Source organism: Streptomyces sp. NPDC016469, assembly GCF_040632905.1.
In the GTDB taxonomy this organism is placed as follows: domain Bacteria; phylum Actinomycetota; class Actinomycetes; order Streptomycetales; family Streptomycetaceae; genus Streptomyces.
Genome location: NZ_JBEYCQ010000027.1, coordinates 1 through 54,088, shown reverse-complemented (window position 1 = coordinate 54,088; position 54,088 = coordinate 1). Strand labels below are relative to the sequence as shown.

At 72.5% G+C, this 54,088-nt stretch carries 58 protein-coding genes and 2 pseudogenes (1 of these 60 cut by a window edge); 28 read left to right on the top strand and 32 right to left on the bottom strand.

Annotation, left to right across the window (positions count from 1 at the left end; genetic code table 11):
• Both ABZ565_RS26960 and ABZ565_RS26955 read right to left on the bottom strand, forming a co-directional pair.
• Positions 1-1,345 carry the 5' portion of a GMC family oxidoreductase gene (locus ABZ565_RS26960; RefSeq protein WP_361032018.1) on the bottom strand. 308 nt of this gene lie to the left of the window's left edge, so only the first 1,345 of its 1,653 coding nucleotides appear in the window; it begins with the start codon at positions 1,343-1,345; the stop codon falls past the left edge of the window.
• A complete protein-coding gene (locus ABZ565_RS26955; RefSeq protein ID WP_361032015.1) occupies positions 1,342-1,899 on the bottom strand; it encodes a DUF5987 family protein in 558 nt (185 codons plus the stop codon). The genes ABZ565_RS26960 and ABZ565_RS26955 overlap by 4 nt, the downstream gene beginning before the upstream one ends.
• 255 nt (positions 1,900-2,154) lie before the next feature.
• Between ABZ565_RS26955 and ABZ565_RS26950 the strand changes: the two genes are divergently transcribed.
• A complete protein-coding gene (locus ABZ565_RS26950) occupies positions 2,155-2,952 on the top strand; it encodes a TIGR03084 family metal-binding protein (RefSeq protein WP_026171893.1) in 798 nt (265 codons plus the stop codon).
• A 163-nt stretch (positions 2,953-3,115) separates the two neighbouring features.
• Here ABZ565_RS26950 and ABZ565_RS26945 read toward each other — a convergent pair.
• Both ABZ565_RS26945 and ABZ565_RS26940 read right to left on the bottom strand, forming a co-directional pair.
• A pseudogene (locus ABZ565_RS26945) lies at positions 3,116-3,403 on the bottom strand (maleylpyruvate isomerase N-terminal domain-containing protein); the annotation flags it as partial.
• Positions 3,404-3,424: 21 nt separating this feature from the next.
• Positions 3,425-4,261 (bottom strand): AraC family transcriptional regulator, encoded by an 837-nt coding sequence (locus tag ABZ565_RS26940; RefSeq protein ID WP_361032012.1) that lies wholly within the window; start codon positions 4,259-4,261, stop codon positions 3,425-3,427.
• Between the two features lie 78 nt (positions 4,262-4,339).
• Here ABZ565_RS26940 and ABZ565_RS26935 point away from each other — a divergent pair, with 78 nt between their 5' ends.
• On the top strand, positions 4,340-5,164 hold the full coding sequence (locus tag ABZ565_RS26935) for an alpha/beta hydrolase (protein WP_361032009.1): 825 nt from the start codon (positions 4,340-4,342) through the stop codon (positions 5,162-5,164).
• 12 nt (positions 5,165-5,176) lie between these two features.
• Complete coding sequence (locus ABZ565_RS26930) at positions 5,177-6,388, top strand: FAD-dependent monooxygenase (protein WP_361032006.1); 1,212 nt, start codon at positions 5,177-5,179, stop codon at positions 6,386-6,388.
• A 24-nt stretch (positions 6,389-6,412) separates the two neighbouring features.
• Here the strand turns inward: ABZ565_RS26930 and ABZ565_RS26925 are convergent, their stop codons facing one another.
• The gene (locus ABZ565_RS26925) at positions 6,413-6,808 is read right to left on the bottom strand and encodes an SRPBCC domain-containing protein (RefSeq protein ID WP_361032003.1); all 396 of its coding nucleotides are present in this window, start codon (positions 6,806-6,808) and stop codon (positions 6,413-6,415) included.
• Positions 6,809-6,811: 3 nt separating this feature from the next.
• Positions 6,812-7,411: a CGNR zinc finger domain-containing protein gene (locus ABZ565_RS26920; protein ID WP_361032000.1), complete on the bottom strand. Its 600-nt coding sequence runs from the start codon at positions 7,409-7,411 to the stop codon at positions 6,812-6,814.
• Between the two features lie 112 nt (positions 7,412-7,523).
• Between ABZ565_RS26920 and ABZ565_RS26915 the strand changes: the two genes are divergently transcribed.
• From ABZ565_RS26915 to ABZ565_RS26905, 3 genes are all read left to right on the top strand, one after another.
• Positions 7,524-8,732: an FAD-dependent oxidoreductase gene (locus ABZ565_RS26915; RefSeq protein ID WP_361031997.1), complete on the top strand. Its 1,209-nt coding sequence runs from the start codon at positions 7,524-7,526 to the stop codon at positions 8,730-8,732.
• Positions 8,729-9,679, top strand: coding sequence for an RNA polymerase sigma-70 factor (locus tag ABZ565_RS26910; protein ID WP_361031994.1), 951 nt, complete (start codon positions 8,729-8,731; stop codon positions 9,677-9,679). Before ABZ565_RS26915 ends, ABZ565_RS26910 begins: the two co-directional genes overlap by 4 nt.
• Positions 9,680-9,898: 219 nt before the next feature.
• Entirely contained in the window at positions 9,899-10,252 is a 354-nt protein-coding gene (locus ABZ565_RS26905; protein WP_161211803.1) for a beta/gamma crystallin domain-containing protein, read from the top strand.
• Positions 10,253-10,309: 57 nt separating this feature from the next.
• Here the strand turns inward: ABZ565_RS26905 and ABZ565_RS26900 are convergent, their stop codons facing one another.
• Positions 10,310-10,789 carry a VOC family protein gene (locus ABZ565_RS26900; RefSeq protein ID WP_361031991.1) on the bottom strand — a complete coding sequence of 160 codons (480 nt, stop codon included), beginning with the start codon at positions 10,787-10,789 and terminating at the stop codon, positions 10,310-10,312.
• Positions 10,790-11,007: 218 nt separating this feature from the next.
• On the opposite strand from ABZ565_RS26900, the gene ABZ565_RS26895 reads away from it, so the two are divergent.
• Positions 11,008-11,658 carry a peptide deformylase gene (locus ABZ565_RS26895; RefSeq protein ID WP_361032136.1) on the top strand — a complete coding sequence of 217 codons (651 nt, stop codon included), beginning with the start codon at positions 11,008-11,010 and terminating at the stop codon, positions 11,656-11,658.
• Between the two features lie 79 nt (positions 11,659-11,737).
• Here ABZ565_RS26895 and ABZ565_RS26890 read toward each other — a convergent pair whose 3' ends face one another.
• Positions 11,738-12,034 carry a hypothetical protein gene (locus ABZ565_RS26890; protein ID WP_361031988.1) on the bottom strand — a complete coding sequence of 99 codons (297 nt, stop codon included), beginning with the start codon at positions 12,032-12,034 and terminating at the stop codon, positions 11,738-11,740.
• Positions 12,035-12,284: 250 nt separating this feature from the next.
• Here ABZ565_RS26890 and ABZ565_RS26885 point away from each other — a divergent pair, with 250 nt between their 5' ends.
• The 5 genes from ABZ565_RS26885 (at position 12,285) to ABZ565_RS26865 (ending at position 15,921) form a co-directional block, all read left to right on the top strand.
• Entirely contained in the window at positions 12,285-12,923 is a 639-nt protein-coding gene (locus tag ABZ565_RS26885; RefSeq protein WP_161211807.1) for an RNA polymerase sigma factor, read from the top strand.
• Positions 12,920-13,993 carry a CU044_5270 family protein gene (locus tag ABZ565_RS26880; RefSeq protein ID WP_361031984.1) on the top strand — a complete coding sequence of 358 codons (1,074 nt, stop codon included), beginning with the start codon at positions 12,920-12,922 and terminating at the stop codon, positions 13,991-13,993. Before ABZ565_RS26885 ends, ABZ565_RS26880 begins: the two co-directional genes overlap by 4 nt.
• Before the next feature lie 28 nt (positions 13,994-14,021).
• A complete protein-coding gene (locus tag ABZ565_RS26875; protein WP_361031981.1) occupies positions 14,022-14,789 on the top strand; it encodes a histidine phosphatase family protein in 768 nt (255 codons plus the stop codon).
• A complete protein-coding gene (locus ABZ565_RS26870; protein WP_361031978.1) occupies positions 14,786-15,277 on the top strand; it encodes an amino acid transporter in 492 nt (163 codons plus the stop codon). Before ABZ565_RS26875 ends, ABZ565_RS26870 begins: the two co-directional genes overlap by 4 nt.
• Positions 15,278-15,405: 128 nt before the next feature.
• The gene (locus ABZ565_RS26865) at positions 15,406-15,921 is read left to right on the top strand and encodes a DUF2871 domain-containing protein (protein ID WP_361031975.1); all 516 of its coding nucleotides are present in this window, start codon (positions 15,406-15,408) and stop codon (positions 15,919-15,921) included.
• A 63-nt stretch (positions 15,922-15,984) separates the two neighbouring features.
• On the opposite strand, the gene ABZ565_RS26860 is transcribed toward ABZ565_RS26865, so the two are convergent.
• Positions 15,985-17,181 (bottom strand): alpha/beta hydrolase, encoded by a 1,197-nt coding sequence (locus ABZ565_RS26860; protein WP_361031972.1) that lies wholly within the window; start codon positions 17,179-17,181, stop codon positions 15,985-15,987.
• Positions 17,182-17,485: 304 nt separating this feature from the next.
• Between ABZ565_RS26860 and ABZ565_RS26855 the strand changes: the two are divergent.
• Positions 17,486-17,872, top strand: a pseudogene (locus tag ABZ565_RS26855) (acyl-CoA dehydrogenase); the annotation flags it as partial.
• A 323-nt stretch (positions 17,873-18,195) separates the two neighbouring features.
• The gene (locus tag ABZ565_RS26850; protein ID WP_361031969.1) at positions 18,196-18,513 is read left to right on the top strand and encodes a hypothetical protein; all 318 of its coding nucleotides are present in this window, start codon (positions 18,196-18,198) and stop codon (positions 18,511-18,513) included.
• A gap of 53 nt (positions 18,514-18,566) precedes the next feature.
• Here ABZ565_RS26850 and ABZ565_RS26845 read toward each other — a convergent pair whose 3' ends face one another.
• Positions 18,567-19,469, bottom strand: a complete 903-nt coding sequence (locus ABZ565_RS26845; RefSeq protein WP_361031965.1) for an FAD-dependent oxidoreductase — start codon at positions 19,467-19,469, stop codon at positions 18,567-18,569.
• A 151-nt stretch (positions 19,470-19,620) separates the two neighbouring features.
• On the opposite strand from ABZ565_RS26845, the gene ABZ565_RS26840 reads away from it, so the two are divergent.
• Both ABZ565_RS26840 and ABZ565_RS26835 read left to right on the top strand, forming a co-directional pair.
• The gene (locus ABZ565_RS26840) at positions 19,621-20,769 is read left to right on the top strand and encodes a serine hydrolase domain-containing protein (RefSeq protein WP_361031962.1); all 1,149 of its coding nucleotides are present in this window, start codon (positions 19,621-19,623) and stop codon (positions 20,767-20,769) included.
• 33 nt (positions 20,770-20,802) lie between these two features.
• Positions 20,803-21,642 (top strand): methyltransferase domain-containing protein, encoded by an 840-nt coding sequence (locus tag ABZ565_RS26835; protein WP_361031959.1) that lies wholly within the window; start codon positions 20,803-20,805, stop codon positions 21,640-21,642.
• Positions 21,643-21,645: 3 nt separating this feature from the next.
• Here the strand turns inward: ABZ565_RS26835 and ABZ565_RS26830 are convergent, their stop codons facing one another.
• The 3 genes from ABZ565_RS26830 to ABZ565_RS26820 all read right to left on the bottom strand — a co-directional run bounded on the left by ABZ565_RS26830 (position 21,646) and on the right by ABZ565_RS26820 (position 23,747).
• Positions 21,646-22,251 carry a hypothetical protein gene (locus ABZ565_RS26830; protein ID WP_361031956.1) on the bottom strand — a complete coding sequence of 202 codons (606 nt, stop codon included), beginning with the start codon at positions 22,249-22,251 and terminating at the stop codon, positions 21,646-21,648.
• 19 nt (positions 22,252-22,270) lie between these two features.
• The gene (locus ABZ565_RS26825; protein WP_361031953.1) at positions 22,271-23,092 is read right to left on the bottom strand and encodes an alpha/beta fold hydrolase; all 822 of its coding nucleotides are present in this window, start codon (positions 23,090-23,092) and stop codon (positions 22,271-22,273) included.
• A 229-nt stretch (positions 23,093-23,321) separates the two neighbouring features.
• Positions 23,322-23,747 carry an SMI1/KNR4 family protein gene (locus tag ABZ565_RS26820; RefSeq protein WP_361031950.1) on the bottom strand — a complete coding sequence of 142 codons (426 nt, stop codon included), beginning with the start codon at positions 23,745-23,747 and terminating at the stop codon, positions 23,322-23,324.
• 490 nt (positions 23,748-24,237) lie between these two features.
• On the opposite strand from ABZ565_RS26820, the gene ABZ565_RS26815 reads away from it, so the two are divergent.
• Both ABZ565_RS26815 and ABZ565_RS26810 read left to right on the top strand, forming a co-directional pair.
• A complete protein-coding gene (locus ABZ565_RS26815) occupies positions 24,238-25,587 on the top strand; it encodes a VWA domain-containing protein (protein WP_361031947.1) in 1,350 nt (449 codons plus the stop codon).
• Position 25,588: 1 nt separating this feature from the next.
• Positions 25,589-26,560, top strand: a complete 972-nt coding sequence (locus tag ABZ565_RS26810) for a hypothetical protein (RefSeq protein WP_361031944.1) — start codon at positions 25,589-25,591, stop codon at positions 26,558-26,560.
• Positions 26,561-26,606: 46 nt separating this feature from the next.
• Here ABZ565_RS26810 and ABZ565_RS26805 read toward each other — a convergent pair whose 3' ends face one another.
• Both ABZ565_RS26805 and ABZ565_RS26800 read right to left on the bottom strand, forming a co-directional pair.
• Complete coding sequence (locus ABZ565_RS26805) at positions 26,607-27,539, bottom strand: LysR family transcriptional regulator (protein WP_361031941.1); 933 nt, start codon at positions 27,537-27,539, stop codon at positions 26,607-26,609.
• Positions 27,540-27,560: 21 nt separating this feature from the next.
• Positions 27,561-28,517: a DMT family transporter gene (locus tag ABZ565_RS26800; protein WP_361031938.1), complete on the bottom strand. Its 957-nt coding sequence runs from the start codon at positions 28,515-28,517 to the stop codon at positions 27,561-27,563.
• 153 nt (positions 28,518-28,670) lie between these two features.
• Between ABZ565_RS26800 and ABZ565_RS26795 the strand changes: the two genes are divergently transcribed.
• The 3 genes from ABZ565_RS26795 to ABZ565_RS26785 all read left to right on the top strand — a co-directional run bounded on the left by ABZ565_RS26795 (position 28,671) and on the right by ABZ565_RS26785 (position 30,796).
• Positions 28,671-29,003 (top strand): helix-turn-helix domain-containing protein, encoded by a 333-nt coding sequence (locus tag ABZ565_RS26795; protein ID WP_361031935.1) that lies wholly within the window; start codon positions 28,671-28,673, stop codon positions 29,001-29,003.
• A gap of 96 nt (positions 29,004-29,099) precedes the next feature.
• Positions 29,100-30,335 carry an MFS transporter gene (locus tag ABZ565_RS26790; protein ID WP_361031932.1) on the top strand — a complete coding sequence of 412 codons (1,236 nt, stop codon included), beginning with the start codon at positions 29,100-29,102 and terminating at the stop codon, positions 30,333-30,335.
• 50 nt (positions 30,336-30,385) lie between these two features.
• Complete coding sequence (locus ABZ565_RS26785) at positions 30,386-30,796, top strand: SgcJ/EcaC family oxidoreductase (protein WP_361031929.1); 411 nt, start codon at positions 30,386-30,388, stop codon at positions 30,794-30,796.
• A gap of 15 nt (positions 30,797-30,811) precedes the next feature.
• Here ABZ565_RS26785 and ABZ565_RS26780 read toward each other — a convergent pair whose 3' ends face one another.
• From ABZ565_RS26780 to ABZ565_RS26765, 4 genes are all read right to left on the bottom strand, one after another.
• Complete coding sequence (locus tag ABZ565_RS26780; protein ID WP_361031926.1) at positions 30,812-31,345, bottom strand: GNAT family N-acetyltransferase; 534 nt, start codon at positions 31,343-31,345, stop codon at positions 30,812-30,814.
• Between the two features lie 74 nt (positions 31,346-31,419).
• Complete coding sequence (locus tag ABZ565_RS26775) at positions 31,420-32,217, bottom strand: VOC family protein (protein ID WP_361032133.1); 798 nt, start codon at positions 32,215-32,217, stop codon at positions 31,420-31,422.
• Positions 32,218-32,317: 100 nt separating this feature from the next.
• Complete coding sequence (locus ABZ565_RS26770) at positions 32,318-33,370, bottom strand: phosphotransferase (protein ID WP_361031923.1); 1,053 nt, start codon at positions 33,368-33,370, stop codon at positions 32,318-32,320.
• A 21-nt stretch (positions 33,371-33,391) separates the two neighbouring features.
• Positions 33,392-34,306 (bottom strand): TetR/AcrR family transcriptional regulator C-terminal domain-containing protein, encoded by a 915-nt coding sequence (locus tag ABZ565_RS26765; RefSeq protein WP_361031920.1) that lies wholly within the window; start codon positions 34,304-34,306, stop codon positions 33,392-33,394.
• Between the two features lie 115 nt (positions 34,307-34,421).
• On the opposite strand from ABZ565_RS26765, the gene ABZ565_RS26760 reads away from it, so the two are divergent.
• The 3 genes from ABZ565_RS26760 (at position 34,422) to ABZ565_RS26750 (ending at position 37,336) form a co-directional block, all read left to right on the top strand.
• Positions 34,422-35,981 carry an MFS transporter gene (locus tag ABZ565_RS26760; RefSeq protein WP_361031917.1) on the top strand — a complete coding sequence of 520 codons (1,560 nt, stop codon included), beginning with the start codon at positions 34,422-34,424 and terminating at the stop codon, positions 35,979-35,981.
• Positions 35,978-36,514 (top strand): pyridoxamine 5'-phosphate oxidase family protein, encoded by a 537-nt coding sequence (locus tag ABZ565_RS26755; protein ID WP_361031914.1) that lies wholly within the window; start codon positions 35,978-35,980, stop codon positions 36,512-36,514. Before ABZ565_RS26760 ends, ABZ565_RS26755 begins: the two co-directional genes overlap by 4 nt.
• A 327-nt stretch (positions 36,515-36,841) precedes the next feature.
• Positions 36,842-37,336, top strand: coding sequence for a DUF1772 domain-containing protein (locus tag ABZ565_RS26750; protein ID WP_361031911.1), 495 nt, complete (start codon positions 36,842-36,844; stop codon positions 37,334-37,336).
• 60 nt (positions 37,337-37,396) lie between these two features.
• Here ABZ565_RS26750 and ABZ565_RS26745 read toward each other — a convergent pair whose 3' ends face one another.
• Complete coding sequence (locus ABZ565_RS26745) at positions 37,397-38,020, bottom strand: DUF1772 domain-containing protein (protein ID WP_361031908.1); 624 nt, start codon at positions 38,018-38,020, stop codon at positions 37,397-37,399.
• A gap of 175 nt (positions 38,021-38,195) precedes the next feature.
• Positions 38,196-39,662: a multicopper oxidase family protein gene (locus ABZ565_RS26740; protein ID WP_361031906.1), complete on the bottom strand. Its 1,467-nt coding sequence runs from the start codon at positions 39,660-39,662 to the stop codon at positions 38,196-38,198.
• Between the two features lie 239 nt (positions 39,663-39,901).
• Here ABZ565_RS26740 and ABZ565_RS26735 point away from each other — a divergent pair, with 239 nt between their 5' ends.
• The 3 genes from ABZ565_RS26735 to ABZ565_RS26725 are packed head-to-tail and all read left to right on the top strand — an operon-like array spanning position 39,902 to position 42,596.
• Positions 39,902-41,323, top strand: coding sequence for an aminotransferase class V-fold PLP-dependent enzyme (locus ABZ565_RS26735; RefSeq protein WP_361031903.1), 1,422 nt, complete (start codon positions 39,902-39,904; stop codon positions 41,321-41,323).
• Complete coding sequence (locus ABZ565_RS26730; protein ID WP_361031900.1) at positions 41,320-41,964, top strand: hypothetical protein; 645 nt, start codon at positions 41,320-41,322, stop codon at positions 41,962-41,964. Before ABZ565_RS26735 ends, ABZ565_RS26730 begins: the two co-directional genes overlap by 4 nt.
• On the top strand, positions 41,961-42,596 hold the full coding sequence (locus ABZ565_RS26725) for a DUF6875 domain-containing protein (RefSeq protein ID WP_361031897.1): 636 nt from the start codon (positions 41,961-41,963) through the stop codon (positions 42,594-42,596). The genes ABZ565_RS26730 and ABZ565_RS26725 overlap by 4 nt, the downstream gene beginning before the upstream one ends.
• Before the next feature lie 61 nt (positions 42,597-42,657).
• Here the strand turns inward: ABZ565_RS26725 and ABZ565_RS26720 are convergent, their stop codons facing one another.
• The 11 genes from ABZ565_RS26720 to ABZ565_RS26670 are packed head-to-tail and all read right to left on the bottom strand — an operon-like array spanning position 42,658 to position 52,703.
• A complete protein-coding gene (locus ABZ565_RS26720; RefSeq protein ID WP_361031894.1) occupies positions 42,658-43,377 on the bottom strand; it encodes an indole-3-glycerol-phosphate synthase in 720 nt (239 codons plus the stop codon).
• Positions 43,374-44,129 (bottom strand): N-(5'-phosphoribosyl)anthranilate isomerase, encoded by a 756-nt coding sequence (locus ABZ565_RS26715; RefSeq protein WP_361031891.1) that lies wholly within the window; start codon positions 44,127-44,129, stop codon positions 43,374-43,376. The genes ABZ565_RS26720 and ABZ565_RS26715 overlap by 4 nt, the downstream gene beginning before the upstream one ends.
• Positions 44,126-45,271, bottom strand: coding sequence for an acyl-CoA dehydrogenase family protein (locus tag ABZ565_RS26710; RefSeq protein WP_361031887.1), 1,146 nt, complete (start codon positions 45,269-45,271; stop codon positions 44,126-44,128). Before ABZ565_RS26710 ends, ABZ565_RS26715 begins: the two co-directional genes overlap by 4 nt.
• Before the next feature lie 37 nt (positions 45,272-45,308).
• Positions 45,309-45,683 carry an ectoine synthase gene (locus tag ABZ565_RS26705; protein ID WP_361031884.1) on the bottom strand — a complete coding sequence of 125 codons (375 nt, stop codon included), beginning with the start codon at positions 45,681-45,683 and terminating at the stop codon, positions 45,309-45,311.
• 2 nt (positions 45,684-45,685) lie between these two features.
• The gene (gene trpA, locus ABZ565_RS26700; RefSeq protein WP_361031881.1) at positions 45,686-46,522 is read right to left on the bottom strand and encodes a tryptophan synthase subunit alpha; all 837 of its coding nucleotides are present in this window, start codon (positions 46,520-46,522) and stop codon (positions 45,686-45,688) included.
• Positions 46,515-47,555 (bottom strand): hypothetical protein, encoded by a 1,041-nt coding sequence (locus ABZ565_RS26695; protein ID WP_361031878.1) that lies wholly within the window; start codon positions 47,553-47,555, stop codon positions 46,515-46,517. Before ABZ565_RS26695 ends, trpA begins: the two co-directional genes overlap by 8 nt.
• 2 nt (positions 47,556-47,557) lie before the next feature.
• Positions 47,558-47,815, bottom strand: coding sequence for a phosphopantetheine-binding protein (locus tag ABZ565_RS26690; RefSeq protein WP_361031875.1), 258 nt, complete (start codon positions 47,813-47,815; stop codon positions 47,558-47,560).
• A complete protein-coding gene (locus tag ABZ565_RS26685; RefSeq protein ID WP_361031872.1) occupies positions 47,812-49,353 on the bottom strand; it encodes an AMP-binding protein in 1,542 nt (513 codons plus the stop codon). Before ABZ565_RS26685 ends, ABZ565_RS26690 begins: the two co-directional genes overlap by 4 nt.
• Complete coding sequence (locus ABZ565_RS26680) at positions 49,350-50,192, bottom strand: MaoC/PaaZ C-terminal domain-containing protein (RefSeq protein ID WP_361031869.1); 843 nt, start codon at positions 50,190-50,192, stop codon at positions 49,350-49,352. The genes ABZ565_RS26685 and ABZ565_RS26680 overlap by 4 nt, the downstream gene beginning before the upstream one ends.
• Entirely contained in the window at positions 50,189-51,439 is a 1,251-nt protein-coding gene (locus ABZ565_RS26675; RefSeq protein WP_361031866.1) for a beta-ketoacyl-[acyl-carrier-protein] synthase family protein, read from the bottom strand. The genes ABZ565_RS26680 and ABZ565_RS26675 overlap by 4 nt, the downstream gene beginning before the upstream one ends.
• 46 nt (positions 51,440-51,485) lie before the next feature.
• A complete protein-coding gene (locus ABZ565_RS26670; RefSeq protein ID WP_361031863.1) occupies positions 51,486-52,703 on the bottom strand; it encodes an aminotransferase class I/II-fold pyridoxal phosphate-dependent enzyme in 1,218 nt (405 codons plus the stop codon).
• A 376-nt stretch (positions 52,704-53,079) separates the two neighbouring features.
• Between ABZ565_RS26670 and ABZ565_RS26665 the strand changes: the two genes are divergently transcribed.
• Positions 53,080-53,937: a bacterial transcriptional activator domain-containing protein gene (locus ABZ565_RS26665; protein ID WP_361031860.1), complete on the top strand. Its 858-nt coding sequence runs from the start codon at positions 53,080-53,082 to the stop codon at positions 53,935-53,937.
• Positions 53,938-54,088: the final 151 nt, after the last annotated feature.

Sequence of the window (54,088 nt, the reverse complement as noted above, 5' to 3'; positions counted from 1 at the left end):
CGATCACGTCGTTGGTCCACGGCATCACCCGGGCCAGCCCATTGTGTTCGAGGATGTCCCGGACCGCCGCGTCCGAGATCTCCCAGCCGCGCAGCGTGTTCTCGGTGGGCCGGTAGCGCAGGCTGCCGAAGCCGAGCAGCTGCTGAGAGAGCCGTTCCGAGTTGCCGGTGGGCGGCGGCGGGCCGAACACGCCCTCGTTGTCGTCCTCCGACATGGTGAAGACAGTCAGCCAGGACCGCCACTTGCGCAGCATCTCCTTCTTCTCCGGCCCGTACCAGCTGGGGCCCTTCGCATCCGGCACCTGGGCCAGGATGGTGCCGAAGCCCGGGGGAAAGTACAGCTGCTCCAGCGAGAACCGCTCGTACTCCGGCAGGTCCCCGTCGAGGCGGTCCCAGGACGCCACGACCGGTCCGCGGCCGATCTGGTAGGCGCCGTACGCGTTCGCCTCGTCGCGGGAGAGCCCGAGAAGTTCCCTTACCTTGTCGTCTTCGAGGACCGCGGTGTTGAGCCGTTCGCCATTGCCGGAGAAGTAGCGGCCGACCGCGTGCGGCATGCGACCCAGCTCGGGCTCCGAACGTTGCAGAATGACCGGGGTGGCCGCGGTGCCGGCGGCGAGGATCACGATCTTGGCGTCGATGGTGCCGGAGCCGGTCTGCTGCCGGTAGTCCACCTCGTCGATCGTGTTGTAGTGCACCCGGTAGTCGCCGGTGTCCCGCTTGGTGATCTTCTGCACCTCGTGCAGCGGCCTGATCTCGGCGCCGTGCGAGAGGGCGGCGGGCAGGTAGTTGAGGAGCAGGGACCGCTTGGCGTCGAACCGGCAGCCGGACATCATCCAGTTGCAGTTGGTGCACAGGCTGGTGTCCACGGCGGACGGTGACGGATTCGCGGTGTGCCCGGCGGCCTTGCACGCGGCGGCGAACACCCCGCCGATGTAGGGGACTTCGTCCCATGAGGTGGGGGTGACCGGCAGGGCCTCGGCCACCCGGTCGTACCAGGGTTCGAGCGCGTCGCGGTCGATCGCGGCCGGCCACATCCGGTGGCCGATGGACCCGTGGCGCTCGAAGACGAAGCGCGGCGCACGCGGCATGGTGGCGAAGTAGACGACGCTGCCGCCACCCACGCAGTTGCCGCCGAGCACGCTCATCCCGTCGCCGACCACGAAGTCGAACACGCGGGTGGCCGAGGAGCCGAACTTGAAGTCGTGGTCGAATTCCTCGGAGTTCAGCCAGGGCCCGCGCTCCAGTACCGTCACCTTCGCTCCGCCGGCGGCGAGGTGGTAGGCGGTGATCGAGCCGCCGAAGCCGCTGCCGACGATCAGGACGTCCGTGGTTTCGGTGGCATTCACACGGGGCTCCCAGTGGGATCGGTGTCGGGGTGTACGTCTGCGAGTGGGCGGCCGTAGGAGTAGGCGGGGAACCGCCACAGCCCGTCCTCGCCGGGCGGTGCGAAGCCGAGGGTGGCGAGACCCGGGTGCCCGGCCGCGATTGCGTCCGCGGTGTGCATGTGGGCGCCCGTGTCGAAGGCCATGAAGCTGAACATCGCCAGTCCGGCCCACATGGCGTGCTCCGGGTGGCCGGGCGCAAGCAGCTCGCCCACCAGCGCCAGCCGGTCGTCGTAGCCGAGGCCGACGAAGGGCTCGCGGTCCTCGGGCAGCCCGCGCCCTGCGCGGTATGCGACAGCGTGTTCGTCGAGCATGCGGGCCAGGTCGTCAAGCGCCGGGGCCATGCCGCCTTCGGGTGTTTCGAGGACGTCGATCGCGCCCGCCGCCACCGCCCCGCCGCCCTCGCTCACCCCGGCCACGGCCCGGTCGTCCGGATGACGTTTCTCGCCGGGGATGATCGTGTCGGCGAATGCCTCAAGAACGGTGCTTCTCGATGGCGGGCATTCCGTTTCTGGCATGGCGGACTCCCTGGGACGCGGCGAATGCCGTGTGGCTGTCTGTGTCCGTGCGCTTGGATTCGTGCGGCGTGCTTGATTTTGGGTGGGTGCGGTAGGGAGCGCATCTCCGTGAATGCCGGTCGAGTACCGCGCCGAAGGGTGGGTGGCACGCACCGGGCAACGGGCAAGAAGACGAATCACCGGGTTCCGCAACAGACTTGTTCCGCCACACATTGACCAGCATGCGCATGAACCGCCTTCCCGAAAGGACCGCATATGTCGAAATCACTTGACGTGTATTCGGATCTGGTGGCCGAGGGCGAGGAGATCGACGCGCTCCTCGACCATCTCACCGACGAGCAGTGGCAGTTGCCCACGCCTGCGCCGGGCTGGACCGTGGCCCACCAGGTCGCGCACCTCGCTTTCGTCTGCCATCTCGCCGCGACTTCCGCACGTGACCCGCAGCGCTTCGCGGAATACGCGACACAGGCCAAGAACGGTTTTCAGGCGGCGGTCGACGCGGCGCTCGCGCAGTTCCTGGCGGCAGGCCCCCAAGCGGCGCGGGCACGCTGGCGTGAGGAGCTGGCCGCCTCGGTGGCCGGACTCTCCGAGGCCGACCAGAAGGACACCGTGCCGTGGCTGGTCAACCCCCTGCCGCCGACCGTGCTCGCCGCGGCCGGACTGATGGAGGTCTTCGCGCACGGCCAGGACATCGCCGACGCGCTCGGTGTACGCCGTGAGTACACGGACCGGGTGGGACACCTGGCCTGGTTCGGCGTACACACAAGGGACTTCGGATACCAGGCGCACGGCATGGAGCCGCCGCGCGAGGAGTTCCGCTTCGAGCTGACGGCCCCGTCAGGCGGCACCACATGGACCTTCGGACCGGAGGACGCCGAAGACCGGGTCACCGGCCCGGCCGCTGACTTCGCGCTGCTGGTCTCCCGTCGCCGACACCACGCCGACCTAGCGATACGGACGGAGGGGGCCAGGGCCAAGGAGTGGCTGGGCATCGCCCAGGCGTACCGGGGCCCGGGCGGCGCGGGGCGGAAGCCGGGGCAGTTCGCGTCGTAGGGCCGGCCCTCTGTCGCATCCACGGAGCGGCACCGTGGCACCATGCGGCCATGCGCCCGCCGCGCAGGTTGGCCCCTGCCGAAGAAACGGATACAACTTCCCCGTTTCTCTGTCGCCTGCCTGACCGGGTGTCATCGTGACCTCCCGTCAGCCTGCCCTTTCGTCAGCCGAGGATGTGCAGGAGCCGTGCCGCCAGGTCGCCGAGGTCAGCCGTCTGCGGGGGGGTGCTGCGGCCCGGGCCACGGCCAGGTCTCGGCGGGCGGTAGCCGGGCGCGTCGGTCGTGGCGGGCTCGTCGGCGGGGGTGACCAGGGTGATCAGGACGTCCTGCGCGTCGATGACCAGGTGACACACCAGGTCCCGGACGAGCCACCCCGTACAGCCCGAGGGTTTGTCGAAATCCTCGTCGGGAAGACCGGCCACGGCGTCGAGCAGCGCCGTCCAGGAACGCGAAAGGGGATGCGTGGGCCCACGCTAGGGGGTGCGCCACGGCCAGGCGAGGTCGTCCACGGCGAGGAACGGTTCGGCGGCCAGCGTCGCCGGGGTGGCCCCGGTGAACGCCATGACGTCGCGGTGCAGGTGGGACTGGTCGGCGTACCCGGCGCCGGCGGCCACCCGGGCGGGGCCCTCGCCCGCGACCAAGCGGTGCGCGGCGTGGTCGAAGCGGACCAGGGTCGCCGCGCGCTTGGGCGGCAGGCCGAGCTGGGAGCGGAAGCGGGACCACAGCCGCTTGCGGCTCCAGCCGACGTCGGCGGCGAGCTCCTCGACCCGGGGCAGCCCGTGTCCCTCGGTGAGCCGCCGCCAGGCCCGGGCCACCTCCGGGTCCACCGCCGCCCCGGCCGCGTGCCGGCGGGTGATCAGGGCGTCCGCGAGCGCGAAGCGGGCCTGCCAGGACGGGGCTTCGGCGAGCTGTTCGCGGATCCGGGACGCCTCACGGCCCCACAGCGCGTCCAGCGGGACGACCGCGCCGTCGAGCTCGGAGGGCGGCACGCCGAGGACCGCGCGGGCGATCACCGGGGACAGCCGCACCTGCACGCACTCGACGTTCTCCCCGCGCACCCGCACCGCTCCCCCGGCCCCGAGCCCGGGCCCGGCGGCCAGGCAGCCGCGCTGCTGCTCACCGGTGGAGCGGTCGAGAACGGGCGTGCCCGCGCCGAATTCGAGGAGCAGCGTGACCGCGGGGTGCGGGACCATGCGCAACGCGTCCAGGTCGAGGACGCCGAACCCGGCCATGGTGACTCCGGCCACCCGGCTCGGCCGCTGCGGACGGGCGACGTCCCACACAGCCGTACCGTGCGTGAACGTGTTCACCCCTCCATGCTACGAGGGTCTGCGCCTGCCGGAACATTCGTTCAATACGCGGGCGGGGCCGGTCGCGACAGTGGGGGCATGACTGCTTCCAGGACTACCGGGTCGTCGCTGCTCACGCTGGACGACGGCGACACCCTCCATGTGTGCCAGCACGGGCCGCGCGAGGCCCCCGTGCTCCTGCTGATCCACGGTTCGGCGTCCTCGGCCCTCTCGTGGGACGCGCTGGTGCCCCTGCTGGTGGCGCCCGGGACCCACCGCGTCGTACGGGTCGATCTGCTCGGGCACGGCGGGTCGGACAAGCCGGACGACGGCCGTTACGCGATCCCGGACCAGGCGCGGCGGGTCGGCGAGGTGCTGGACCGGCTCGGTGCCGGGCGGGCCGTGGTGGTGGGCCATTCCAGCGGCGGGGTGACCGCGACCGCCCTGGCCGAGGAGCGCCCCGGGCTGGTGTCCGCCGTGGTGCTCGTCAACACCGGGCCGAGCCTGGGCGCGTTCATCGCCACCGGCTCCGGCGCCGCCGCCCCCACGCAGTGGCCGCCGAGCGACGAGCAGATCCGGCAGTTCGCGAGCACGGGCTTCAGCCGCCCCGGCTACCGGGTGCCGGACGCGCTGCTGGGCGAGGTGCGCGCCATGACGCTGCACTCCTTCACGGCCACCATGGGGGCCACCCGCGCCTATCTGGAGGAGCGGGCGCTGCCGGAGCGCCTGGCGGTGCTCGGGAAGCCGCTGCTGGTGCTGTTCGGCGAGGACGACCGCCGCTGGCGCTCCTCGTCCGCCGCCGACTACCACGCCGTCCCGGGCGCCCGGGTGGAACTGCTGCCGGGTCTTGGGCACTCGCCCATCCTTGAGGACCCGCCCCGGGTCGCAGGCCCCCTGCTCGACTTCGCCGCGCTCCACGGCTGAGGGGAGGACGTCGTGCGGATTCTCGTCTCCGGGGCCGGGATCGCCGGTCCGGTGCTCGCCCACTGGCTCACCCGGTACGGCTTCGAGGTCACCGTCGTGGAGCGCGCCGAGGCGCTGCGCAGGACCGGCGGCCACGCGGTCGACCTGTTCCGGCCCGCCGTGGACATCTCGGAGCGGATGGGGGTGCTGCCGCGCATCGAGGAGCGCGCCACCGGCACGGACCGGATGAGCGTCTTCCGGGAGGGTGCCCGGCGGCCCGTCCGGGCGGACCTCACCAAGATCTTCGGCGGCGCCTCCGACCGGCACGTCGAGGTCATGCGCGACGACCTGACGACGATCTACTACGACGCCACCCGCGACGACGTCGAGTACCTCTTCGGCGACTCGGTCACCTCGGTCTCCGCCGGCGGCGAGGTGACGTTCGAGCACGCCGCGCCCCGCCGCTTCGATCTCGTCGTCGGCGCGGACGGGCTGCACTCCACCGTGCGCCGCCTCGTCTTCGGCGCGGACGCGGGCCGCAGCTCCTTCCTCGGGGCCTGCTTCGCGGTGCTGGGTCTGCCGAACGTCTCCGGCCTGGACGGGGAGTTGCTGATGCACGTCGGCGTGGGGCGCACCGCCGGTGCGTACGGGGCCCGCCATCTGGACGACGCCCGAGTCCTGTTCCTGTTCCGGAGCGCGCGCGATCCCGCCGAGGACCACCGGGACGTGCCCCGGCAGAAGGAGCTGGTGCGCGGGGCGTTCGCCGGGCTGCATCCCCAGGTGGACGGGTGGCTGGAGGAGCTGGACCGTACGTCGGCGTTCTACTTCGACTCGATCAGCCGGCTCCGGATGGACAGCTGGTCGCGGGGGCGGGTGACGCTCGTCGGGGACGCGGGCTACTGCCCCGGTCCCGCGGTCGGCGGCAGCACCACGCTGGCCGTGGTCGGCGCGTACGTCCTGGCCGGGGAGCTGGCCCGCGCCGGGGGCGACCACGAGCGGGCGTTCCCGGCGTACGAGCGTGTGATGGCGGAGCACGTACGCGGCAGCCGTGCGGTCGCGTCGAGCGCGGCGCGGACGCTGATCCCCACGTCGCGGCTGGGTGGCTGGGGCCTGGCCCAGGGCGCCCGCCTGGTCTCCGCCCTGCCGGCGGGCCCGGGCCGCGCACTGCTCCGCCTCACGACGCGCAGCGCCCGGCTCTACAACGCGATGCCCGTCGAGGACTACGCACCGGCCGCCGCCCCCTGACAGCCGGTAGAGAAGCGGAATCCTCTACGGCCGGTCCAGGGCGGCCTCCATCCGGTCCATCACCCGCTGCCAGTGGGCTCGCTGCCGCTCGCGTTCCTCCGCGCTCGCCAGGTGTTCCTGGTGGAAGCGGAGCATCGTGCGGGCGCCGTCGGCGGCCGGGGCCATGGCCACCTGGAGCGTGGTGGTGCCGTGGGTGACGCGGATGCGGTCGGCCGGGCGGTAGCCGCGCACCTCGCCGGTCACCCCGGCGGCCGTCCGGTAGGGCGCACCGCGCTCCGGAGCCAGCTCCGTGTCCGAGCCGAGCCAGAGGGCGAGTCCTTCGGGGCCGCTGATGAAGTCCCAGACGACGGACGGCGGGTGGGGCAGTGTGCGGGACACCCCGATCTGCCAGCCCGTGTCCCTGGTGAGTCCGGTGGGCATCGGTCATCCTTCCTCGGAATGGCGGGCGCGCAGCGCCCTGACCTTGTGACGGTTGCCGCAGTGCTCCATCGAGCACCAGCGGCGGCGGCCGGGGCGCGAGGTGTCCACGTAGATCAGATGGCAGTCCTCGGCGGCGCAGGTGCGGATGCGGTGCGCGTGGGCGCCGGTCAGCAGCTCGACGGCGTCGCGCGCGACAGTGGCGGCGAGCGCCGTCCCGCTGGGGGCACCGGCCCACCGGCGGCTGCCGTCCGGGGCGATGGCGGGCGCCAGGGCGGGGCGGGCGGCGGCCTCGTTGATGACGGCCAGGTCGCCGGCCGGGTGCGGTTCGCCGCGCGTGTGGGCGATGACCACCCGGAACAGCGCGTCGCGCAGAAGCCGTACTGCGGCGACCTCCACGGCGGAGACGGCCAGCTCGGGGGTGGGGGCCAGCCGGGAGCGTTCCGCCCAGGCGGTCACGTCGGCGGGCCGGTGCAGGACCTCGTACCGCCGGTAGGGGCCGGGCCCGCCGGTCGTCAGCAGCTCCAGGCACAGGGCGCCCGGGTCGAACCGGTAGGCGGCACCGGTGGTGGACCGGAGGGTCAGTCCCAAGGGCTCAGCATCCATGTAACCACTATAACCGGTTACCTATGACCCACGCCACAATCGCGCCATGTCACATCCGAGGGCCCCGCCCCCATCCCCTGGTTGTCAGCGACCGATGGAGGAAGGACTGATCATGAGCACGCAGCGGGAGACGCACCACATCGTGGTTCTGGGGGCCGGATACGCGGGCATGGCCGCCGCCGTGCAGCTGGCGGCCCGGACCCGGAAGCGGGGGGACGCGGTGCGGGTGACCGTGGTGAACGCGCGGGAGCGGTTCACCGAGCGGATGCGGCTGCACATGGTGGCCGCCGGGCGTCCGCTCGACGCGATGAGCGTCCCGGAGATGCTGGAGGGCACGGGCGCGCGGTTCACGCGGGGCTGGGTGACGGCGGTGGACGCCGGGGCCAGGACCGTACGCGTCGACGACGAGCGCGTCCTGTCCTACGACACGCTGGTGTACGCGCTGGGCGGGGTCGCCGACACCGCTGCGGTGCCGGGCGCCGAGGACCACGCGTACACCCTGAGCAGCCCCGAGGACGCGCAGCTGCTCGCCGAACGGCTGAAGGCCCTCGAAGGCGGCCACGGCACCGTGGCCGTCGTCGGCACCGGGCTCACCGGCATCGAGTCGGCGGCGGAGATCGCCGAGCGTTACCATCGCCTCGACGTGGTCCTGCTCGGCGGCGAGGAGCCCGGCGCGACCATGAACGACAGGGCGGCGGCACATGTGCGGGCCGCCCTCGACCGGCTCGGCGTGCGGGTGCGCATCGGCGCGGACGTGGTGAAGGTGCTCGCCGGTTCGGTGGAGCTGGCGGACGGCGAGAGCATCGCGGCCGACGCGGTCCTGTGGACGGGCGGCACCCGGGTGGCACCGCTCGCCGCAGCGGCCGGTCTGGAGACGGACGCGCGCGGACGCATCGTCACCGACCGGGCGCTGCGTTCCGTTTCGCACCCCGAGGTGTACGCGGTCGGCGACGCGGCCGCGATCCGCCAGGGCTACGGGGTCATGCACGGCACCTGCCAGGGCGGCATGCCGACCGGGGTGCACGCGGCGCTGTCGATCGACCGCGTCCTCAGGGGCAAGCAGCCGAAGCCCTTCCGGTTCGGCTATTACCACACGCCGGTGAGCCTGGGCCGGGGCGACGCGGTCGTCCAGTTCACCCGGCCCGACGACAGCCCACGCCGGATCTGTCTGGTGGGAGCGGTGGCCGTCCGGTACAAGGAGACCGTGACAGCCTCGCCCTGGCCGACGTACGGCCGTATGAAGAAGATGCCCGCGTCGGGCGCGTTCTGGCCGCGCGGAGGGCGCTTCACCCGCACCCGACGTATCCGAGGGGACAAATGACCGGCGCCGCCGACCGTTCCGCCCAGCCCGGCCAGCAGGTCTTCCTGGAATACCGGCGGCTGCTGTTCTCCGTGGCGTACCGCGTCCTCGGCACCGCCGCCGACGCCGAGGACGCCGTGCAGGACGCCTGGCTCAAGTGGTCCGCCGCCGACCGTTCGCAGGTGGCCGACCCCAAGGCGTACCTGACCCGGATCGTGACGAACCTGGCGCTCGAACGGCTGCGGTCCGCCCGGTACAAACGGGAGACGTACGTCGGGCCGTGGCTGCCGGAGCCCATCCTGACCGGCGGCGGACCCTCCGAGCCCGTCCCGGACGCCGAATCGGCCGCGCTGGGCGCCGAGTCGGTGTCGATGGCCATGCTGGTGGTGCTCGAAACGCTCAGTCCGCTGGAGCGCGCCGTGTTCGTGCTGAAGGAGGTGTTCGCCTTCAGCCACGCCGAGATCGCCGAGGCGGTGGAGCGTTCCGAGGCGTCGGTACGGCAGGCCGCGCACCGCGCCCGTGAGCATGTGCGGGCCCGGCGCCCGCGCTTCGAGGCGGACCGGGCGCGGCAGCGCGAGGCGGCGGAACGTTTCCACGCCGCCGCGACGGGCGGTGACGTCAACGCCCTCCTCGAACTCCTCTCCCCCGACGTCACCCTGTGGACCGACGGCGGCGGCAAGGTCCGCCAGGCCCTGCGCCCGGTGACCGGCGCGGCCACGGTGGCCGGCTGGTTCGCGGCGATCGGCACGGTCGCCTACCAGGGCGTCGAGCCGGCGGACATGAAGGCCGAACTCGTCGAGATCAACGGCGGCCCGGGCATGGTGTTCAGCGGCCCGGACCGCGTCATCGCCACGGTGACCTTCGACTTCGACGCGCGGGGGCGCATCACCGCGATCCACAACGTGGCCAACCCGGAAAAGCTGCGGGCGGTCGCCGAGGGCGTCGCGTACGACATCGGGGCACGGTAGCCGTCGCCCTCGCCCGATCGGGTCGAAAACGGGCGGCACCGCTCCGCCTTCCGCATATGCCGGTGCGACGGCTACAAGATCGTCAACGAGTCGCCACCGGCTCGGCGGAGTGCGCCCCGGTATGTCATGGCGCCACGTCACCGACCCGGCCGGACCCCCGGCCGTGTCCCCCAAGTCCCGCCCGGCCGCGCGACGCCGGGCTCGTACGAAGGAGATCCCGTGATCGCACAGGGCAAGCGGATTCTCGGCTCCCTGGCCATGGCATTCGCCGCCGCGGCCTCGCTGACCGTCGCCGTACCCGTAGGGTCCGCCTACGCCATCGACCACGTGGAGTGCGTCGGCGGCGCGGACTTCCTGAAGATCTACTCCCACCTCGACGGCCGTCAGAGCGTCGACTGCTACGCCAACGCGGGCAGGACCGACTTCGGAGGCTGGTGGGCCGACCGGATCGTCACCGGCAACAACGACCTCATCTACTACGACGTCAACGGGGACTCGGTCCGGATCAACCGCTGGACGGACATCACGTTCCCGAACAACCCGCCCCGGATCAAGAGCATCCAGATCCTCTGAGCGCCCGGAAGCGCACCACCGGTCACCGCTGTTCACGAACGGCGGTGACCGTGGCCGTCAGACCACGTCGAACTCGTTGCCCTCCGGGTCCAGCATGGCGGTGGCGTAGAAGTCCATGTCCGGCAGCTCCCTGACCTCCGCCACCGTGGCACCGGCCCCGACCAGCCGCGCCACCGTGGCATCGACCCGCCGCTTGCGGACCTCCAGCGGAACGGCACGCCCCCCGCCGACCTTGAGGTCGAAGTGCCACCGGTTCTTGACCGCCTTCATCTCCGGGACTTTCTGGAACCACACCCGCGGCCCGCGCCCGGCCGGATCGATGATCGACTCCGGCAGATCCCCCGCCCCGGGCGGCAGCTCCTCCTCGGGCACCCCCATGTCCTCCCAATAGGCACGCCAGCTCGCATGCCCCTCCGGCGGCGGCTCGGGGACGTACCCCAGAGCCTCGCCCCAGAAGGCCACCATCCGCTGCGGATCGCCACAGTCGATCGTCATCTGCAGGGTCATCTCGGGCGCCATCTCGGTCTCCGTCTCCATGGCCGGAGCATCCCAGACGGGTCTGACAGTGGGGATGTCCCTGGCAAGGGGGTGTGGCTGCTGTTCGAGACGGCGCCGGTCCAGCGCGAGGAGGGAAGGGTGCGCGTCTTCGCCTGGAGCACTTCCGCACCCGCGCTCCACGCCCGATACCGTTTGGAGTGGCGGTTCCGGGCCAGTCCCGAACATGAAGCGGATAACGGGGAGTTCAGGTGATCCAGATGCGACCCAGTGAGCAGATGCGGGACCTCGGCGTCGTGCAGCGCGGGGCCCCCGTTCTTGCTGAGCGGGCGCGCGTCTTCGACCTGCCGACTGAGCGCGATGCGGCCGAGCAGGCAATCGAGCGGCTGTTCGCCTCGATGGAGCGGATCGGGCCATTTCACCCCTTCGCCAAGGGCATGGGCATCGCGGCACCCCAGATCGGCATCGGCCGCGCCGCCGCCGTTGTCCAGCCCCCCGCACCCGAAGCTCCGGCGATCGTCCTGCTGAATCCTCGAATCACCGACCGTTCCAGCGAGGAAGACGAGCAGTACGAGGGCTGCCTGTCGTTCTTCGACGTCCGCGGCATGGTCCCTCGGCCGCTGTGGATCACCGTGGAGACCACCACGCTGGAGGGCCGTCTGGTGACCACCACTTACGAACGAGGGCTCGCCCGGCTGGTCCACCATGAGATCGACCACCTCGACGGCCTGCTCTACACCGCACAGATGCGGACGGGCGTCGTTCCCATCCCCGTGGAGGAGTACCGCCAGACCGGGCGGGCGTGGGACTACGAGCAGGAGCAGCCGAGGCGGGGCCGGGCTCCGTGTTGGTCACTTAGCGGCTCGTCCCATCCTTGGTCCGCTGCCCGGCAGGCTGCTTCCAGATCGTGATCGTGGAGGGTGTCTTCGGCAAGCCATCCTGGTGCGCTCAACGGCACCGACCACCGCAGCCACGGTGAGCGGAACGCCGTCATCGCCGGTGCATGCGCTCGCGCAACGCCTGAGCCGAACCGACCTCGTCGGCTCCATATTCGTGCCACAGTGCGACAAGCTGATCCTCACGTTCGGCGAGGTCGATCAACTTGTCGGCGAGTGCGAAGCCGTCGGGAGAAGGCTTCCCGGCCTCAAGCACCCAACGGCTCGCGGCCGCATCCGCGGTGATACCACGGCCCGCCAGCTCGACGACCCTGAACGGCACCCCCGGATCAGCGGCCACAGCCAGAAACACAGCCAGCGACACTGACTTCCGCACGGCCTTTTCAGCCACTCGTCAGACCCTCCCCACATCAGCCGCCTGGTGGCCATGACTAGTCAACCTACAGAAATGCCTATTCGGGGTCATTAGCCGTCGGCGGCGCCGATGGCCTTGATCGGTGAGTGGCGGCCTCGGCCTGCCGGCGGAATTCGCGCCAACCGCCGTCCGACCGACTCCTGGTGTGGCGGGGGTCACGGGAACCCGCTGGTTCGGCCGGAGAGGTAGGGGTGTGAGATGTGATGATCAGGAAGACCGGGAGCGCATGCGCACACGCATCAGGGCGGGCGACCGTCAGGCGTTCGCCGTGCTCTACGAGGAGTACGCGCGGGCGGTCTACAACCATGCCTACCGGCTGACGGGCGACTGGTCGGCGGCCGAGGAGGTCATGTCCGAGACCTTCCTCGCCGCCTGGCGGACCCGGCAATCCGTCGAGCCGGAAGGCGAATCGCTGCTGCCGTGGCTGCTCGGCATCGCCACGAACAAGGCGCGCAACGCCAACCGGGGCACCGGCCGGCGCCTCGCCTTTCTGGCCCGGCGCCCCGCCCCCGAGCCTGTCGCGGACATCGCGGACGCCGCGGCCGGGCAGGTGGACGACGCCCGGCGGCTCGCCGCGGTCCGGCAGGCGCTGGACGGGCTGCGCCGCCAGGACCGCGAGGTGCTGGCCCTCTGCGTCTGGTCGGGCCTCGACTACGCGGAGGCCGCCGAGGCGCTCGGCGTGCCGGTGGGCACGGTGCGGTCGCGGCTGTCCCGTGCGCGGGAACGGCTGAGGCGGCTCACGGACGAGCGGCTGGCCAGGGAACGGAAACGGAACGACAACGCCGGGGAACCCCGCACCCGTCGCGGAGAGGTACAGGGCAGGGCCGCGTTCGTGGCCCTGCCCCTTCAGGAGGAAGCCCGATGAACGACCGTGCCTCCGGCCCCACCTGGGCCGAACTCGAGGAACTGGCCCGGCTGCTGCCGGCCCCGGCCGAACGGGATCTGCCTCCGGGGCGCCATCTCCACCACAAGGAAGCCCTGATGCAGCTGATCGACCAGGACGGCGACCGCGCCACCGCCCGCCCCGGACCCCGCCCCCGGCCCCGCCTCCTGCGCCCCGCCGTCCTGCTGCCCGCCGCCGGACTGGCCCTGGGCGGGGTCCTGTTCACCACGCTCGCCGTGACCGGCCAGGACGAGGCCCCCCGCACCGCCGCCACGGCCCCGGCCCCGCGCGGTGCGACCGTGCTGCTGGACCGGATCGCCACGGTGGCCTCGAAGAGCGACGCCATCGAGGTCACCGACGACCAATACGTGTACGTCAGGACGTTGCAGGCCGAGAACACGGGCGCGTTCGGCGGCCCGGTGAAGCTGGGCAGGCCCGGTGAGCGCGAGGTCTGGATGGCGCAGAAGTCCGGGCCGGTGATCGATGAGGGCCTGATCCACCAGGACGGCAGGTACGTCCCGATCGAGGTCGGCGTCCCGGACGGCGAGAAGCCCGTCGGCTACCCGGCGGGCCTCAACCGGCCGACGTACACCTGGCTCGCCTCCCTGCCCACCGACCCCGACGCCCTGCTCCGCAGGCTCGCCGCCGAGATCACCGCGGACCAGGACGCGCGGAACACCCCGGCCGACGAGCGGGACCCGGACCAGGACGCCTTCGAGGCCATCGGCGAGCTGCTGCGGGAGACCCTGATGCCGCCGAGGACCGCGGCCGCCCTGTACAAGGCCGCGGCGCGGATTCCCGGCGTGAGCGTGGACTCCGACGCGGTGGACGCGGCCGGGCGGCACGGCATAGGCGTGGCCCGCGACGACGAGCGCGCCGGCTGGCGCACAGCCTGGATCTTCGACGCGAAGACCCTGGCGTACCTGGGCGAGCGGACCTACCTCATCCGGGACACCTCCATGGGCCGGAAGGGCACCGTCACGAACACGTCGGCGGTCCTGGAACGCGCGGTGGTCGACGCCCTCCGCGAGAAGCCGTCGACCACGGCCTGACCGGCAGAACTCCCCGTAGCCTGACGGCATGACAGACGCGGTACGGGGAAGAGGCGAGGCGGCGCCCTGGCGTCCCGAGGGGGAACCGGGCGGGGCTCCTCTCCCCGTCCCGAACGCGCTCGGCGCGCTGTGGGCGGTCAGGCACGGGCAGAGCACCGCCAACGTCGCCTTCGCCGAGGCGGGCGCGGCGCCCCTGGAAGGACGCGACCGCGACGTACCGCTGTCCGGCCTCGGACAGGCGCAGGCGCGGGCGCTCGGGCGCTGGCTCGTGGAGTACGCCGGTGAGCTGGACCTCGTCGTCTGCTCGCCGTACGTACGGGCCCGGCAGACCTGGCAGCTGATGGCCGGGTACGCGGCCGATGAGGGCGTCGCTCTGCTTCCGCTTCTGGTGGACGAGCGGCTGCGGGACCGGGAGATGGGCGTCTTCGAGCTGTACCCCCCGGCCGCGCTGGCGGCGCGGGACCCGGAGGAGGCCGCGCGCCGGGAACGGCTGGGCGAGTGGTTCTACCGCCCGCCGGGCGGCGAATCACTGGCCGATGTCGCCCTGCGGGTGCGCGGGTTCCTCGCTGGTCTGGAGCGGGCCGCGCCCGGGCGGCGCGTGCTGCTCGTCGCCCATGACGCGGCGGTCGTCGCCGTCCGCTTCGCCCTGGCGGGCCTCGGCGCCGCGGCTCCCGAGGACGTGCCGCCGGTGCCCAACGCCTCGCTGTCCCACTGGCAGGGCGACGGCCAGCGCCTGAGCCTGCGGCTCTGGGGCGGGACCGCACACCTCGCTCAGGAAGGGGACATGACCGCGTGACGGGCGATGACGTGCTGGAGATCCTGGACCTGCTGCGGGCGGCCGGTGCGGAGGTCTGGGTCGGCGGGGGCTGGGGTGTCGACGCCCTGGTGGGGCGGCAGACCCGGGAGCACCGGGATCTGGACCTGATGCACCGCCTCGAGCAGGAGCCGGCGGTCGTCGCCGCTCTTACCGCGGCCGGGTTCGCGGAAACACTCGACTGGCGGCCCGTACGGTTCGTCGTGTCGGACCAGGCGGAGCGTCAGATCGATCTGCACCCGCTCTCGTTCGGCCCGGACGGAAGCGCCCTCCAGGAGTCGCTGGAGACCGGGAAGCCGTTCGTCTATCCGGCGGACTGCTTCGTCACGGGCAGCGTCGGGGGCCGTACCGTGCCCTGCCTGTCCGCCGCGCAGCAGGTGTACTTCCACCAGGGGTACGAGCCCAGGGAGCGGGATCTCCACGACATGGCCCGACTCCGGGAGACGTTCGGTATCGGCACGCACTTCTGATCCTGGAGCGGGGTACGACCACCGGCAAAAGCGCGCAGGAGAAGCGCTCGAAGGCGACTTGAGGATCGCTCGTGAAGCTTCCCGGCGCACTGGGTGAAACACCCGTACGCGCGAGGCCGGGTGTTTGAATGGCCTTGATCAGTACGGTATTCGACCCAGGGGGGGCGAACTCTGCCATGCGGAAGTCATATTACGCAGCACACGTTTACATGATCGTCGGAGTGATCTCGGGGCTTTTCTACCGGGAGTTCACGAAAATCAAGGACTTTCACGGCGATACCCAGCTGGCGCTCATGCACACTCACCTTCTGGCGCTGGGCATGCTCGTCTTCCTGATCGTCCTCGGCCTGGACAAGGTCTTCGGACTGTCCGGCTCGAAGCTGTTCACCGCGTTCTTCTGGTTCTACAACATCGGCATCGCCATCTCGACGGCGATGATGGGCGTCCACGGCATCCTGACGGTGCTCGGCCGCGACGAGGACCACATCGCGGAGGCCGTGCCGCTGACCGCTGGGCTCGGGCACATCCTGCTGACCGTGGGGCTGATCCTGCTCTTCGTCCTGCTCGGACAGCGCGTCAACGCGCACGTCAAGGCGGACGCCACGCCGAAGGAGCCGACGGCGGAGGCGGCGAGCGCCGTCTGAGCTCGTACCTGGGGGCCTCGATTATTACGGCGTAATAATCGAGGCCCCCGAGTTGTGCAACCGCTAGCGCGCAGGCGTCTGGAACGTCACCTCGGGATTGCCCGGCGTCGGTCCGGCGAGCAGGCGCTGCGGTACGCCCTTGAGGTGGAGGTCGAAGAAGGCGGCGACGTAGTCACGGGTGATGTCGCCGGAACGGTCGGCGGGCAGCGGGGCCGAGGGGTCGCTGATGCCCAACTGCGCCCCGAGCAAAGGAAGATCGGTGAAGGTGAAGTGACCGGCCCCGGCGACCGTGAGCCACCTCTTCCAGCCGTCGAGGCGCGCCCAGTCGCGGTCCCACGTGGTATCGAAGGTGCCGCCGGACGCGTGGTCGGCCTCGGTGCCGAGCATCATGAACGGCCGGCCCCGGAGCCCCTGGGCGGGGACCGGGTCGAAGAAGGTGCCGTCCATGTTCACGCCCGCCCGCACGCGCCGGTCGGCGGCCATCGTGGACGCGGCGGAGTCACCGCCGATGGAGTGCCCGGCCATCCCGATGCGCCGCCGGTCGATCATGGAGGCGTACCGCCAGGCGGGGTGACCGTCCGTCAGCCGGTCCAGCAGGAACGGAACGTCCTTCGCCCGGCCCCGTGCGACCTCCGCATACCCCTCTTCACCGGCCCGCTCCACGTAGTCGCAGGCGGCGCAGGGCAGGACGCGCCCGCCCGGGAAGACGGTGGCGAGGGACTCGTGGGCGTGATCCACGGCCGCGACGACATACCCCCGGGAGGCCAGGTCCGTCGCGAGGGACGTCAGCGTGAAGCGGCTCTGCCCGAACCCGGGCGAGAGCACGACGAGCGGGAACCGCCCGCGCGCGGGGGCCGCACCGGTCCGCGCGTACGTCTCGGCGGCCCCGACCACCTCGGGCGCGACGACACCGCCCAACCCCTTGTCCTCCAGAAGCAGTTCCGCCTCCTTCGCGCTCATGTACGGGGCACGCGACCCGGTCCCGGCCCGCGCCGGATAGAACACGGACACCAGCAGCTCACGCGCCCCCGCCTCCGGCACGTACGGGTCGGCGCGCCCGGTGTCCCGGAGGTGCACGGTGTCCTCGCCGACGGCGTACGGCCCGGTCGGCGCGGGCAGCCGCAGCTGCTGGGCGGGGGCGGTGAGCGCGGGGCCGATACCGGCGGGCGCCGGGGTCGCGGCGACGGCCGGGGCGGTGGCCGTGGCCCCCAGGGCGAGGACGAGGAGCGAGGCGGCCAGGGTGCGGTGACGAGTTCTCATGCCCCGAACGCTAGGCGGGGGTCCGATGCCTCAACGTCCTTCCACGGTATGCGACTTGGTACCTCTGCGGTCGCATGGGGCGGGGCGCGTGTCGTACCACGGGCCTACGGGCAGGCGGTGACCGGGAACGGGTCCGGGGCCCATGGTCATCGGCTCCCCTCGACGTCCTATTCGACGGTGACAGGGCCTCGGGCATCGTGGGGTCGCGGCTGGACAAGGACATCGAGGTACGGGCCCGGCGCGAGGTGATCCTCTGTGCCGGCGCCTACAACTCGCCGCGCTCTCCGACGCGGACGTCTTCCGCATGCGGGCCCCGGCTCGCTACGGCGGCTACGAGACCGATGCCACCACGCTGCTCGACGTGGTGTCGAAAATAGCGGAGGGGGACGGACCGGCAGCCTGGACCGTGTCCGCGTGGCCCGTCTCGGCCTGGCTCGCCGGCCACTTCCCCGACCACGCGCAGGACGAGGTGTTCGCTTCCGATGCCCGGGTGTGCGGCGTACTGAGCCCCAGCGCGACCGCCACGCCGACGGACGGCGGTGACTACCTCGTGAACGGCCGGTGGGCGTTCATCAGCGGCGCCCACCACAGCCAGTGGCAAGTGGTCCTCGCCATGGCGCCGACGCCCGACGGCTCGTCGCAGTGGCCGGTGATGGCGGTGGTCCCCATGTCCGATCTGACCCTGCTGGACGACTGGCACACCATGGGGCTGCGCGCGACCGGAAGCGTCACCACCGTCGCGGAGAACGTCCTGGTTCCCGCCGACCGAGTGATTCCGCTGGTCTCGGTGCTACGCGGCGAGTCCGCCTCGCGGACCAATGCGCTCTCCCCGGTGTACCGCAGTCCGATGATCCCCACGGGCTGTTCGACGTTCACCGGTCCGGCCGTCGGGCTGGCCAGGGTCGCGCTGGAGGCGTTCATGGCCCGGCTCGACCGGAAGATGACCTACACGGACTACCCCAGCCGGCGGGACGCACCGGTCGCCCACCTCCTGGTGGCGGAGGCGGCGATCGGGTGGAGGAGGCCGAGTCGCACGCCTCCCGGCTGGCCGCGCTCACCGACGCCAAATGCGCCGCCGGGGAGGAGTGGAGCCCGGAGGAACGCGTGCGCTCCCGGGCCTGGCTGGGACGGGTCCTCCATCTCGCCGACGCGACGGCGTCCCAACTGGCCGCCGAGGGCGGCGGATCCTCGATCCACGTCTCCGACCCCCTTCAGCGCGCGGCACGGGACATACGGGCGCTGAGCACCCGTGCCCTGATGCACTCGACGACGAACGCCGAGCTCTACGGCCGGGTCCTGTGCGGGCCGGAGCCGAACACGATGTACATCTGAGTACGTCCGATGAGTACGTGTGGGACGACTCGTCCACCGCTCGGTACCGACGCCTACCCTCCGGCGGCATCCGTACCGAGCAGGTCCCGCCCCGCGTAGTACGCGTGCAGCGCGGCCTCGCCGCCCGAGCCGAACGCGGTCATGACGCGCTGGTAGCGCGCCGAGCGGAGGTCGCCGGCGACCAGGACGCGGGGGTGCTGGTCGCCGGGGGCGCAGTAGCCGTCGGGGCCCCGGACCAGGTCGCCGGGCGGGGCGGTCGGGGCGCTGCCGAGGCTGAGGAAGACGGCGTCCGCGGCGAGCCGGCGCCGTAGCCCGTCCGGTGCCGTCACTTCCCCCGCCCCCGAGAGCGTCAGGTGTTCCACGGGGACGAGGGTGACCCGGGGGTCGTCGCGGATCTCGTCCGTCTTGTACGCGTCGGCCGCCGGGTACGCCACGAGCAGGCGGGTGCCGGTGTCCGGGTGGGCGCGCAGGAAGGTCCCGATCGGCCGGTCGCCGCCGAGGACGAGGAGGGTCCGGCCCTCCTCCGCCCCGGCCTGCCACAGCGGCGGCAGGGTGAGCCCGTCCGGTGCGGTGATCCAGGGGACGTCGCGCGGCTGGAGCGGCCCGACGCCGGTGGCGACGACGGCGTACGGGGCGGTGAGGCGGGCCCCGGTGTCGAGTGTGACGGCCACGTGGTCGTCGTAGGCGCGCAACTCAGCGACGTGGCACCCGAGTTCGAGCCGGCACAGCTCCGTGCCCATGAGCTCCGCCGTGATGGCGTCGGCGAGCGCGGGGCCGCTGGTGTGGCCGCCGAGCACGTTGTCGAGGGCGGGGATGCGGTACAGGTTCCGGCACAGCCGGTCCGGCTCCACCAGCACCGTACGCAGCCCCACCCCGGCGGCCATCCGGGCGGCGGCACAGCCGGCGGGGCCGCCGCCGATGACGAGCAGGTCGGTGTCGTACAGCGTGTCGCCCATGGGGCCATTCCAGCAAAACGTGCGCCATGGGGCTGCCCCCACCCCCGATACGGATGATCACCTCATCGCGGCCGCCCGTGCCCGTCGGACATCGTGAGGTCACGCGGAGAAACGACCTCGCGGTGACGGTGCCGCGCGACGGAGGAGACTCATGATCAAGCACAAACGGACGCTGTCCGGCGCACTCGCCCTGGCCGCGGCTTTCGGGGTGGCGGCAGGCGGGGCGGCATTCGCGGCGGAGCGCCCCGCCGCATCGGCCGCGACCGCCGACCGGCTCCCCGCCGTCCTGCACCGGCTGACCACCGTCGACGGCGCCCCCGGGGCGCTCGTCGAAGCGCGCGGCCGGCGCGGCGCCACCGTTCTGACCAGCGGTGTCGCGGACGTCGACAGCGGGGCGCCGGTGCGCGGGGACAGCCGCTTCCGGATCGGCAGCATGACCAAGCCCTTCGTGGCCACGCTGGTGCTCCAACTCGTCGGCGAGCGCCGCGTCGCCCTCGACGCGCCCGTGGAGCGTTACCTTCCGGACGTCGTCCGCGACCACCCCGGCGACTGGCGGGGCGTCACCGTACGGCGGCTGCTCCAGCACACCAGCGGTCTGCCCGACTATCTCGACTTCCTCCGCCCGCAGGACATCCTGGCGGACCCGCTCGCCCACCACGACGCCCGTGACCTGGTGGACCTGGCGCTCGACCAGCCCCGCCCGTTCCGGCCCGGGCACGGCTGGGACTACTCCAACACGAACTACCTGCTGGCCGGGATGGTCATCGAGAAGGTGACGGGCCGTCCGTACGGGGAGGAGATCCGCCGCCGCATCATCGAGCCGCTCGGCCTGACGGCGACCTCCGTTCCCGGTGACGATCCGTCGATCCCCGGCCCGCATCCGCGCGGTTACGTACGGCCGGGCGAGGACGCACCGCTCATGGACGCCACCGCGATCAACCCGTCCGTCGCGGGCGCGTCCGGCGAGATGATCTCCAGCGCCTCCGACCTCAACCGGTTCCTGGGGGCCCTCCTGGGCGGCCGCCTGCTGGAACCGGCGCAACTCCGGGAGATGATGAGGGCCCGCCCCGTGGGTGACGGCCGGGCCTACGGCCTGGGCCTGGAACGCCGGTGGCTGCCGTGCGGCGGCTCCTACTGGGGCCACGGCGGCGACATCTTCGGCTTCCAGACCGCCGGGGGCGCCACCGTGGACGGCCGGCAGACCTCGGTCATGGTGAACCTCGACCCGGGCGGCACGGACGCCCAGGACGACGACATCGAGAACGCCGTGGAGGCGGGGCTGTGCGGGGCACGCGACTGAGAGTGCCCGGCGGACACCCTTAACCTGCTCCGTATGCCCGAAACCAGCGCACCCGCCCCCCGCGACGACAGCCCCGAGGACTCCCGGCGGGAGCGGCTGCGGCAGACGTTCGACGAGGACGCGGAGCTGTACGACCGGGCCAGGCCGGGCTATCCGGCGGAGCTGTACGACGACCTCGCGGAGCTCGCCGGGGCGCGGCCCGGCAGCCGCGTCCTGGAGGTGGGCTGCGGGACCGGGCAGGCCACGGTCCCGCTGGCCCGGCGGGGGTGCAGGATCACGGCCGTGGAGGCGGGCCCGAGCATGGCCGCGGTCGCGCGGCGCAATCTGGCCGGGGCGCCGGAGGTGGAGGTGGTGACGGCCGCGTTCGAGAGCTGGCCGCTGCCTGCGGAGCCGTACGACACCGTGCTCGTCGTCACCGCGTTCCACTGGATCGACCCGGCGGTGCGCGTGCCCAAGGCGGCCGACGCCCTGCGGGCGGGCGGGGCGCTCGCCGTGGTGCGCACCCAGCATGTGCGGGGCGGCACCGAGGAGTTCTTCGTGGAGGTCCAGCGCTGCTACGAGCGCTTCGACCCGGAGACCGAGCCCGGCACGCGGCCTCCCACCGCCGCCGAGGTCGGCAACGCGGACCACGCGGAGGAGGTGGCGCGCAGCGGCCGCTTCCGCCCGACGGTCTTCCGCCGCTACGAGCACGACGTCACGTACACCACGCCGCAGTACCTGGACGTGCTGCGCACGTACTCCGGCCACCGGGCGCTCCCGGAGGCCGCCCGGCGCGGGCTGCTGGACTCCATCGCGGAGCTGATCGACGGGCGGTACGGGGGCCGGGTGACGAAGCGCTACCTGATCGAGCTGGGGGTCTCCCGCAGGCGGTGACGCCTACTCGCTCACGCCCGCGATCCCCCAGCCCCGGCGGGCGGCCTCGGCCAGGACTTCGCCCCAGTTGGTCAGGAGGCGCACGAAGCCGTCGAAGTCGCTGAACCGGAACTCGATGGAGTGCTCCTCGAAGGGCACGCGGAGCTCATCGAGCCGGGGCCGTACGCGCTCCCAGGTCGCGAGCAGTTCCCGTACTCCCTTCGGGGACTTCGCGACCAGCAGGCCGTAGCCCCCGGAGAAGAAGGCATGGCCCTCGCTCGGCTCCTCGTCATCAAAATCCGGCCCGTCCCAGATCAGCCCGCCGAGCAGCGCGTCCAGCTCCGCCCGCACGGTCGGGTCCACGTGGTCGCGTGCCTTCTCCCACGCCTCCCCCGCCCAGAAGTGCGGCTTGTACGAGCCGAGGGTGCCCGGGAAGTCGTACACGCCGAAGAGCGCGCTGTGCGACCCGCGCGGCCACTCCCACCCGCCGTCGGTCCCGTTCTCGTCGTAGTCCCACAGCCCGGTCTCGTCGTCGTACCAGGCGTCCCGCAGGCGCTCAAGCCGCTCCGGGGGCGGGACCTCGGCCAGCCAGGGCCAGTCGGCGATCAGTGTGGTGAGGTCGACGCCCATGGCGTCACCCTATCGGCCGTCAGGCGCCCTTCGAGCGGGCCACCTGCGCGGCGAGGAAGGCCAGCAGAGCGGCGTTGAAGTGTCCGGGCTGCTCGGCGCCCGGCAGGTGGCCGGCCTTTTCGATGACGGCCAGGGTCGCGTGGGGAACGAGGCCGCGGATCGCCTCGGCGTCCGCGACCGGGGTGTAGACGTCGTCCGCGCCGACCACGACCAGCACCGGCTTCCGGACCGCCGCCAACGTCTCCCGGTAGTCGGGACGTTCGGCCCGCCCGCGCAGGGCTGCCGCCGCGCCGTGGGGGTCCGTGGCACGCATCATGCCCAGGACGCGCCCGGCGACTTCCGGCATCGCCGCGACGTTGTACGCGGCGAGCATCTTGTCGATCACCTCGCTCGCGTAACCGTCCATGCCCTCGGCGAGGAGCCGGTCGGCCAAGCGGTTACGGAACGCCTTGCCCTCCTCGGTCTCGGCGGGGGCGGAGGTGTCGGACAGGACCAGGGCGCGCACCCGCTGCGGGTGCCGGCGCTGGAACTCCATGGCGATCTGACCCCCCATCGAAACACCGCCGACCACGGCCCGCTCGATACCCAGGTGGTCGAGGAGCGCGGCGAGGTCATCGGCGAAGTCGGAGAGGAAGACCGTTCCCCGGGTGACGCTGCTCTGGCCGTAACCCCGCAGATCGGGGGTGATGACCCGGTATCCGGCTTCGGCCAGCCCTTCGCTCTGAGGCGCCCACAGTGTGCGGTTGAACGGATGCCCGTGAACCAACAGGACCGGCAGCCCGGCGGAGGGCCCGAGGTCGTCGTAGTGAATCGTGGCCCCGCGCAGCGCTATGGCGTTCATGCCGGGCACCTTAGCCGGGTGACCGACGGGGCGCGGAGGCGTTTTGCCTGTCGGCCGGTGGCCCCTCTCCGAGGTAGAAGGGCCACCGTTCTCGGTTCGGCTCGGCGATCAGCCGCCGAGGTCAGCGGTGAAGGCGGCCCACGCCGCCCGCGAGCATCCGTCGCTGTTCGATGCTCCCTCACGGCCGAGCGGCCATCCTGGACTGGACGACCGCTCGGCCCACCGTCGGTTACAGCTCAATTCGTCCGGTCAGTCGCCAGTCGAGGTACGTGGCCAGGTTGGGTGCCACCCAGGTGCGGCTGTCGTTCTCATGGTCCCAGACGAAGACGTCGGGCCTGTCGATCGTTGAGAGGAGCGCGAAGAGATCGCCGTTTCCCGCGTCCGCGAAGAAGAGGAGCGGGTCGAACGGCATGGAGAGGGTGGCGAGGTCGGAGTCCTCGCGAAGACGCTGATTCTCCGTGGCGATAGCCTCGGCAGACCAGACGAGCCCGTCTCCGTACTCGTCTTCGATGCCGTTGGTCTTCCGCAGGAGTGCGCTGAGATCCGTGGGAAGTGAGTGACCGAGAACCGTGACGCAGTCGGCCAGTGCGGACTCCGGTGCGGGTGACTGGAGGACGGCCGCACCGGGCAGGGCTTCAACGGCTACGTTCCACACGTTGGTTCAACCTCCACTCATCCGCCTCACGTGATCATCATGCTCCTGTTCCAGGCTGCCAGGCGAACCACCTGCTCGGGGGAGGCGAGGCGTAGACCGCCGCGGTCATCTATGCGGGCAAGGAGCCGACGGGCCGGCCGAAGCGGTGCCCGCAGTCCTCGTCGATCTGCCCGACCAGGCGCTCTCTCACCACATCCGCCAAGGCGGCTGCTCGCACGTGCGATCTGCACGGTCGGAGACGGTACCGCGGCGCCGACCCGGTCGCCGCGCGGGGCACGGGATCCGAAATCCCCTCTTGCCTTTGCGAAAGCAACCATATAGTTTCCCTCGTGAACACAGCTAGGGGTCAAGTCCTCTTGGCATTCCACGAGATGGGGGATATCCGCATGCCTCGATTGGCCGCAGGGGTTCGCAAAGTGCAACCCGCACCGCATGCGGATGGCGCTTCGGAGACCGTCGTACGGGCGGCCCGGACCGAAGGAAGCACCCGATGACCGCGCCGGCCCGCTTCCGGGCCGCCTTCGCCCTGGCTCTCGCCACCGTCGTGACGGCGGGCACACCGGCCGGGGCCGCACCCGCCGCGGAGAAGGCGCCGCCCCGGATCGAGACGGTGCTCGACGTGTCCGGGTCGATGGCGACCAAGGACGCAGGCGGGCAGACCAGGCTCGCGGCCGCCAAGACCGCCGTCCGCCGTCTCCTCGACGGCACACCCGACGGGACGGCTATGGGGCTGCGTGTGTACGGGTCCGAGTACGCCGGTGAGGCCAGGAGCCGCGGGTGCGAGGACACTGAACTCCTCGCCCCCGTCGCCCGGATGGATACCGGCTCGAAGGCATCCGCGCTGGCCCGGGTGCAGGCGCTGAAGCCGGTCGGGATGACGCCGATCGGCCGCAGTCTCCGGGCCGCGGCCGCCGACCTCGGGGACACCGGACCGCGCCGGATCATCCTCGTCAGCGACGGGGAGGACACCTGTGCGCCGCCGAGCCCGTGCCAGGTCGCCCGTGAGCTCAAGGGGGCCGGGATCGACCTGGTCATCGACACCGTCGGACTGAGGGTCAACGCCGCCGCCAAGCGCGAGCTGACGTGCATCGCGAACGCCACGAAGGGGACTTACGTGGACGCGGGTGATGCGGACGAACTGGCCGACCGGCTCGACCAGTCCGTGAAACGCGCTCTCACTCCGTACGCGCGGAGCGGCACCAGGACCAGCGGCGGCGAGGACTGCCCCAGCGCCCCCACCCTCGTCCCCGGCCAGTACCTCGACAGGATCCGCGACGGCCAGTCCCGCTGGTACAAGGTCACGCTGCGCCCGGGACAGTCGCTCCGGTTCTCCGGCTCCGTCATTCCGGCCGGCGCGTGGGAGACCCCGACCTCGGTCAACGCCCAGCTGTCGCTGCCCGGCCAGGCCGGAGTGTGGGCCACGGAGACCGCGGTCGAGGACCGGTGGTCCAACGTCATGTCCATCGGCGTGCAGTCCGAACGCCTGCCCTGGGACAAGGTCCCCGCCGGGGCCGCAAGCACGGAGGTCTGCGCCCGGATCCACAGCGAGGTCCGGACAGCGCGGGCCGAACCGGTCGAGGTGGCCGTCGGCATCGCCGACCAGGCCGTCCGTCCCGATGGAACACCCGACGAACGGGTCACCGGTGCGGGCGCCGAGGCCGGACAGCCCACCGCGCCCCCGGACACCCACGGCCCTCGCCCCGAGGCCACCGAGACGACCGCGGCCGCCACGTCACTCCTGGACCGCCCGGCGGCCCTCGCCGTCGCCGCCGCAGCCGCGTTCCTGCTGACCCTGGGCCTTCGATTCGCCGTCGCCCGCAACCGCCGCAGGGGAGCCTGACATGCGCGTACGTACCGCACTCATGACCGCCGCGGCGTTCAGTTTCCTTGCCACCGGCACCGCGAACGCAGCCGACGGCGACACGGGATCGCCGGGGGGCTACTCGTTCAACAGCAGCACCTCCATCGAAGACGGTGCTCAGCGGCAGCTCACGGTCGGCGACTTCCACTTCTGGAAGATCACCCTCAAGCCCGGCCAGCGCTTGGACGTCAAGGCGTCGGTCGAGGTGCCCGGCGGCTACGACCCCGGCCCCTCACCCCACTACGAGCGGCTCGGTGTGCGTATCTACGACCCCACCCGCCGGCCCATCCTGTGCGATGGAGCCTCGGACGGCACCGAGATGATCTACCGCGGTCACGCCACGGCCCGAAGTGGCGGTACCTTCACCGCCGAATGCACCGTGGGAACCGTCGACTACAAGCCCATCGAGCGAGCCGGGACCTACTACGTCCAGGTCGGCATCGGCGGAGCCACCCGGACCAAGGGCGACACGCTCCCGCTCACGGTGTCCGCGGGCACCGGCACCGGCGTCACGCCCAGACCCGCCGAATCGTGGAACCCCGGCACGCCGGCCGGCGCCGTCCCCGCCGAGCCGAAGCCCGCCACCGTGACCACGCCCTCCGCGACAGCGGCGGACACGGCCCCCACCGCCGCCGCGACAAGCACGGGGCTGCCGCCGTGGGCGATGCCCGCCGCGCTGGTCGGAGGTGTGATCGCCGCTCTCGCCCTCGGCGCCGCACGCCGCCGCCCCGGCCCCGGGGCACAGCAGCGGGCCAGGTCCGCCCGCACGCCCGAAGCCGTCCCCGCAGGCGCACCGCCCCACGCCGCCCGGCAGCCGACGCCCGTCCCCCAGGTGCCGCACACCCACGCACCCGGCGGGCTGCCGCTGCCTCCCTCTCACGCCGGGCCGCCCGTCGTCCCACCGGGACAGGCCGGGCCCCCCGGACCGGGCGGCGGCCCCCTAAGACGCTGACGGCCCTGCTCCCGGAGGCCGTTCGGGCGGCCGGCCTTGAGCGCCTTCAGCTCCCGGCCGCCCACCCCGGCACCCAGGTCCCCGCCGCCCCGGAACCCCCCGCCGCGCCCAGGTGCGACCGCAGCGTCGCCAGTCCCGGGTGCGGGTTGTCGCGGTGCCAGAGGAGGGAGTGGGGGTAGACCGGGGTCGGGTTCGTGATCGGGATGCGGCGGAGGTCGTGGGTCCTGGGCCAGATGAGGCGGGAGTGTTCGCCCATGAACGTGGCCAGGGACGGGGTGTCCGCGATGGTGTCGAGCAGGACGTCCGAGCCGAAGTTCGGGCCCGTCGCCTCGATGGTCAGGTCGAACTCCGCGACCAGGTCGTCGTAGTACGCGCCCCACTCCGTGCCGGGGGCGATGCCCGGCATCCAGATGCGGTGGCCGACCAGGTCGGTGAGGGTCACCGAGGGGGCGTCGGCCAGGGTGTGGGCGGGGCCGGTGAGGAGTTGGAGGGGTTCGTCCAGGACGCGCGCGGACGCGATGTCGTCGGGGAGGGGGCGGCCGGGGGCGGCCACCGCGCGGAAGGTCGCGTCGAGTTCGCCGGAGCGGAGCGCGGCCACGGCCGCGTCCATGCTGACCAGCATCAACACGTCGAGGGCGATCCCGGGGTGCGCGCGGTGGAAGGCGCGCATCAGGCTCGACTGCGCGGTGCGGGACGCGATCACGTCGACGCGGAGCGGGCGGCTGCCGGGACGTACGGACGCGCTCGCGCGCTCGGCCGCGCGCAGCAGTTCGCGCGCGTGGGGCAGGAACGCCCGGCCGTCGATGGTGAGCTCGGCGCCCCGCGGGGCGCGTGCGAACAGCCGGACGCCGAGGGCCGCCTCCAGCGCGGCGATGCGCTTGGAGACGGCCTGCTGGGTAACCGAGAGGTCCGCGGCGGCCTTCTGGAACCCGCCCGCTTCCGTGACGGCGACGAAGGTGCGTACTGCTTGGAGGTCCACGTCGCCCTACCTTAGGGAACGTCACGCGGCCGTCGTGAGCGTCTTCCTGGTGTCGGCGGCCCGCGCCCGTCCCGCCGCACGGCGGCCGTGGACGTTGTTGGCGATGACGGCCGCGAGGGTCAGCGCGACGCCGGCGAGTTCGGCGGTCGTCGGCCGGTGGCCGCGTACGGCTTCGATCGCGAAGGCCGTGATCGGGACGAGGTTGATGAACAGGACGCCGTTGGCCGGGCCGAGGGTGCGCGTCGCGTGGTTGAAGGCGAGGATCGCGACGGCGGTGGCGGGGACGGCCATGTAGAGGATCTGCCACCAGTCGGCCGCGTAGTCGGCGGCGGACGGGGTGGGGATCCAGCCCGCGAAGCCGGCGGTGAGGGTGACGAGCGCGATGGTGACGGTGCCCAGGACGCTGGTGAGGGCGGTGTAGCGCAGGACGGAGAAGGCCGGGAAGGCGGCGGCACCCGTGGTGTAGACGACCCAGCCGATCACTCCGGCCAGGATGAGGAGCCCGCCGGCACCGATGCCGCCGGTGAGGACGACGAGCGGATTGCCGTTGCCCAGGACCATGGCGACGCCGGTCAGGGCGAGCAGGACCAGGCCGAGCGTGATGCCGGTGGGGCGCTTCCCGGTGCGGGCCCACATCACGACGACGGTGATGGCGGGCATCGCGGCCATGATCAGCGAGGCGGTGGAGGCCGGGGTGGACTGCAGGCCGGCATAGGTGAGGAGGTTGAAGGCCGCGAAGCCGAGCGAGCCGAGCACCCAGAGCTTGAGGAGCTTGCCGTCGGTGCGCAGCGCCGCGCGGCCCTCGACGGCCAGCAGGGCGATCACGAAGATCGCGGAGCCGAGGGCGAAACGGGCCAGGGTGAGGTGGAAGGGATCCACATGGCCGAAGGCGGACTTGGCGACGGCGAACATGCCGCCGAAGGCGAGTGCGGTGACCAGGCCACCGGCGGCTGCGGCTGCGGTCTTCTTCTCGGCCATGGGGTCTCCTAGGATGCGGCAGCGCGGAATCGCCAGTTCGCGTGTTCGCTTGTTTGCGAACACGTCGGCTAACGTATACGCGTGACCGAGAGTCGGTCAACCGGTGTTCGCCAACACGCGAACACATGTGGTCCGAAATGGGAGAGCAGTGCCGTGAAACCGCTCCAGCACCCCCGCGCCGAAGACATGAACATCTATGCCGTGCTCCACGCGCTGGCCGAACCGGCCCGGATGCAGATCGTGCGAACCCTCGTCGAGGCCGGCGGGAAGCCGTGCGGGACCTTCGGCATCAACCTGAGCAAGTCGACCCTGTCCGCCCACTTCAAGGTGTTGCGCGAGGCCGGGATCATCCGCCAGGAGACCGCACCGGGGAACTCCCGCGTCAACACCCTGCGGCGCGAGGAGCTCGACGCCCGTTTCCCCGGCCTGCTCGCCGCCGTCATCGACGCGGTCGAGCTGACCGAGCCCGCGCTGACGCACAACTGATGGTTGTGAGCGAACGGCACCTTGGTTGTTTGACCTGCGGTTCTGCCAAGCGGTTAGCTCTCCCCGGTCTGTTTCGGGTTGTACGGGTGAGGCGGCGTGGGCAGAAGAGCGTTGGGGCGGCCGTTCGGCTGGCTGTGGGCCGCGTACGCGGTGAGCGCGTACGGGTCGGGGCTGGGGTTCGGGGCCCTGCCGCTGCTCGCCGTGCTGGTGCTGGACGCCGGGCCCGTCGAGGTGTCCGCGCTGTCGGCGGTCGGGCCCGCCGTGGGGGCGCTGATCGCGGTGCCGCTCGCGCCGTGGGTGGAGTTCCGGCGCAAGCGGCCCGTGATGATCGGGATGGACCTGGTCCGGTTCGCGGCCATGGCGTCGATCCCGGCCGCGTACGCCTTCGGGCTGCTCGGGTTCGTCCAGCTGCTGGTCGTGTCGGCCGTGGTCGCCGCGGCGAAGATCGCGTTCGGGGCGGCGAGCGGCGCGTATCTGAAGGCGCTCGTCCGCCAGGAGGACCTGCTCGTCGCCAACGCGCGGTTCGAGTCCACGAACTGGAGCTCCATCGCAGTCGGCCCGCCCCTCGGCGGCGCGGCGATCGGGGTCTTCGGGCCGGTCACCACCGTGGTGGCCGACGCGCTCAGCTATCTGCTCTCCGCACTCGCCATCACCGCGATCCGGGGCAAGGAGGTCGCGCCGGCCACGGCGGACCGGAGTCCGCTTCGGGCGGGTGCGCTGCTCGCCGGATGGCGGCACATCCTGGGGCACCCCGTGCTGCGGTCGCTCTACCTCAACCAGGTCCTCGTCGGCGGCCTGATCATGGCCACCGAACCGTTGCTGGCGGTGCTCCTGCTGCGCCGGCTCGGGTTCCCGCCCTGGCAGTACGGTCTCGCCTTCGCCGCTCCGTGTCTCGGCGGGCTCATCGGCTCGCGGCTGGCCCGCCGGGTCGTCGCCCGCTACGGCCGCGACCGGGTCTTCCGGACCGTCGGCACCCTGCGCGCGGTCTGGCTGATCGGGCTGGTGTTCGTACGGCCGGGTGTCGTCGGGCTCGTCACGGTGATGGCCGTCGAGCTGGCCATCATCGTCAACATGAGCTTGTACGGGCCGGTGCTCTCCACGTACCGGCTGGAACACACACCCAAGCACCTCGTCGCGCGCATGCTCACCGCCTGGTCGATCGGGCAGCAGGCCTCCATCGCCGTGCTCACCGCGCTCGCCGGGCTGCTCGCCGACGTCACCGGGCCGCGCACCGCCCTCGCGGTGGCCGGGGTGCTGATCCTGGGCACCCCGTTCCTGCTCCCCCGGCGCGGGCGGGCACCCCGGGCGGCCCTCGATCTCAACCGGACTTGATCCGAACCGCACTTGATCGCAACCGAACTTGAGGTTGCAGAATGCCGGGCATGGATACCGAAACACACACCCCCGCACACACCGCCGACCTCGAAGCCATCCGCGCGGTCGTCGCCACCGTCGAGCGCTCCCAGCAGCGCAAGGACCCCGACGAGTTCCTGGCCCTCTTCCGGCCCGACGCGGTCTGGACGACGGCCCACGGCAAGGTCCTCATCGGCATCGACGCGATCTCCGCGTTCACCCGGACCGTGCTCCCCGCCGCCGGCTGGGCCGGGCGGGTCACCTACGACGTGGCGCACGTCCTCTTCATCCGCCCGGACGTCGCGGCGGTCAAGGTCCGGCAGCGCTACCTGGCGCCGGAGGAGGAGAGCGAGGGCGCTCCGCTGTATGTGATGAGCCGGGGCGACGACGGACGGTGGCTGCTGACCGCCGGTCAGAACACGCAGGTCGTGGCGGGCTGACCGCACCGGCGCCGGTCAGCCCGCCGCCGTCTCCTTTTCGAGCAGCGTGAACGACTTCGGCGTGCCGCCCGGCTGCGGTTTGCCCTCCTTGCGGCCGACGACCCGGTAGCCGGCGCCGAGGTAGTACGCGGTCAGGGGCTCGTTGCCCGCCAGGCAGTCCAGGCGTACGAGCGTCCGGCCCGCCTCGGCCACGCGGTGCTCGGCGGCCCGCAGGAGCCGGCGCCCCGTGCCGGGCGGGACCGCGGTGCGGTCCACCATCAGCCGGTGCACGTAACCGGCCGTCGCCGGCTGCGGGCCCCAGGCGTCCTCGTCCTCCCACCACAGCTCCCAGGCGCCGACCACACGTCCGGCGGCCTCGGCGAGCCACACCTCCCCCGTCGCCATGGTCCGGCGGAAGTGGTCCTCGCCGAGTTCGCCGGGCCGCCACTGGCCGGTGACGCCCCGGGCGAGCATCCAACGGGCCGTGTCGTCGCGCAGCCGTACGACGGAGGCGAGGTCGGCTTCAGCGGCGGGGCGAAAGCGCAGTTCGGTCGGGCTCAGGTCCTTCACGCCACGATCTTCGCACGCGTGTACGCATGCGTCCGGGCGCGGGGAGACGGCGTCCTCCGCGCGCCCGGCGCACGTCAGGCCGCGTTCTCCCGCGGCCTCGGCGCGATGACGGAGAACGCCCCGCCCTGCGGGTCCGCCAGGACGGCCATGCGGCCGGCGACCATGTCGAAGGCGGGGGCCAGGACCGTCGCGCCGGCGCGGACGGCGGCCGCCTGGATGTCGTCCACGCTGTCCACCGCGAAGTACGGCTGCCAGTGCGGCGAGACGCCCGGCGGCACCTTGCTCATGTCCATCATGCCGCCCACCGCCCGCCCGTCGACCTGGAACTCGACGTACCCGTCGGCGCCCTCCATCTCGGAGGGGGTCGTCGTCACCGGCAGGGTGGCGGAGTAGAACGCGGACGCCGCGTCCGGGTCGGGGGTGGTCAGCTCGCTCCAGATCAGCGCGCCGTGCTCGTTGGCGATGCCCGCGCCGCCGAAGGTGCCGGGCTGCCACAGGCCGAAGACGGCGCCCGCCGGGTCGGCGACCACGGCCATGCGGCCGAGGTCCATGACGTCCATCGGAGGGACGACGACCGTGCCGCCGGCGTCGCTGACGGACGTGAGCGTCGCGTCGACGGCGTCCGTCGACAGATACGTCGTCCACTCCGCCGGCGGCATCGGGTCCGGCACCGTACCGTCCTGGTTCATGGCCTTCATGATCCCGGCGACGGGCTTGCCCTTGAGCGTGCAGACGGCGTAGCCGCCGTGTTCCGCCGGGCCCACCTCGCCCTCCCAGCCGAAGAGGTCGGAGTAGAAGTCGATGGCCGCCTGCTGGTCGGGGACCATCAGGTCGATCCAGCAGGGGGTGCCGGGCCGGTAGGGATCGTTCATTTCGGGCACGGGTGCCTCCGGGAGGCTGCTCGGGGGTGGACGGGCCCTCCTTACCCGGCCCCCGCGCGAGCGGAATCGACCCGTACGGGTGACAGCCCGTTCAGTACCAGGGCCGGGCGTCCGGCGTGGGCAGCGGACGCAGGGCCGGCCAGTGTTCCAGCAGGCGGGTGGCCAGGGCGGAGGCGAGGCGGCCGAGCGCGTGCAGGTGGTCGTGGTCACGGGTGAGGTCCGCGACGACGCCCAGGCGGTGGACGAGGCGTTCGCGGGCGGAGACGTACCCCCACTCGAAGTCCTCGGCGGGCACCCGGGCGAACTGGTCTGCCGTCCCCCGCCGCGCCCGTTCGACCAGCGCGTCGCCCTGGATGAGCCAGCCGGCGCACGCGTCGGCGAGGTCGCCCGGCACGTCCTCCCCGGTGAGGTCGCGCCAGGTGGTCCGGTAGACGGCCTCGACCTCCGTGAGCGGCGCGGCGGTGACCGACATGGCGCACCAGCAGGTGGGGAAGCCGATGCGGAAGTACGCGAACTCGACCAGGCCGTTGCCGAGCGCGGCCCGCTCGAAGTCCACGAAGCGGACGCCGTCCGGGGTGCGCAGGTCGTTGCCGGGGCAGGGGTCGCCGTGGAGCAGGGCGTGGTGCCCGGTGGGGTCGAGTCGTTCCAGGAGCCCGGCGAGTTCGTCCGGGACGGCGGCCGGTACCGGCACGCCGAGCGCGCGGGCGAGAGTGAGGAAGGACTCCGCGTCCGCGGCCGTGGGACCCGACCAGGCCGGGAGCGCGCCCGCGTCGGCGGGACCGGTCAGGGCGTGCAGCCGGGCGAGCGCGTCGGCGTACCCCGGCATCCAGTCGTCGGTGCGGCCGAGGTCGTCCACGTACTCGAGGAGCATGCCCCGTGAGGCCGGGTCCGTGGCGAGCAGCGCGGGCGCCACGGAGCCGCGCCCCGCGAGGCGCAGTCCGGCGACCTCCCGGGCGAAGCGCGCGTCGGCGTCGGCACCGGCGTCCCCCTCGTCGGTGATCTGCTTGACGATCAGGGGCCGCCCGTCCCCCGCCCGCACCCGCCACACCCGCGACCGGGGGCTGCTGTCCAGGGGCTCGGCCTGGGCGGGGATGCCGCCCAGGGCGGAGAGCAGGGGGGCGGTCAGCGGAAGGGAATTCGGCATGGGGAGGAGCGTATGCCCTGCTCAGGCATCCCGGGACCGCTTTTCGACGAGCGCCGCGACCCCGTCCAGCAGCCGTTCGAGGCCGAAGGAGAAGAGCGTGTCGAGTTCGAGGTCGAACCCCTCGTCACCGAAGAGCGTGGACAGGGTCGGGTAGGAGCCGATGACCTGGATCGTCTCCATCCGGGTCTCGTGGGTGGCCATCCACTCCTCGGGCGTCATCCCGGTCTCCTGCCACGCCCGCGACTCCTGCTCTACGGCCGCCGCGATGCCCTGCGCGTACCCCAGGAGGGCCAGGTGGACGTGGATCATCTGGGTCGGCGTCAGACCCAGGCCCTTCAGGGCGCTGAGGGTCCGCTCGGTGTAACGCATCGCGTGCGGCGAGGCCGTGGGGCGGGTGAGGGCGGACAGGGCGCGTGCCACCCACGGGTGGCGCAGGTACAGACTCCACAGCCATCGCGCCTCCCGCTCCAGTTGCGCCCGCCAGCCCGGGGGGCGGGGGCCGGGCGGTTCGCCTTCGAACACCGTCTCCGACATCAGGCGTACGAGTTCGCCCTTGCTCGGGACATGGCGGTAGAGCGCCATGGTGGACGCCCCGAAGTCGGTGGCGATCCGGCGCATGGAGAGCGCGGGCAGCCCTTCGACGTCGGCGAGGGCGATCGCGGCGCGCACGATGCGGTCGCGGGTGAGGCCCTGCGCCGGGGTCGTGGTCCGGGCGTGTCCGGCCTCGGCGACCACGGTGCCGACACCGGGCACCGCGCGCACCAGGCCCTCCTGGTTCAGGGCGGCGAGGGCCTTCGTCGCGGTTGCCATGGCGACCCCCCACTCCTGCGTGATGCGCCGGGTGGAGGGGACGCGGTCGCCGGGCGCGAGGTCGCCGGAGGCGATGCGGCGCCGGATGTCCCCGGCGATGCGGAGGTAGGGCGGTTCCTGGGGCATCGCCGTACTGTACTAGTGCACCGAAACGCCGAACAGGCCACTCGGCAAGGCCTGAGCACAGGTGCACTAGGCAGCCGCTTGCGGTGTACGCGACGGCGTCGCTTCTCTGCCCTGCATGGAGAACAACACACCCCGCGCCGGGCGCAAGGAGTGGACCGCCCTCGGCGTCCTGATGCTCCCCCTGGCCCTCGTTTCGATGGACGTCTCGGTCCTGTACTTCGCGATCCCCTACATCAGTCAGGACCTGGAGCCCAGCGCGACCCAGCAGTTGTGGGTCCTCGACATGTACGGTTTCGTGCTCGCCGGGCTGCTCGTCCCGATGGGCGCGCTCGGTGACCGCGTCGGCCGGCGCAAGCTGGTGCTCGCGGGAGCGGCCGCCTTCGCGGTGGCCTCGGCCGCCGCCGCGTACGCGCATACGGCCGAACTTCTCATCGCCGTACGGGCGTTGCTCGGTGTCGGCGGCGCCGCGCTGATGCCGTCGACCCTGGGCGTCATCCGCAACCTCTTCCACGACGAGCGGCAGCGCGGCCGGGCGGTGGGCCTGTGGACCGCTGTCATGACGACGGGCATCTCGCTCGGCCCCGTCGTCAGCGGCCTGCTGCTGGAGCACTTCTGGTGGGGCTCGGTCTTCCTGATCAACGTGCCCGCGATGGCGCTGCTGCTCGTCCTGGTGCCGTTCCTGGTGCCGGAGTCCCGGCCGACGAGGAGCGCGCGCTTCGACGTGCTGAGCGCGGCGCTGTCCCTCGGGGCCGTTCTCCTGGTCATCCACGGCGTCAAGGAGTGGGCCCGGCACGGCTACGAGCCGCTGCCCGTGCTCGCCGTCGTCGCGGGGCTGGTGCTCGGTGCCGTGTTCGTACGCCGGCAGAGGCGCGTCCCGCATCCGATGGTCGACCTCGGCCTGCTCGGCCGGCGGGCCTTCGGCGGGCCGGTGCTCGCGAATCTCCTCGCGATGTTCGCCACGGTCGGGATGGCCGTCTTCCTCACCCAGTACCTGCAGTCGGTCCTCGGCCTGAGCCCGTTCCGCGCCGCGCTGTGGAGTCTGGTGCCGGCCGCCGGGGTGGCGGTCGCGGCCCCGGCCGGGGCCGCGCTCGCGCAGCGGGTCGACCGGGCCTATGTGATGGGCGGCGGGTTCCTCGTCTCCGCGTGCGGGTTCCTGTGGCTCTCCCAGGTCCGGACGGACTCCGCGCTCTGGTTCACCCTCGCCGGGGCCTCCCTGTACGCGGGCGGCCTGGTGGCCGCGATGACGCTGGCCAACGAGCTCGCCCTGGGTGCGGCCCCGCCGGAGCGCGCCGGGTCGGCGGCGGCCGTGCTGGAATCGGGCCAGGAACTGGGCGGGGCGCTGGGCATGGCGATCCTGGGGTCGCTCGGGGCGGCGGTGTACACCGGTGACATGGCGGGCGCGCTGCCCTCCGGCGTACCGCGGGCCGACGCCGTACGCGAGACGCTGGGCGGTGCCATGGCCGTCGCGGCGCAGCTGCCGCACGCGTCCGCCGATGCCGTGCTGACGGCCGCACGCGACGCCTTCACGCACGGGATGAACGTCGCCGCCTTCGGCGCGGCCGGCGTCATGGCCGGGGCCGGTCTGCTGTCACTCGTCCGGCTGCGGGGTGCGGGCAGGACGGCGGTCACCGGGCAGACTGGGGGTCCCAGGACCGTGTCGAGGGCGGAGTCATGACGGACGAACCCGTGGCGGAGCTTCATCCCGACTACAGCAGTGCCGGTGCCACGGCGACCCCGTGGGCCGAGGTGGTGGCCGTCCTCGAACGGGCCGAGATGTTCTGGCTGTCGACGGTCCGGCCGGACGGGCGGCCGCATGTGACGCCGCTGCCGGCGGTGTGGCTCGACGGGGCGCTGCACTTCTCGACGGGGCTGGATGAGCAGAAGGGCCGCAACCTCACCCGGAATCCGAACTGCGTCCTGACGACGGGCAACAACGTGTACGGACGCGGGCTCGATGTGGTCGTCGAGGGGCCGGCGGTGCGGGTCGCCGAGCGCCCGGTCCTGGAGCGGCTCGCAGAGCTGTGGATGGCGAAGATCGGGTGGCCGTACGACGCGGTCGAGGGCGGTTTCCGGCACCGGCCGGAGGGGCCCCAGCCGGAGACCTCCGGGGCGCCGGGCGCGGTCGTCCCGGTGTTCGCCGTCCGGCCGACGAAGGTCCTCGCGTTCGGCAGGGGCGAGGCGTTCAGCCAGACCCGCTTCCGGCCCTGACGCGAGCTACGGCCGCTGGATCCAGGTGATCTCCGGGCGGCTTCCAGGCGGGGCCGGTCGACGCCAGGCGGGTCCGGCAAGCGGTGCGCCGCGAGGGCGGGCAGCACGCGTTCGAGCTCCGCGCCCGCCTCGGCGGGGCCGGTGGGGCGGCGGGCCGGGGTCTGCGTACCGACGAGATCACCCACCCGCGCCGGTTGTCACCAATGGGGCCCCGCCCTCGCGGAGCCCCCGTACTCTGTCCTTGACCTTCCTGTTGCATTCCCTTTGCGCAGAGGAGAGTTGACTTGGGCAAGCACCGCGCACCGGCAGCAGCTGAGGGGTCAGGCAATGGAGATCGCACAAACGCTCGCGCTCATCGCGGCCACCGTGACGACGGGGCTGGTCAGCGGGCTGTTCTACGGCTTCGCCATCTCCGTGATGCCGGCACTGCGCGGGGCGGGGGACCGTACGTTCATCGATGTGATGCAGCGGGTCAACGTGGCCATCCTGAACGGATGGTTCGTGCTCGGCTACATCGGGGCCCTCGTTTTCACGGGGCTCGCGGTCGGGCTCCAGTTCGGCGGCGGGGACCGGGACGCGATGGTGCCGACCGTCGCGGCGCTCGTCTGCTACATCGCGTCGATGGGGGTCACCAGCCGCCTGAACATCCCGTTGAACAACGCCCTGGAGGCCGCGGGGCCGGTGGACGGGATCGCGCGGCCCGAGGCGGTGCGGGCGGCGTTCGAAGGGGCCTGGGCGCGCGGGAACGTGCTGCGTACGCTGCTGTGCACCGCCGCCACCGGGCTGCTGTGCTGGGCCCTCGTCCTGAACGGCGGCAGCTGAACGCGCGGGAGGGCGGGTACGGGGCTCGCGCCCGTACCCGCCCTCCCCGGGGTCGCCGGCTCAGCGGCCGGCGGACAGCAGCGCCTCCGCGCGGCCGTGCAGCTTGGCGGCGTACGCCGCGCAGCCCAGGGCCGCCGTGTTGAGGAGCGTCCGGAAGATGTTGACGGTCTCCCAGGTTCCCTTGAACTTGTCGACCAGCGAGAAGTCGTGGACCTTCGCCGGGTTGCCGAGGTCGGCGAGCTGGTTGTTGAGCGGGATCTCGACGCCCATCGTGAGCATCAGGACGACGAGGTAGAGGACGGCCGCGAGGCCCGCCCACAGGGCGATCGTCCTGCGTCCCCGGCGGAACTCCAGGAACGCGGCGAGGCCCGCGGCGACGATGGCTCCCATGAAGATGAGCGCGAACAGGCCGTTGCCGTCGATCTCCGCGTTGAACTGCTGCATCGCGGTGACGTAGGTGCGGTCGTCGGTCTTCGCGAGGCCGGGCATGACCGAGACGTCGTAGGCGAAGAACAGACCGGCCATGAGCCCGAGCGTGATGACCGAGATCATGTGCAGCCAGCCCGCGGCCTTGTTCGGGCGGTCCTCCCGCGGCGGCACGGGAGCGGCGGGCTGACCCCACGGCTGCTGGTACGGCGCCTGCGCGCCGGTGGGGCCCTGCTGCGGATACTGATTGGGTGTCATCGGTACGTCCTCGCTCTTGTCCGGTTCGTAAGTAGGGTGCCGAGGCGCGCTGTTGACGAGGATAGAGGTGCTTTTGCTCCCGCCGCGGGCGCGGAGGCCGCCCTGGACAGGATCACGAGCGTTCCTCCAGCGAACGTCGAGCGGTACTCGAACGGGCATGCCCGGGTGCGACGGGTCAGCGGATGCGCATCTGCGCCATCATGCCCATCGCCGAGTGGTCGAGCAGGTGGCAGTGGTAGACGTAGGTGCCGCGGTAGGAGTCGAAGACGGCCTGGAGTCTGACGGTCTCGCCGGGCAGCAGGCACACGGTGTCCTTCAGCCCCGCCTCGGCCCCGGTCGGCGACTTTCCGTTGCGTTCCAGGACGCGGAACTGCACCAGGTGCATGTGGAAGTTGTGCGGCACGTCGGTGTTGCTGTTGGTGACGGTCCAGACCTCGCTGGCGCCGTACGGGATCTCGGTGTCGATGCGCGCCGGATCGTAGACGCGGCCGTTGATGGTGCCCTGCGGCTCGCCGCCGACGAGGGCGACGTTCAGGTCGAAGGAACGCCGCCCGGTCACCGGCGGCAGCGGCGGCAGTGTACGCAGTACGGACGGCACCCGGCTCGGGTCGGGGGCCGTGCGCACCACGTCGAAGCGCATGACCTTGCCCGTCCGGTCCGGGTCGCCGGGGCCGAGGGTGTTCTCCAGGACGAGCCGGGTGCCGACCGGGTAGCGGGAGAAGTCGATGACGATGTCCGCGCGCTCGGCCGGTGACAGGAGCAGCGAGTCCGTGGTGAAGGGGCGCGGCAGCAGGCCCCCGTCGGAGCCGATCTGCGTGAAGGACGAGCCGTCGGCCAGGCGGAGCGCGAAGAACCGCAGGTTGGACGAGTTCAGCAGCCGGAAGCGGTACTTGCGGGCGGCGACCCGGAGATACGGGTACGGCTTGCCGTTCGCGAGGATCGTGGAGCGGCCCGCCGCGTCGTCCAGGAGGTACAGCAGCTGGCCGTCGTCGTCGAAGTGGGCGTCGCGCAGCGCCACGGTGACGTCGTAGCGCCCGGCCGGCAGCGGCAGCGCCTCCTCCACGTCGTCGGTGAGCAGATAGCTGCCCGACAGACCCCGGTAGCAGTTCTCGGACTCCGAGTGGTGGGCGTGGTCGTGGTACCAGAGCGAGGCGTGCGGCTGCTGGTTGGGGTACGTGTAGGTGCGGCTCGTCCCGGAGGCGAAGGTGTTCATCGGGCCGCCGTCGTCGCCGGCGGGCACCGAGGCGCCGTGCAGGTGCACCGAGGTCTCCACGCCCAGCTGGTTGTGCTGGCGCATCACCACGGGGCGCCCGGAGCGGGCCCGGACGATGCCGCCCGGGAAGTGCCCGTCGTAGGTGAGGACGTCGGTGCTCAGGCCCGGCAGGATCGCGGCGCGGGTGCGGCGCATGGTGATGTCGTATACGTCGGCGCCGCCGCTCGTGGAGCCGGGGGTCAGCACCGGCAGCAGGGGCAGCGGTACCCGGAACGGCTGGACGGCGGGGCCCACGGGGACGGCCGTGCCGGCCGGGGCGGCTTCGCGCGGGGCGGCGCCCGCCGTCATCAGCGGGGTGAAAGCCGCGCCGGTGAACAGCCCGGCGCCGGTGACGCTCAGGGCGGTCATCAGAGTGCGTCTGGTCACCATCACGGAACTCCTGCTGCTGGATTCGGCGGACGCGCCGAGTGCAGCAAGGGCGGCTCGCACCCGTCTCGGGGGCTGCTAGGGCGGGCGCGGCGCCGCCCGTTGTGTCACGCGGCGTCCCGTTATGGCGCTTGAGAACGGGTCCAGAGCCGACCCAGAACCGCCAGGGAACCGCTTGCGGTCGGCTTGCGCTTCGCTCCGTATACCTGAGCCGTCCGCTGCCCCCCACCGGAAGGCCGACCGTGGATCTTCGTTACTGGCTGCCGCGTGCCGTAGACGTGGTCGAACACTGGGGAGAGCGCTTCGGCCCGCACCGGGAGCACCCGTCGCACCTGGTCGGGGACGAGGAGTTCGGTGCCGCGTTCGCCGCGTTCTCGAAGCGGCTGGACGACAACTATCCGTTCTTCCATCCGCGCTACGCGGGGCAGATGGTCAAGCCGCCCCATCCCGCGGCGGTCGTCGGTTACGTCACGGCGATGCTGTTCAACCCGAACAACCACGCCGCCGAGGGCGGTCCGGCCACCACCGAGATGGAGCGCGAGTGCGTGGACCTGCTCGCCGGGATGTTCGGCTTCCGTGGCACGCATCTGGGCCATCTGACGACGAGCGGCACCATGGCCAACCTGGAGGCGCTGTACGTGGCGCGCCAGACACACCCCGGACGCGGCATCGCGTACAGCGCGGAGTGCCATTACACGCACGCCCGCATGTGCGGGGTGCTCGGCGTCGAGGGCCACCGGGTGCCCGCCGACGGCCTGGGCCGCATCGACCTGGACGCGCTGGAGCGGCTGCTCGCGGGCGGCCGGGTCGGCACGGTGGTGGTGACCACGGGCACGACGGGGCTGGGGGCGGTCGACCCGGTGCACGAGGTGGTGCCACTGGCCAGGCGTTACGGCGTACGGGTGCACGTGGACGCCGCCTACGGCGGGTTCTACGCGCTCCTCGGGCGCTCGGACCGGCCCGAAGGCATCGATACACGCCCGTGGCGGGCGATCGCGGACTGCGACTCGGTCGTCGTGGACCCGCACAAGCACGGCCTTCAGCCCTACGGGTGCGGGGCGGTGCTGTTCAACGACGCCGCCGCCCGGAACCACTTCGCGCACGACTCGCCGTACACCTACTTCACCGACTCCGAACTGCACCTGGGCGAGATCAGCCTGGAGTGCTCGCGGGCCGGGGCGGCGGCCGCCGCGCTCTGGCTGACGCTGCACCTGCTGCCGCTGACCCGGGACGGCTTCGGCGAGATCCTGGCCGGCAGCCGCCGGGCGGCCGTGGCGTGGGCGGAGCGCATCGAGGCGTCCGAGGAGCTGGAGACGTACCAGGCACCGCAGCTGGACATCGTCAGCTACTTCCCCGCGACGCGGCCGCTGTCGCTCTCCGCCGTCGACGCCGCGTCCGGCCGGCTGCTCACGGACGGCATGCACGCGGAACGGGACCCCGTGTTCCTCAGCGTGCTGCGGACCGACGCGGCGGACTTCGCACGGCGCAGACCCGACGTGGTGGCCGACGCCCCCACGGCCCGGGTGATGCGCAGCGTCCTGATCAAACCGGAAGCCGAACTGCACCTGGACCAGCTGCACGCCCGGGTGGAGCAGCTGGCCTCGACCGGGCGCGCCCGACCGCCGCGCCCGGCACACCCATCGAACGGGAGGAGAACTTCGTGACCCACCTGTCCACGTTCCCGCCGCCGCCCTTGCCGGCAGCACACCGGCCGGCCCTGCGGCGCGCCCGACGGGCCGAAGCCGGCGCCCTCGCGGCGCTGCTGGCGGACGCGTTCCACGACGACCCGCTCACCCGCTGGATCACCCCGGACCCCGAGCGCAGGGCTCGGGTGCTGCCCGCCCTGTTCGGGGTGTTCCTCGACATGTCGTTCGCGTACGACGCGGTGACCTGCACCCCCGGCCTGGAGGCCGTGCTGCTGTGGACGCCGCCGGGCGCCCAGGCCGGACCGGAGGCGCGGGGCGAGGAGTTCGCCGGGCGCTTCGAGGACGTCCTCGGGGTCCGCGAGGCCGCCTCGCTGGCGCTGATCGCCGAGCTCCAGGCGTCCCGGCACCCGGCACGGCCGCACTACTACGCGGCGTTCGGCGCGGTGCGCGGCGGGGCGCGCGGCCGGGGGCTGCTCGGCGCCCTCGTCGCCGACGTGCTGCGGGAGGCCGACGCGGCGGGTTGCGGAGCCTATGCGGAGGCGAGCTCGCCCGGCGGCGAGGCGTCGGCGCGGGGGCAGGGCTTCGCACGGCTGGGCGAGGACATCGTGCTGCCGGACGGCGGGCCACGCCTCCGGCCGATGTGGCGGGAGCCGCGATGAGGGGCGACAGCCGGCTGCAGATCTACACGCCGGGTCAGGTGGACCGGGGCCTCGTGCCGGCCGGGCAGCTCGGGCCGCTCCGCGAGGTGCTGGAGTGGAGCCGGACCTTCCTGGTGTCGAGCCATCCCGAGCTGGGCCGCAGCGGCCCGGTGTGCCCGTACACCCAGCCCTCGCTGCGCGCCGGCCGGTTCCTGCTCGCCGTGCCCGCCGAGAGCACCCCGGACGCGCTGCCCGGGGCCGTGGAGGCGCTGCGCACCTGGTACGAACGGCTCGCGTCGGAGCTGGCGGAGGACGAGCGGGAACTCCTCACCGTGCTGATGGTGCTCCCGGAGCTGGACCACGCGGACCCGGCCGGCCTGGACCTGTTGCAGGCGGACGCCAAGGACGACTTCGTCGCCCAGGGGCTGATGATCGGCCAGTTCCATCCCCTGTGCGCCGAGCCGGGGCTGTGGAACGAGGACTTCGCGCCGCTGCGCTCACCGGTGCCGCTGCTCGCGGTGCGGCGACTGCTCGTGTTCGACCTGCCGTTCCTGGTCGGCGCGGACCGGCACATCGACCACTATCTGCGCCGGTTCGCCCCGGACATCCCGGCACGGGTGCGCGATCAGCTGGTCAACCGCGTCGTGTCCTGAGTCCGCGGGCATACGAAGGGGGCTCCGTGGCCACGGAGCCCCCTTCGTGCGGTGCGGTCACTCACGACGGATGGAAGGCCGGCTGTGCGGTGCGGCGCCGGCTGCTCTCCAGCGTACGCAGCCACTCACCGGGGTCGCCGCTGCGCAGCAGGGCGGTGCCGACGAGGAGGCCCTTGAAGCCGGCGTCGAGCAGCCGGGCCGCCGTCTGCGGGCTGTCGATGGCGCTGGCGCTCACCGGGCAGGGGGTGCCGCTCGCGCGCAGGGCGGGCAGCAGCTCGAAGCTGCGGGTCAGGTCTCCCCGGTCGCGTTCCCGGGTCTTGATGTCCTTGTTGTTGACGGCGATGACGCACTCGTCGGCGTGCGGCACGGCCTCGATCTCGGCCTCGGTGGTGGCCTCGACGAACGGGGTCAGGCCCGCGCCGAGCGCCGCGACGGTGAGACCGCGCAGCGCGGAGGCGGACAGCAGGCCGGCGGTGAGCAGGACGGCCGAGGCGCCGAGCTCCCGGGCTGTCTCCAGCTGGTCCTTGCGGGTGATGAAGTCCTTCTGGAGCAGGGGGAGTTCGGTCAGCCGGGCGACATCGCGGAGCAGTTCGCGGGTGCCGCCGAACCAGCGTCCCGTGACGACCGAGATGCAGGGCGCCCCGGCCTTCTCGTAGGCGGTGACGATCTCTGCGGGGGTGTGCCCGGAGATGAGGTCGAAGCCGAACGCGTCGCGCCGCTTGACCTCCATCACCAGGGGCTGCGGGGCCGACAGCAGGGACTCGATGAAGGGAAGGCTCATGGCTGCTCCGTAGGCCGTGTGGTCGGGGTGTCCGTGGCGGAAGGAGTGCGGGGGTCCGGGTGTCCCGGCCCGGTGTCCCAGGCGCGGGCCAGTCCGGCCACCTCGGGTGCGCCGAAGCGGCCGTCGCCGCCGCGGGCCGCGGTGTCGACGTCGATGCCGCGCAGCCGGGGGTGGCGCAGGACCCGTTCGTACGCGGACCGGTTGGTCCGGGTGAGTCCCCCGGCGAGCCAGAACGGCAGGGTGAACCGTTCGGCCAGCCGGAGGACGGTCTCCTCTTCCAGGCGCTGCCCCGTGGAGCCGACGCGGCCGTCGGCGGTGGTGGCGTCGATGAGGAAGAGGTCGGTGCCGGCCCGCTCGTACGCTCCGATCAGGGGGCGTTCCGGGCAGGTGCCGTCCGAGACGTGCAGCACCTTGACGATGACGGCGTCGGGCAGTGCCGTGCGCAGGGCGCGGACGGTGGCGGGCGGCTGGTAGGCGTGGAGCTGGACGGTGCGGATGCCGGTGCGGCGCATGACATCCGCGACCGCGTCCGGGTCACCGAGGAAGGTGACCAGGACGGGGTGGAGGGTGCCGGTGGCGCGGACGGCCGCCGCGAGGGCGGCCACCTCGTGCTCGGGCAGGTCCGCGGGGCCGCCGGGAACGCCGTGCCACAGCCCGACGAGTCCGGCTCCGGCACCGGCCAGCACCTCGATGTCTCGGGTGCTGGTGGCGCCGCAGACCTTGAGGGTGCGCGGTGGGGACAGGGTGGTCATCGGCCCAGGCCCAGCTTGGACGCGATGCGGTTGTACTGGATCTCGTTGCTGCCGGAGTAGATGGTGCCGCCCACGGCGTTGCGGACGTCGATCTCCAGCCCGTACTCGCTCATGTAGCCGTGCCCGCCGAAGATCTGGACGGCGGTCAGCGAGCCGGCGAGGTTGGCCTCGCTGGTGACCAGCTTGGCGATGGCCAGGTCCTCGGTGACGTCCTCGCCCTCCTCCAGCCGTTCGGCGGTGTCGTACAGCCACTTCCTGGCCGACTCCAGGCCGATCTTGGCGTCCACGATCTTGTTGGCGACGGACTGGTAGGAGCCGATCGTCTTTCCGAACGACCGGCGGGTGCGGGCGTACTCGACGCAGCGGTCGAACCGGTGCTGCATCTCCCCCACGTTCACGATGAACGAGAGCAGGATCTCCCGCTTCATCACGTAGTCGAGGACGATGAAGCCGCCACCCACCCGGCCGAGGACCCGGTCGCGCGGAATGCGGCAGTCGTCGAAGTACAGCTCGCTGAGCGGAGAGGTGCGCAGGCCCATCTTCTTGACCGGCTTGCCGACGGTCAGGCCCGGGGTGTCCCGGTCCACGAGGAACGCGGTCACGCCCAGGGCGCCGCCGTCGGGGTGGGTGCGCGCGTACACGACGAACACGTCGGCGACGGGGCCGTTGCTGACGAAGCACTTGCTTCCGTTCAGCACGAAGTCGTCGCCGTCGCGTTCCGCGCGCGTGGTCATCGCCATCGCGTCGCTGCCGGACTCCGACTCGGTGATCGCGTGGGCGCCGATCGCCTCGCCGGAGCTGATCCGGGGAAGGTACGTCTCCTTCTGCGCGGGTGTGCCGAAGCGCATGAGGGGGACGCCGGTGCTGGCGAGCGTGGTGGTGACGCAGAAGTTCAGACCCGCGTCACGGCAGTGCTCGCCGAGCCCTTCCAGGACGTACATGGTGGTGAGCAGGGACTGGCCGAGGCCGCCGTGCTCCTCGGCGAAGGGCAGGGCGAGGATGCCGGCCCGGCGCACCAGTTTCCACTTCTCCCAGGAGAACTCCGCTCGTTCGTCCTGGGCGATGTGGTCGGCGCTGAGTGCCTCGCCCCACCGGACCAGGCCGGCCCGGAGGTCGGCCTGGTCGGTGTTCCAGCGGATCACTGGGACCCCTTTCAGAGGTGCGGGTGCCGGGTGCGGATCAGTAGGCGGAGGAGGTGTGCGCGTCGAGGCTGTGCACCTCGTCGCCCTGGAGCGCCGGGGTGAAGACGCAGACGAGCCGCAGGTCCTCGTGCGGGGAGGCCACGAGGTAGTGCGCGTCGTGCTCGTTCAGGGAGTACAGCCGGCCCGGCGTGATGGGGTGCACGGTGCCGTCGAGCTCGACCACCTCGCCGGAGCCCTCGATGCAGTAGCAGGACTCCAGGTGGTTGCGGTACTCCAGGCGGGACTTGGTGCCGGCGCGCACCGTGGTGTCGGTGACCGAGTAGCCGACGCCGTCGGACTCGGTGAGGAAGCGACGGCTGAGCCCGTTGCCCCAGTCGACGCTCTTGACGGTCTCCAGGTCACGGATGATCATGGTCAACTCCTTGTTCGGATAGGGGTAGTGGCCGTGCTGGTCTCGTCCGGTCCGGGCTGGAGCGACCGGACGAAGTCGCGCAGTGCCGTGGTGGCGGAGCCCTCCTCTTCGAGGGCATGCTCCACGCGGGCCACGCCCGCTGAGCCGACGATCGCTGCGTCGGCCCCGCTCGCGGCGACCGCCGCGACGTGGCTGCGCGTACTGACCCCGAAGCCGACGGCGATCGGGGAGTTCGTGTGGGCCCGCAGCCCGGCGACGACCGGGGCGAGCGCGGCGTGCCCGGCGGGCGGCGCGGTGCCGCTGCGGCCGTAGTGCGCCACCAGGTAGACGTACGCGGAGGACTCGCGGGCGGCCCGGGCCCGGGTCTCCTCCGGGCTGGTCGGGTAGCAGGTGGTGACGACGGCGGTGCCGGCCGCCTCCGTCGCCTCGCGGCAGGCGTCACGCAGCCGGGGCGGCAGTCCGTGCACCAGGAGGCCGTCGGCGCCGGACGCGGTGATGTCCTTGACGGCCGCGCCGAGGTCCCGGTGCTTGAGGGAGTGGCTCCAGTCGGCGAGCAGCGCGATCCGCAGCCGCCGCAGCCCCGGCCGGACGCGGGCGACGAAGCCGAGGACGTCGTCCAGGCCGGTGCCCCGGTCCAGGGCGCGGCGGGCGGAGCGGCGTACGACCGGCCCGTCGGTGAAGGAGTCCGGGAAGGGCACCGCCAGTTCGAGGCAGTCGACGCCCTCCTCGTCGAGCATGTGCACGACGTCGGCGAGCTCGTCCAGGGGCGGGTCGCCCGCATTGAGGAACAGGGTGAGCCCGGGCCGGCCGGGTCCCCGCCCGGTGAAGAAGTCAGCCATGGCGGACCGCCCCCGCCGTCGCCGCGGTCCGCCGGGAGCGCAGCCGCTCGACCAGGGCCACGGCGGCCCCGCTGGTGACGGCGTCGTCCGTCGCGTCGAGCGCGTCGCGCCAAGTGGTGTGGTGGCCGGCCGCGAGGGCGAGCGCCGCGGCGTTGAGGCGGACGGTGTGGGTGGCCGCCGGGTGGGCGCGCCCGGCGAGCACGGCCAGGAAGTGGTCGGTGGCCGCATCCTTGGGCGCGGGGGCCAGCGCCTCGAAGCCGCCGTCGGCCGGGATCAGCGCGCCGGGCTCCAGGACCTGGTCCTCGCCCCGCGCGACGTGCACGGTGTTGCGGGCGAAGCCGAGGAGTTCGTCGGCGCCCCTGTCGTTGCTGGTGAGCCACACCGTACGGCCGGTGACCGTGGCGGCGAGGCGGCGCAGGTCGTCCAGGGGCATGGTGTGCGAGACGCCGGTGACCTGGGCGGTGACCGGCAGATCGGCGAGAAGGGGGCCGAGGGCGTTGAGGAACCGCCCGAACGGCTTCATGCTCACCGGCGCGATCAGCCGGGCGAGCCGGGCGAGCTCGACCGGGTAGACGAACGGCCCGGTGAAGGCGATCCCGTCCCGCTCCAGGTGCTCCTCGGTCTGCTCGTACGAGGACGTCAGGCGCACCCCGAGGCGTTCGAGGAGGTCGACGGAGCCGAGGCTGGAGGTGTAGGCCCGGGAGCCGGACTTGACGACACGCACCCCGGCGGCGGCCGCGACGAAGGCCGCCGCGGTGGAGACGTTGAAGGTGGCGGGCCCGCCCCCGGTGCCCACGACGTTGACGGTCGCGGGCCAGGCGGGCCCGGGGCGCGCGGGGCGCCGTTCCAGGAGTGTGCCGTGCAGGGCGGCAAGCGTCGCGGGGTCGGGGAGCCGGGTGGTCAGCGAGGCCAGCAGGGCGACGGCCTGCTCCTTGGGGAGCGTGCCGTCGCCGAGCCGGTCCCACAGAGACCGCCAGGTCTCGTGCTCGGCCACCGTGCGCCGCGCCAGCAGGCCGGTGAGCGCGTCGTGCATGGTTACCCGCTCACCCCCTGGCGCGCGTTTGCCACGAAGGTGTCGATGGCGGTGACGCTGCGGAAGTTGTTGGGGTCGAGGTCCGTGTCGTCCACGGCGAGCCCGAAGCGGTCCTCCACCCAGGCGATCAGCTTGAGCAGGCCGAGCGAGTCGATGGCTCCGCTCGACAGCAGGTCCTGGTCGTCGGCGAGTTCGTCCTGGCTGAGGTCCGGCAGGAACTCCTCGATCAGGAACTGCTTGATGGTGGCCGTGTTGCTCATGACGTCCTTCCTTCTACGGTGGTCAGCCGGCGGGAGTGGTCCGGCGCCGGGGACGGCGGCTGGGACGGTCCGCGCAGCCGGTCGAGCGCGGTGCGGTCGACCTTTCCGGTGGCGGTCTTGGGCAGCGGTTCGTCGGTGATCCGCAGGACGCCGGGGACGGCCGCCCTGGGCAGGGCGCGGGCGCAGTGTTCCTTCAGGAGCAGGCTGTTGAGGCCGCTGCCGGGTGCGCGCCGCACCCCGGCGACGAGCCGTTTGCCGGTGAGCGGGTCGGGCTGCGCTGCGACGCCGGCCTCCAGGACGGCGGGGTGGCTCAGCAGCACCTGCTCGATCTCGGCGGTGTTGACGGCGACGCCGCGCACCTTGACCTGGAAGTCGCTGCGCCCGGTCAGATACAGCAGCCCGTCGGCGTCGCGGCGTACGAGGTCGCCGGTGCGGAACCAGGTGCCGTCGTCGTGGCCGAGCGGGTGGCCGGTGAACCGGTCACGGCTGCGGGCCGGGTCGAGGTAGCCGGCGGTCTGGAAGGGCGTCCTGACGTGCAGCTCGCCCGCGCCGGGGCCGGTGACCTCGTGGCCGTCGGCGTCCAGGACGAGCACCGAGACCCCGGGGAGCGGGGTGCCGATGGGCAGCGGGCCGAAGACGGTGGCCGTGGTGTCGACGTCGTACGTGAAGCTGTCGTTGGTCTCGGTGCAGCCGTAGATGTTGGTGAGGCGGGCCGCGGGCAGCACCTCGCGCAGCTCCGCCAGGGTGCGTTCGGGCAGGACGTCGCCGGTGAAGGCGGCCCGGCGCACCGACGGCAGCAGCACCCCGGCCCGGCGGGCGGCGTCCAGCACGAGCCGGTAGAACATCGGCACGGCCTGGACGATCTCGACGTCGTGACGGAGCAGCAGGTCGAGCAGGTGGCGTCCGTCGACGGCCTTGTCCGGGTCCACGAGGACGACACGGCCGCCGTGCGCGAGGGTCGTCCACACGTCGAGGAAGCACAGGTCGAAGTTGAGCGGGGCGTAGTTGAGGACGGTGGTCCCGGGCGCGACGGCGAAGGCGGGCCCGGCCCAGGTGACGAACCGGTCCACGGCCCGCTCGTCCAGCGGGACCGTCTTGGGCAGCCCGGTGGAACCGGACGTGGTGAGCATGAAGGCGGTACGCGGAGGCACCGGGTAGGCCGCCGAGCGGGCCGGGACCGGCATACTCCGCGGTTCGCCGCCCGGGGCCAGCACGTGCCGGCAGCCGGCCTGGGCGAACAGCCGGCTCAGCAGCTGCTCGCCGAGGTGCGGGGAGGGCAGCAGGAACGGGCGGTGGGCGAGCAGGCAGCCGAGGACGAGCGCGATGGCCTCGGGCGACTTCTCGGCGAGGATGCCGACGGGTTCACCGGCCGGCAGCCCGAGCAGGGCCAGCCGCTCGCGTTCGCGGCCGGCGCTCTCGTACAGCTCGCGGTAGCTGGTCTCCTCGCCGTGCCAGACGAGGGCGGGCGCGTCGGGGCGCTCGCGGACCTGGGTGAGGAAGCCGGGGAGCAGTCCGGTGGTGGCGTCCGGGGCGGTCATGGCCGCCGTCCCGCCAGCCGGGCCCAGCCGCTCTTCACGGCGATGCCCGACGGGGTGCGGCAGGTGAAGCGGACGAGGGTGCGGTCGGCGTCCGGGGCGAGTTCGATGGCGAGCGGCACGTCCGGCACCACGGGTGCGGAGAACCGTCCGCTGACGGCGCGGACGCGGGTGACGTCGCCGTCCGCGTACCGGTCGGCGATCTCCTCGACGGCCAGGGCGAGCACGCTCATCCCGTGCGCGATGACGCTGGGGAAACCGGCGTCCCTGGCGGCCCGGTCGTCCAGGTGGATCGGGTTGAGGTCCCCGGAGGCGTGCGCGTAGCCGCGGATCCAGGCAGGGGTGAGCCGGTGCTCGGCGGCGGCCGGCTCCCCGGCGCCGCCGGACGGGGCGGGCGCGGCCGGTGACGGGATCTGGCCGAAGGGCTCGATGGCGGCGGCCCCCATCAGCAGGGCGCTGGTGAGGAGTTCGGCGCGCGGGGTGCCGTCGGCGCCGGTGAGGCGGGCCCGGACGGCCACCCGGGTGCCCCTCGGTTCGCGGCGGACGCCGGCCACGTCGAGGCCGACCGTGATCTGCTCGCCGGGCACCAGTGGCTGCTCGATCTGAATGTCCTGGCCGAGGTGGACGACGGAGACGGGCTCGGGCTCGGCCGCCGCCAGGTCGCGTACGGTCGCGTCGGCGAGGGTGTGCGCGAGGACGAAGGCGTGCACCGGGGAGGCGCCGGGTTCCTCGGCCGCGGGCAGGTCCGCGCGGACGGCGGCCCTGAAGGCGGCCACCTCGTCGGCGGTGAGGGTGCGGATCGCGGTGCGGGGCTGGGCGGTGGTCTGGGCGGTGGTCGTCATACCGGCGCCACCACCATGCTCGCGTTGTGGCCGCCGAAGCCGAAGGAGTTCGACAGCGCGGGTCCCAGGGCGACGGGCCGTGGACTGGTGTGCACCACGTCGATCTCCATTCCTGGCTCCAGGTGTTCGTGGTTGGCGGTGGGCGGCACCTCTCGGGCGCGCATGGCCTGGACGGCGGCGATGATCTCGACGGCGCCGGCCGCTCCGATGAGGTGGCCGATGACGCCCTTGGAGGCGGTGACGGGCGGGCCGTCGGAGCCGAAGACCTTGGTGAGGGCCGTGGCCTCGGCGCGGTCGTTGTGCGGGGTCGAGGTGCCGTGCGCGTTGATGTGCGTGATCTCGTCGGGGGCGAGCCCGGCGGCGGTGAGCGCGCCGGTCATCGCGGAGACCGCGCCGGCCCCGTCGGCCAGCGGCATCGACAGGTGGTACGCGTCCGAGGTGGCCGCGTACCCGGCGATCCGGGCGTAGGTGCGGGCGCCGCGGGCCAGCGCGTCGTCGAGGCGTTCCAGGACGACGAAGCCGGCCCCCTCGCCCATGACGAACCCGTCGCGGTCCCGGTCGAACGGGCGGGAGGCGTGCGCCGGGTCGTCGTTGCGCCCGGAGACCGCGTTCAGGTTGCCGAAGGCGGCGAGGGTGACCGGGGTCAGGGTGGACTCGCAGCCCCCCGCGATCGCCACGTCCGCCTGGTGGGACCGCAGGAGCGCGGTGGCGTGCCCGATGGCGTCGACACCGCTGGCGCAGGTGGTGGCGATGGTGGTCGCGGGGCCGGTCCAGCCGAGGCGCATGGCGATCTGGGCGGCCGCCGCGTTCGGCATGGTCAGCAGCGGCATCAGCGGGTTGACCCGGTGCGGGCCCGCCTCGCTGTAGTGCGCGGACTCACGGTCGCTGGTGGCCCGGCCGCCCACCGCGTTGCCGACGACGATGGCGGTGCGCCCGGGTTCGGGCACGGGGGCGCCGGCGTCGCGGTGGGCGGAGAGCGCTGCCGTGGTGCCGTACAGCGCGAAGGGGTCCATGCGCCGTGCGTCCTTGGCGGACACGAGGGCGTCGGGGCCCTGGGTGTCGAGTCCGCTGACCCGGCAGCCGATCCGGACCCGGTGGCGGGTCAGGTCCAGGTGGTCGAGCGGGGCTGCGGTGGAACGGCCGGCGCGGAGCGCGGCCCACAGGGCCTCGGGGGTGCACCCCGCCGGGGTGACCACACCGATCCCGGTGATCACCACCGGGGTGCGGTGGGAGGCTGCGGCTGTCATCTTCGGTCTCGTCTCCGTCCGGTGTCCCGGGGCCTGGACCGGCCGGTCAGGCCGGGATGATGCCGCACTCGCGGGCGGACTTGATGAACGCCTCGGCGGCGAAGTCGATGTCCTCGGGCGTGTGCCGCGCGGTCACCGCGATCCGCAGCCTGGCCAGGTCGTTGGGAACGGCCGGGGTGACCACGGGGATGCCGATGACGCCGTTGCGGCGGCAGGCGGTGGCCAAGTCGTATGCCTTCTCGTCGGAGCCGGCGATCAGCGGCAGCACCGCGGTCTCGCTGTCCTGCGTACGCAGCCCCTCGGCGTTGACCAGAGCACGCAGGCGGGCCGACTCGCGCTGGATGTGGGTGACCCGCTCCGGTTCGCGCTGCAGGATGCGCAGGCTCTCCAGGGCGGCCGCGGCCTGGGCCGGGGCGAGGGCGGCGGAGAACAGGAACGGCCGGGCGGCGTAGCGCAGGTGGCCGATCAGTTCGGCGGGGCCGGTGACCCAGCCGCCCATGGACGGGATGCCCTTGGACAGGGTGCCGAGCTTGATGTCGGCCTTCACCCGGTGGTCGAAGTGCTCCTCGATGCCGCGCCCGGTGGCGCCGATGGTGCCGAGTGCGTGCGCCTCGTCCACCATGAGCAGCGCGTTGTGCTCGTCGCACACCTTGCGCAGCTCGGGCAGCGGGGCGATGTCGCCGTCCATGGAGTAGACGCTGTCGACGATGACGAGCCGCACCCCGTCGGGCGACGCTGCGGCCAGGCGCCGGTCGAGGTGGTCGACGTCGTTGTGCCGGAACCGGGTGACGGTGGCGCCGGAGAGCCGGCAGCCGTCCACGATGGAGGCGTGGTCGTACTTGTCGATGAAGACGGTGTCGCCGGCACCGACGAGACCGCCGACGGTGCCCACGTTCGCCGCGTAGCCCGAGCTGAAGACCATGGATGCCTCGCGGTCCGCGAAGCTCGCGACCTCGGCCTCCAGCTCCTCGTGCAACGGGATGGTCCCGGCCAGGGCGCGTACGCCGTGGTTGCCGCTGCCGTAAAGGTCGACGGCGGCCTTGGCGGCGGCGACGACGCGTTCGTCGCCGCCCAGACCCAGATAGCTGTAGCCGGACATCATCAGCAGCCGTTGGCCGTCGAGATCGGCGTAGGCGCTGTCCCGCTCGACCGTGTAGGAGACGAAACTGTTGCGGCGCTCCGGCTCGGACTCCAGTGCCGCTACGCGCCTGTTCGTGGCGGCCAGCTTCGGCGCCAGCCGTTCCCAACCTCCGGTTGCGTTCACGTGGGTCTCCTCAGGCTGATTCAGTCGGCCGGCGAACGGCCTATTCATGACAGGATTTCTACGCCGCGCTCCGCAACGCGGCCGCAACAAGGGAGCCGGAGCCCTTCTCGAATTACGCTCGAAGCCGCTCGGGATTCACTAGAAATCCCCTGGTGAATGCATGGAGAAGGGCGGAAACATGGAGTCTCGATTCAGCGGAACTTGGGCTTCCACTCATTCCCCCCGGTATGTTCCCAGGCTCAATTGACACGGCCTGAACACCCCTGCGAAGGTCACGTCGACATCACGGGGAATGGCGAGAACTGAACGGCGCAAAGCGAAAGCAACGGCCGTGTTCCCCGCTCGGTTCCTGATCTGCCGCAGGGGGAGTGTCGACGTGTTGATCCGGCTCGTAGGACTTGTCAGCATCGAGCACGAGGCGGAACCGCCCCGGCACCTGTCGAGCGCGCAGGCCCAAATCGCCTTCGCCCGGCTCGTCCTGGAGCGTTCCGCCGGCACCAGCCGCGACCAGCTCGCGGACACGCTGTGGCCGCAGGGCCTGCCCGACACCTGGGCGTCCGCGCTGCGCAGTGTCGTCAGCCGGGTGCGGTCCTTCGTCACCAGCGCGCACCAGAAGCCCGGCGAGACGCCGCTGGTCGCCCAGAGCGGGCGCTACCTGCTGCATCTGCCGAGCGAGGCGCTGACCGATGTGGAGACCGCCGAGGCGTCGGTCTCCGAGGCCCGGCAGGCGTGCCGGGAGGGCGCGTACGCGGTGGCCCTGCAACTGGCCTCCGGCGCGGTCGCCAATCTGCGCGGCGCGTTCCTGCCCGCCCACGAGGGCGAGTGGGTGAACACCACCCGCGAGCGCATCGAGGCGGTACGCCTGAGCGCCCTGGAGCTGTCCAGCGCCTCGGCCGCCGCGCTCGGCAACAGCCACCACGCCCTGCGGTACGCCGACGAGGCGGTGCGCAGGGCGCCGTTCCGGGAGAGCGCGCACCGCTGCCGGATGACGGCGCACGCCGCCGCCGGCAACCGGGCCGACGCTCTGCGCGTCTACCAGCAGCTGCGCGAGCTCCTCTCGGACGAGCTGGGCATCGAGCCCGCCCCGTCCACCCAGACGCTCTATCTGGGCCTGCTCCGCGAGCCCGACCCGGCCCGCGAGGCGACCCGTGCCGTGGCCCCGTACCGCGGCCCGACGAGCGCCGACCCGCTCCTGATGAGCGCGTACGCGCCCCTGCTCCCGCCGGCCGCGTAGGCCCTGGCCGGGCAGGGAAAAGTCCGCGGAATGCTCCTGCGAACCGTATTTCGCAGGAGCATTCGCTCGAACTCATCGGCGACGGCTGGCAGGACTACAACAACCTGACCGGCCCGGGCGACCTGAGCGGTGACGGCAAGGGCGACCTGCT

Bases quoted from the DNA above. Each gene is read 5' to 3' on its own strand.
- ABZ565_RS26955 (WP_361032015.1), bottom strand. From the start codon at position 1,899: ATGCCAGAAACGGAATGCCCGCCATCGAGAAGCACCGTTCTTGAGGCA.
- ABZ565_RS26950 (WP_026171893.1), top strand. From the start codon at position 2,155: ATGTCGAAATCACTTGACGTGTATTCGGATCTGGTGGCCGAGGGCGAG.
- ABZ565_RS26935 (WP_361032009.1), top strand. From the start codon at position 4,340: ATGACTGCTTCCAGGACTACCGGGTCGTCGCTGCTCACGCTGGACGAC.
- ABZ565_RS26925 (WP_361032003.1), bottom strand. From the start codon at position 6,808: ATGCCCACCGGACTCACCAGGGACACGGGCTGGCAGATCGGGGTGTCC.
- ABZ565_RS26920 (WP_361032000.1), bottom strand. From the start codon at position 7,411: ATGGATGCTGAGCCCTTGGGACTGACCCTCCGGTCCACCACCGGTGCC.
- ABZ565_RS26915 (WP_361031997.1), top strand. From the start codon at position 7,524: ATGAGCACGCAGCGGGAGACGCACCACATCGTGGTTCTGGGGGCCGGA.
- ABZ565_RS26910 (WP_361031994.1), top strand. From the start codon at position 8,729: ATGACCGGCGCCGCCGACCGTTCCGCCCAGCCCGGCCAGCAGGTCTTC.
- ABZ565_RS26900 (WP_361031991.1), bottom strand. From the start codon at position 10,789: ATGGAGACGGAGACCGAGATGGCGCCCGAGATGACCCTGCAGATGACG.
- ABZ565_RS26895 (WP_361032136.1), top strand. From the start codon at position 11,008: ATGCGACCCAGTGAGCAGATGCGGGACCTCGGCGTCGTGCAGCGCGGG.
- ABZ565_RS26885 (WP_161211807.1), top strand. From the start codon at position 12,285: ATGCGCACACGCATCAGGGCGGGCGACCGTCAGGCGTTCGCCGTGCTC.
- ABZ565_RS26880 (WP_361031984.1), top strand. From the start codon at position 12,920: ATGAACGACCGTGCCTCCGGCCCCACCTGGGCCGAACTCGAGGAACTG.
- ABZ565_RS26875 (WP_361031981.1), top strand. From the start codon at position 14,022: ATGACAGACGCGGTACGGGGAAGAGGCGAGGCGGCGCCCTGGCGTCCC.
- ABZ565_RS26865 (WP_361031975.1), top strand. From the start codon at position 15,406: ATGGCCTTGATCAGTACGGTATTCGACCCAGGGGGGGCGAACTCTGCC.
- ABZ565_RS26860 (WP_361031972.1), bottom strand. From the start codon at position 17,181: ATGAGAACTCGTCACCGCACCCTGGCCGCCTCGCTCCTCGTCCTCGCC.
- ABZ565_RS26845 (WP_361031965.1), bottom strand. From the start codon at position 19,469: ATGGGCGACACGCTGTACGACACCGACCTGCTCGTCATCGGCGGCGGC.
- ABZ565_RS26840 (WP_361031962.1), top strand. From the start codon at position 19,621: ATGATCAAGCACAAACGGACGCTGTCCGGCGCACTCGCCCTGGCCGCG.
- ABZ565_RS26835 (WP_361031959.1), top strand. From the start codon at position 20,803: ATGCCCGAAACCAGCGCACCCGCCCCCCGCGACGACAGCCCCGAGGAC.
- ABZ565_RS26830 (WP_361031956.1), bottom strand. From the start codon at position 22,251: ATGGGCGTCGACCTCACCACACTGATCGCCGACTGGCCCTGGCTGGCC.
- ABZ565_RS26825 (WP_361031953.1), bottom strand. From the start codon at position 23,092: ATGAACGCCATAGCGCTGCGCGGGGCCACGATTCACTACGACGACCTC.
- ABZ565_RS26815 (WP_361031947.1), top strand. From the start codon at position 24,238: ATGACCGCGCCGGCCCGCTTCCGGGCCGCCTTCGCCCTGGCTCTCGCC.
- ABZ565_RS26810 (WP_361031944.1), top strand. From the start codon at position 25,589: ATGCGCGTACGTACCGCACTCATGACCGCCGCGGCGTTCAGTTTCCTT.
- ABZ565_RS26800 (WP_361031938.1), bottom strand. From the start codon at position 28,517: ATGGCCGAGAAGAAGACCGCAGCCGCAGCCGCCGGTGGCCTGGTCACC.
- ABZ565_RS26785 (WP_361031929.1), top strand. From the start codon at position 30,386: ATGGATACCGAAACACACACCCCCGCACACACCGCCGACCTCGAAGCC.
- ABZ565_RS26775 (WP_361032133.1), bottom strand. From the start codon at position 32,217: ATGAACGATCCCTACCGGCCCGGCACCCCCTGCTGGATCGACCTGATG.
- ABZ565_RS26770 (WP_361031923.1), bottom strand. From the start codon at position 33,370: ATGCCGAATTCCCTTCCGCTGACCGCCCCCCTGCTCTCCGCCCTGGGC.
- ABZ565_RS26765 (WP_361031920.1), bottom strand. From the start codon at position 34,306: ATGCCCCAGGAACCGCCCTACCTCCGCATCGCCGGGGACATCCGGCGC.
- ABZ565_RS26760 (WP_361031917.1), top strand. From the start codon at position 34,422: ATGGAGAACAACACACCCCGCGCCGGGCGCAAGGAGTGGACCGCCCTC.
- ABZ565_RS26755 (WP_361031914.1), top strand. From the start codon at position 35,978: ATGACGGACGAACCCGTGGCGGAGCTTCATCCCGACTACAGCAGTGCC.
- ABZ565_RS26750 (WP_361031911.1), top strand. From the start codon at position 36,842: ATGGAGATCGCACAAACGCTCGCGCTCATCGCGGCCACCGTGACGACG.
- ABZ565_RS26745 (WP_361031908.1), bottom strand. From the start codon at position 38,020: ATGACACCCAATCAGTATCCGCAGCAGGGCCCCACCGGCGCGCAGGCG.
- ABZ565_RS26740 (WP_361031906.1), bottom strand. From the start codon at position 39,662: ATGGTGACCAGACGCACTCTGATGACCGCCCTGAGCGTCACCGGCGCC.
- ABZ565_RS26725 (WP_361031897.1), top strand. From the start codon at position 41,961: ATGAGGGGCGACAGCCGGCTGCAGATCTACACGCCGGGTCAGGTGGAC.
- ABZ565_RS26720 (WP_361031894.1), bottom strand. From the start codon at position 43,377: ATGAGCCTTCCCTTCATCGAGTCCCTGCTGTCGGCCCCGCAGCCCCTG.
- ABZ565_RS26715 (WP_361031891.1), bottom strand. From the start codon at position 44,129: ATGACCACCCTGTCCCCACCGCGCACCCTCAAGGTCTGCGGCGCCACC.
- ABZ565_RS26705 (WP_361031884.1), bottom strand. From the start codon at position 45,683: ATGATCATCCGTGACCTGGAGACCGTCAAGAGCGTCGACTGGGGCAAC.
- trpA (WP_361031881.1), bottom strand. From the start codon at position 46,522: ATGGCTGACTTCTTCACCGGGCGGGGACCCGGCCGGCCCGGGCTCACC.
- ABZ565_RS26695 (WP_361031878.1), bottom strand. From the start codon at position 47,555: ATGCACGACGCGCTCACCGGCCTGCTGGCGCGGCGCACGGTGGCCGAG.
- ABZ565_RS26690 (WP_361031875.1), bottom strand. From the start codon at position 47,815: ATGAGCAACACGGCCACCATCAAGCAGTTCCTGATCGAGGAGTTCCTG.
- ABZ565_RS26685 (WP_361031872.1), bottom strand. From the start codon at position 49,353: ATGACCGCCCCGGACGCCACCACCGGACTGCTCCCCGGCTTCCTCACC.
- ABZ565_RS26680 (WP_361031869.1), bottom strand. From the start codon at position 50,192: ATGACGACCACCGCCCAGACCACCGCCCAGCCCCGCACCGCGATCCGC.
- ABZ565_RS26675 (WP_361031866.1), bottom strand. From the start codon at position 51,439: ATGACAGCCGCAGCCTCCCACCGCACCCCGGTGGTGATCACCGGGATC.